The sequence below is a fragment of the Phocaeicola sp. RTP21198st1_B8_RTP21198_201120 genome, assembly GCF_040929485.1.
GTDB classification, from domain to species: Bacteria; Bacteroidota; Bacteroidia; order Bacteroidales; family Bacteroidaceae; genus Phocaeicola; species Phocaeicola dorei.
In genome coordinates this window covers 1-57,671 of the sequence record NZ_JBCOCI010000008.1, presented here as the reverse complement: position 1 = coordinate 57,671, position 57,671 = coordinate 1, and the positions used below count along the sequence as shown (strand labels likewise).

The 57,671-nt window shown below is 42.2% G+C and carries 35 protein-coding genes and 2 pseudogenes (1 of these 37 running past the window's edge); 18 read left to right on the top strand and 19 right to left on the bottom strand.

The window, feature by feature from the left end; genetic code table 11:
* Positions 1 to 689, top strand: partial view of an AraC family transcriptional regulator gene (locus tag AB5935_RS06025; protein WP_007838852.1) — the 3' portion only. The gene continues 208 nt to the left of window position 1, outside the view; the window shows 689 of its 897 coding nt (coding positions 209–897); the start codon falls outside the window, past its left edge; it ends in the stop codon at positions 687 to 689.
* Between the two features lie 12 nt (positions 690 to 701).
* On the opposite strand, the gene AB5935_RS06020 is transcribed toward AB5935_RS06025, so the two are convergent.
* From AB5935_RS06020 to AB5935_RS05965, 12 genes and pseudogenes are all read right to left on the bottom strand, one after another.
* Entirely contained in the window at positions 702 to 2,672 is a 1,971-nt protein-coding gene (locus AB5935_RS06020) for a sialate O-acetylesterase (RefSeq protein WP_007838853.1), read from the bottom strand.
* A gap of 92 nt (positions 2,673 to 2,764) precedes the next feature.
* Positions 2,765 to 5,707: a discoidin domain-containing protein gene (locus tag AB5935_RS06015; RefSeq protein ID WP_038611815.1), complete on the bottom strand. Its 2,943-nt coding sequence runs from the start codon at positions 5,705 to 5,707 to the stop codon at positions 2,765 to 2,767.
* A 29-nt stretch (positions 5,708 to 5,736) separates the two neighbouring features.
* Positions 5,737 to 6,759: an aldose epimerase family protein gene (locus AB5935_RS06010; protein WP_007841134.1), complete on the bottom strand. Its 1,023-nt coding sequence runs from the start codon at positions 6,757 to 6,759 to the stop codon at positions 5,737 to 5,739.
* A gap of 89 nt (positions 6,760 to 6,848) precedes the next feature.
* The gene (locus AB5935_RS06005; protein ID WP_007838856.1) at positions 6,849 to 8,468 is read right to left on the bottom strand and encodes a RagB/SusD family nutrient uptake outer membrane protein; all 1,620 of its coding nucleotides are present in this window, start codon (positions 8,466 to 8,468) and stop codon (positions 6,849 to 6,851) included.
* 45 nt (positions 8,469 to 8,513) lie between these two features.
* Positions 8,514 to 11,567 carry a SusC/RagA family TonB-linked outer membrane protein gene (locus AB5935_RS06000; protein ID WP_007848346.1) on the bottom strand — a complete coding sequence of 1,018 codons (3,054 nt, stop codon included), beginning with the start codon at positions 11,565 to 11,567 and terminating at the stop codon, positions 8,514 to 8,516.
* Between the two features lie 39 nt (positions 11,568 to 11,606).
* Positions 11,607 to 13,634 (bottom strand): hypothetical protein, encoded by a 2,028-nt coding sequence (locus AB5935_RS05995; RefSeq protein WP_007848345.1) that lies wholly within the window; start codon positions 13,632 to 13,634, stop codon positions 11,607 to 11,609.
* A gap of 207 nt (positions 13,635 to 13,841) precedes the next feature.
* A complete protein-coding gene (locus tag AB5935_RS05990; RefSeq protein ID WP_038611818.1) occupies positions 13,842 to 17,873 on the bottom strand; it encodes a hybrid sensor histidine kinase/response regulator transcription factor in 4,032 nt (1,343 codons plus the stop codon).
* A gap of 81 nt (positions 17,874 to 17,954) precedes the next feature.
* On the bottom strand, positions 17,955 to 19,943 hold the full coding sequence (locus tag AB5935_RS05985; RefSeq protein WP_038611822.1) for a glycoside hydrolase family 97 protein: 1,989 nt from the start codon (positions 19,941 to 19,943) through the stop codon (positions 17,955 to 17,957).
* On the bottom strand, positions 19,940 to 23,281 hold the full coding sequence (locus tag AB5935_RS05980; protein WP_038611826.1) for a DUF5107 domain-containing protein: 3,342 nt from the start codon (positions 23,279 to 23,281) through the stop codon (positions 19,940 to 19,942). Before AB5935_RS05980 ends, AB5935_RS05985 begins: the two co-directional genes overlap by 4 nt.
* Before the next feature lie 11 nt (positions 23,282 to 23,292).
* Positions 23,293 to 24,687 (bottom strand): sugar porter family MFS transporter, encoded by a 1,395-nt coding sequence (locus tag AB5935_RS05975; RefSeq protein ID WP_007848340.1) that lies wholly within the window; start codon positions 24,685 to 24,687, stop codon positions 23,293 to 23,295.
* Between the two features lie 187 nt (positions 24,688 to 24,874).
* Complete coding sequence (locus AB5935_RS05970; RefSeq protein WP_007848339.1) at positions 24,875 to 27,277, bottom strand: glycosyl hydrolase family 95 catalytic domain-containing protein; 2,403 nt, start codon at positions 27,275 to 27,277, stop codon at positions 24,875 to 24,877.
* A gap of 174 nt (positions 27,278 to 27,451) precedes the next feature.
* A pseudogene (locus AB5935_RS05965) lies at positions 27,452 to 29,672 on the bottom strand (GH92 family glycosyl hydrolase).
* A gap of 275 nt (positions 29,673 to 29,947) precedes the next feature.
* Between AB5935_RS05965 and AB5935_RS05960 the strand changes: the two are divergent.
* Entirely contained in the window at positions 29,948 to 33,415 is a 3,468-nt protein-coding gene (locus AB5935_RS05960) for an AAA domain-containing protein (RefSeq protein WP_038611830.1), read from the top strand.
* 147 nt (positions 33,416 to 33,562) lie between these two features.
* Here AB5935_RS05960 and AB5935_RS05955 read toward each other — a convergent pair whose 3' ends face one another.
* Positions 33,563 to 34,744 carry a DUF418 domain-containing protein gene (locus AB5935_RS05955; RefSeq protein ID WP_007841148.1) on the bottom strand — a complete coding sequence of 394 codons (1,182 nt, stop codon included), beginning with the start codon at positions 34,742 to 34,744 and terminating at the stop codon, positions 33,563 to 33,565.
* Positions 34,745 to 34,754: 10 nt separating this feature from the next.
* A pseudogene (locus tag AB5935_RS05950) lies at positions 34,755 to 35,402 on the bottom strand (acyltransferase family protein); the annotation flags it as partial.
* A gap of 408 nt (positions 35,403 to 35,810) precedes the next feature.
* Here AB5935_RS05950 and AB5935_RS05945 point away from each other — a divergent pair.
* The 12 genes from AB5935_RS05945 to AB5935_RS05890 all read left to right on the top strand — a co-directional run bounded on the left by AB5935_RS05945 (position 35,811) and on the right by AB5935_RS05890 (position 46,205).
* Entirely contained in the window at positions 35,811 to 36,410 is a 600-nt protein-coding gene (locus tag AB5935_RS05945; RefSeq protein ID WP_057098551.1) for a TetR/AcrR family transcriptional regulator, read from the top strand.
* A 337-nt stretch (positions 36,411 to 36,747) separates the two neighbouring features.
* Entirely contained in the window at positions 36,748 to 37,491 is a 744-nt protein-coding gene (locus tag AB5935_RS05940) for a hypothetical protein (RefSeq protein ID WP_057098552.1), read from the top strand.
* 10 nt (positions 37,492 to 37,501) lie between these two features.
* Positions 37,502 to 38,008 (top strand): DUF6714 family protein, encoded by a 507-nt coding sequence (locus AB5935_RS05935; protein WP_057098553.1) that lies wholly within the window; start codon positions 37,502 to 37,504, stop codon positions 38,006 to 38,008.
* A gap of 12 nt (positions 38,009 to 38,020) precedes the next feature.
* Complete coding sequence (locus AB5935_RS05930; protein WP_057098554.1) at positions 38,021 to 39,169, top strand: DUF2931 family protein; 1,149 nt, start codon at positions 38,021 to 38,023, stop codon at positions 39,167 to 39,169.
* 14 nt (positions 39,170 to 39,183) lie between these two features.
* Positions 39,184 to 40,074: a helix-turn-helix transcriptional regulator gene (locus AB5935_RS05925; protein ID WP_175331919.1), complete on the top strand. Its 891-nt coding sequence runs from the start codon at positions 39,184 to 39,186 to the stop codon at positions 40,072 to 40,074.
* A 35-nt stretch (positions 40,075 to 40,109) separates the two neighbouring features.
* Positions 40,110 to 40,763 (top strand): hypothetical protein, encoded by a 654-nt coding sequence (locus tag AB5935_RS05920; RefSeq protein ID WP_057098556.1) that lies wholly within the window; start codon positions 40,110 to 40,112, stop codon positions 40,761 to 40,763.
* Between the two features lie 9 nt (positions 40,764 to 40,772).
* Positions 40,773 to 41,438, top strand: a complete 666-nt coding sequence (locus AB5935_RS05915; protein ID WP_175331918.1) for a hypothetical protein — start codon at positions 40,773 to 40,775, stop codon at positions 41,436 to 41,438.
* 129 nt (positions 41,439 to 41,567) lie between these two features.
* Positions 41,568 to 42,389, top strand: coding sequence for an RteC domain-containing protein (locus AB5935_RS05910; RefSeq protein WP_175331916.1), 822 nt, complete (start codon positions 41,568 to 41,570; stop codon positions 42,387 to 42,389).
* A gap of 234 nt (positions 42,390 to 42,623) precedes the next feature.
* Positions 42,624 to 43,034, top strand: a complete 411-nt coding sequence (locus AB5935_RS05905) for a helix-turn-helix domain-containing protein (RefSeq protein ID WP_175331914.1) — start codon at positions 42,624 to 42,626, stop codon at positions 43,032 to 43,034.
* A complete protein-coding gene (locus AB5935_RS05900; RefSeq protein ID WP_175331912.1) occupies positions 42,997 to 45,093 on the top strand; it encodes a bifunctional DNA primase/helicase in 2,097 nt (698 codons plus the stop codon). The genes AB5935_RS05905 and AB5935_RS05900 overlap by 38 nt, the downstream gene beginning before the upstream one ends.
* Positions 45,068 to 45,370: a helix-turn-helix domain-containing protein gene (locus AB5935_RS05895; protein WP_175331910.1), complete on the top strand. Its 303-nt coding sequence runs from the start codon at positions 45,068 to 45,070 to the stop codon at positions 45,368 to 45,370. Before AB5935_RS05900 ends, AB5935_RS05895 begins: the two co-directional genes overlap by 26 nt.
* Before the next feature lie 349 nt (positions 45,371 to 45,719).
* The gene (locus tag AB5935_RS05890) at positions 45,720 to 46,205 is read left to right on the top strand and encodes a deaminase (protein ID WP_368327369.1); all 486 of its coding nucleotides are present in this window, start codon (positions 45,720 to 45,722) and stop codon (positions 46,203 to 46,205) included.
* A 100-nt stretch (positions 46,206 to 46,305) separates the two neighbouring features.
* On the opposite strand, the gene AB5935_RS05885 is transcribed toward AB5935_RS05890, so the two are convergent.
* The 4 genes from AB5935_RS05885 to AB5935_RS05870 form a co-directional block, all read right to left on the bottom strand.
* Complete coding sequence (locus tag AB5935_RS05885; protein ID WP_225665757.1) at positions 46,306 to 47,388, bottom strand: YhcG family protein; 1,083 nt, start codon at positions 47,386 to 47,388, stop codon at positions 46,306 to 46,308.
* Positions 47,389 to 47,514: 126 nt separating this feature from the next.
* Positions 47,515 to 47,982, bottom strand: coding sequence for a DNA-binding protein (locus tag AB5935_RS05880; RefSeq protein WP_368327368.1), 468 nt, complete (start codon positions 47,980 to 47,982; stop codon positions 47,515 to 47,517).
* Positions 47,979 to 50,078 (bottom strand): type IA DNA topoisomerase, encoded by a 2,100-nt coding sequence (locus AB5935_RS05875; RefSeq protein ID WP_368327367.1) that lies wholly within the window; start codon positions 50,076 to 50,078, stop codon positions 47,979 to 47,981. The genes AB5935_RS05880 and AB5935_RS05875 overlap by 4 nt, the downstream gene beginning before the upstream one ends.
* A 100-nt stretch (positions 50,079 to 50,178) precedes the next feature.
* A complete protein-coding gene (locus tag AB5935_RS05870; protein ID WP_368327366.1) occupies positions 50,179 to 51,729 on the bottom strand; it encodes a DUF4099 domain-containing protein in 1,551 nt (516 codons plus the stop codon).
* A 413-nt stretch (positions 51,730 to 52,142) separates the two neighbouring features.
* Between AB5935_RS05870 and AB5935_RS05865 the strand changes: the two genes are divergently transcribed.
* Genes AB5935_RS05865 through AB5935_RS05850 form a run of 4 tightly spaced genes read left to right on the top strand, consistent with a single transcriptional unit; the run spans position 52,143 to position 56,419 of the window.
* Positions 52,143 to 52,886, top strand: coding sequence for an energy transducer TonB (locus AB5935_RS05865; protein WP_368327365.1), 744 nt, complete (start codon positions 52,143 to 52,145; stop codon positions 52,884 to 52,886).
* 51 nt (positions 52,887 to 52,937) lie between these two features.
* Positions 52,938 to 54,656, top strand: coding sequence for a tetratricopeptide repeat protein (locus AB5935_RS05860; protein WP_368327364.1), 1,719 nt, complete (start codon positions 52,938 to 52,940; stop codon positions 54,654 to 54,656).
* Positions 54,657 to 54,711: 55 nt separating this feature from the next.
* Complete coding sequence (locus tag AB5935_RS05855; protein ID WP_269115254.1) at positions 54,712 to 55,638, top strand: tetratricopeptide repeat protein; 927 nt, start codon at positions 54,712 to 54,714, stop codon at positions 55,636 to 55,638.
* Between the two features lie 19 nt (positions 55,639 to 55,657).
* On the top strand, positions 55,658 to 56,419 hold the full coding sequence (locus AB5935_RS05850; protein ID WP_269115255.1) for a hypothetical protein: 762 nt from the start codon (positions 55,658 to 55,660) through the stop codon (positions 56,417 to 56,419).
* A gap of 88 nt (positions 56,420 to 56,507) precedes the next feature.
* Here AB5935_RS05850 and AB5935_RS05845 read toward each other — a convergent pair.
* Positions 56,508 to 57,671: TraM recognition domain-containing protein (locus AB5935_RS05845; RefSeq protein WP_368327363.1), on the bottom strand; the 1,164-nt coding region annotated here is incomplete at its 5' end.

The window sequence follows — 57,671 nt, the reverse complement described above, 5'->3', positions numbered from 1 at the left end:
GGTTCGAGTTAGACAAACATCGATATGTAGTTACCGCCAACCAATTTTTCATTCTACCTAAACACCAGGCACACGCTTATGGCAGTAATGAGAGAAATCCCTGGACTATTTACTGGATCCATTTCAATGGAACAAAAGCTGCATTTTTCAGTGCCGGTTTTGACCGTCCGAAAGACATCACTCCACAAGAGGATTCACGAATCAAAGAAAGATTAGTACTCTTCGAGGAAATCTACTCGTCCATCAGCTCCGGATATAGCAAAAACTATATGCTTTATGCCACTACCAGTCTTTTCCATTTTTTAGGTTCCATGAAGTTTATTGGTGAATATCGGGATTGCGGTTCTATGCGCAATGGTTGCAGAAGCAAGGATGTGGTGCAAATAGCGATTCATTTCATGCAAGAAAATTTGAGCAAAACCATTCGCCTAGCAGATATCGCTGCGGAAGTAAACCTCTCAGTTTCCTATTTCTCCAATCTGTTTGAAGAAAAGACAGGCTCCTCTCCTCTTCGATATCTTACCTATCTCAGAATACAGGAAGCCTGTCACTACCTGGATTTTACTAACCTAAAAATTAACCAAATAAGTCCCTTGGTAGGCTATGAGGATTCTCTTTATTTCTCCCGGTTATTTACTAAGACGATGGGGATGCCTCCATCAGCTTATAAAGAAAAGAAAAAAGGTTAAGACTTACACCATCTACCAACAGTCGGTCCGGAAAGGGGCAACCGGGAGCCCGTTCTCTCCGTACAAATTACAATCCGGATTATCTGCCCAGCCATAACGTGCAGCAAGAGGGGCAGGAACTTCAGTAGAAGAAAGTATAATTTTTCCATCATGGACCATAGCCTCTGCCGGATAAAATACACGGTCCGGCCCTGCAATGGTAAAGCCTTTTAAAGTTGTACCTTTAATCTGAAATCCATCTTGCTTTTGTCCGAAATCCAATTCCATCTTGTTCCCCTTAATTATATAATTTTGGAATACAGGAGCCGAACTTGAAACATTTTTTCCATAACTACCGGCCAGGGCAACCAAAGCTAAACGGCGTCCCACCTCTTGCTTATTCTTAGGATGAATATCATCAGCCAAACCAATATCAATGGTCACGGCCATACCAACTTGGTCAAGTTTTAATGCTTTAGTTTGCGCTTCACGCAAAGCCGCCCATTCGGAATCCGGCTGTATTTTCTTGGATTCCATAAAATTAGCCAATTGTACAAAATAAAAGGGGAAATCACTCCGCCATTGTCGGCGCCAATCCGTAATGAGAGCAGGAAACAAATCTCCATATTGTTCTGAACGACCTACATTAGCTTCACCTTGATACCATATTACTCCTTTAATGGGAAAAGCAGTCCATGGTTTGACCATCGCATTGAACAGCACCGTAGGATAACTGGAGCTTTGAACAGGAGAAATCGGTGCAGGTGGAAATCCTGTTAAAGAAAGTCCGATACGATATTTCCAATCTCCAGCCAAACTGATCCGCTTTCCATCAGCTTCTACATAAAGGTCCTCCGCCTTGCCATGAATACCGCCTTCTCCACCAAAATCAGAAACACGAACAGCAAGAACCGCCTTACCAGCCTTCACTAGTTTTGCAGGAATGGTATAAGTACGCGGTGTCATATAGCCTGCCCCTCGGGCAATCTCCACCCCATTAAAATAAGTGATATCTTCATCATCAATCATTCCTAAATTTAGTTTTAACGGTTTACCAATCCATTCTGCTGGAATTTCAAAACTACGACGGAACCATACTACTCCATCAAAATTTTTCAATCCATTCTTTTCCCAGTAATCAGGAAGGCACATATCCCACCATTGTCCTTCTGACAAGTCCGGTGCAATCCAGCAAGGCTTATCTTCCTCCATTCCCTTATCTTCCTTAGAAAAAAGAGATTGCCACTCAGAGCGTTCTTGATTATAGGCCTTTTCCATACGAATAGGGTCAAAGTCCAATTGTTCCATCTTAGCCAACTCTTCACGAAAGCCCAGCACCTGTTTCAATGTTTCATAGCTGGTCCACGCTTCAGCAGGCGTTCCTCCCCACGTACAGTCAATCACACCCACAGGGACATTTAATTCTTTCCATAATGAACGGGCATAAAAATAAGCGAGTGAAGAGAATTCAGGAATTGTGGCGGAAGAACATTCCTGCCAACCTCCCATAGTAGACTCCATATCACTCAACGGAATTACTGAAGTATTCTTCTTCACTTGAAACAAACGGATAGAAGGATAATTCGCCTCCGTTATCTCCTGCTCATAATTCATGACTTTCCCCCAACCCGCAACAGGCATCTCCATATTAGACTGACCAGAACAAAACCATACCTCTCCCACCATTACATTTTTTAATTGCAATTTCTTACCATCCGTAAATGTCAACGTATAAGGCCCTCCTGCAGCAGGAGTAGGCACAGACAAACTCCAATAACCGTCCTTATTCACCTGAGTCACATACACTTCATTATTCCAGCCTGTAGTTACTTTTAAGATTTTACCCAATACCGCTTTACCATGAAAAGTAACCTCCGTATTTTGCTGAAGAACCATATTGTCCGTAAAGTAAGCGGGTAAGACCACCTTGGCGTAAGAATTTACATACGCCAAGAGAGAAACACATAAAAACAATATTTTATTTCCCATATTTACCAAATTCATTTGTTCCACTATTATATTCTTCTTTAATCATACATCATCGGAAGCTACACCAATCTGAATTTCAAATTCTCCAAGCTCCACCAACTCGCATCTTATTTATTATTATAAGGTGTTACCAACAATTTATAGGAACCACCTTGCAATAAAGCCTCATCAAAAGTAATACATATATCTTTGGTTTCACCCGGCATCAATGTGAAATAATTGTCATTCATAATAGCAGGAAGAATACGCTCTCCATCTGAGGTCCGAACAGCCTGAACATATACTGCAAACGCCACACCTTTTGCAGACTTTAGGTGAGCTATAGCTGCCCGAATCTCTGCCTGACCATTTTTACGCAACAATTTAGAAGAAACTTTCAATTCGGCTGCCGGCAAAGTATTCAAAGCCGTAAAGTCCAAACGGTCGTTGCCACGCCAATAATTGTTTTCAGAAACAACCTTTCCTGATTTATCTTTCAACGTCAGGCGGATAAAATGTACATCGCTCAAACCCTCACTAGGCTGTGTTCCACCCAATACATCAAAACTCCATAATGAATAACCAAACCACCAACCTAGTTCCGTCCCAAACATACGTACATAACGGGCATCAACTTCGGGGAAAGTAATTTCATCTATTCCTCCACGTCCTTCATCAGTTTTATATACTTCTTTCCAAGTCTCGGCGTCATCTGACACTTGAATCTTATATCCTTTACCAAAAGATGCCTCCCAATTCAAGCGAACCCCACCTACGGGTTGCACACTGCCCAGATCCACATAAAGCCATTCATTTTCCGCTTTTGCCGCTGCCCAACGGGTATCTTTTTTCCCATCCGTAACATCTGAAGGCTGTCCATAAGTGGTACTTGAAGCAAAGGTCGGTTTATTTAATGACAGATTTTTACGCTCTTTATTGAAATCTATCGTAAAACATTGCACAGTAGAATTGCTAGGAGAGTTCACAATAGCTGATTTTGTATAAGCCTCCACAGACTTTCCATCCAGATTGTAAACTTTTACTTCAGCAGTCAAACCTTCCATATCACATGCTGTGGTATTAGCAATCTTCACACCGTCCGTCACAGGATTCCAAAGAATATGCACCGGTTCACAGGCTGATTTTGCTCCCCAAAAGGCTCCTGTCAAATCATAATAATAGTCATAAGTTTGCCAAACCATAGACGGATATGCCGACTGTCCCATCCAAATCATGATACCTGATGCATCCTCCCACATACGATCCAGCCAACCCTCATACATAGCCTTATTAGATTCAATATTGACAAGCTGAGCCTTACGGCAATAATCTTCAATCCCTTCGGGCTTGCCAAAACCTTTGGTTATAGAAGCATCATAACGATCGGGAGCTGCATTAAAAGCATTTTGGCCAAAATAGTGCTTGTTCCACATTTCATCACGAGGCCACCAGTTCTCCTTGGGCATAAATTTCTTGAAGCTTTCAAAGGTAGGAACTACAGCTGTGCCAATTTCTGTACGAAATCCCCAGCCACGCGCCGGATCTCCTTCCAAGCCATCAGGATATTTAGTAAAATAAAAGCGAGGCTCAAATGCTCCCCACGGACCACTACCGGTCAAGCCCTGAGCATGGGAGTTTGCTTGAAAATAACGATCACCTCCATCAAAGGTCCTAATATTTTCCGCCATCCATCCTTCTAAAGGAGGCTGAGGATTAGATTCATTATCGCCACACCACACGGCTATACTAGGGTGATTACGCACACGTTTTATTTTCTCCATCATATTATTATTGAACACATTGAGGTCATAAGGCAAATTCGGATTAGAGTTTATCCAAAAATCATCCCATACCATAATGCCATATTTGTCACATGCCTCGTAGAATTCATCATCTGTAACAGAGCCGAGCCAATTACGTATCATATTAAAATTCATTTCCTTATGCAGGCGGACTTTGGTATCATATTCCTCGCCACGGCAACGAAGCATATATTCAGACATCCCCCAATTCGCTCCCTTAACAAATACCGGAATATCATTAATATAAATATGGAATGTATTGCCCTCTTTATCATAAGAATATTTCTTTATACCAAAAGAAACATCTTTCGTTTCCGAAACTCTTCCATCCACCATCACCTCAAACTTACAATGATAAAGATTGGGTTCTCCATACCCATTTGGCCACCACAGACGCGGCTGGTCTATACACAGTTGTGGAAAATAGCGTTTGTCAAACTTCACCTGTTCAGTAGTATGGGCATTCACGTCTAATTCTTTTTGAAAAACAATGTTTCCTGGGGTAATTGTTCCGCGCACCAATACCTTCGTCTTTTCTACCGAATTATTCTTGACATCAAGCGCCACACTCAAATCCGCTCTGGCACGGGTAGGTAAATTAGTACGTATCCAAGGATCAATTAAAGTAGCTGTTCCCGTATTAGTAAGAAATACCTTATCGGTTATACCACTATTCAACCCCGGCACATAAGGCATCCAATCCCATCCGCCACTAGACAAATAGGTTGGACTGCCCTGATTAGCCAATGGAGTATCAGGCATATGAACAAGTACAGCCAACACATTTTCTTTATCACGATTTACTATTGAAGTAACATTAAAATGTCCACGATGCATAAACCCATCCAGTTTACCTAATAATGTTCCATTCAGATAGACTTCCGCACGACGGTTTACCCCATTAAAATTCAACCATATCAATTCTTTTGTAAAATCAGCAGGAACACGGAATGTAGTACGATACCAAAAGCTACAGTCGTATTTGTCTCGATTTACCTGATGAATATTGTCACCAAAGTTAGGATCTTTCTCCAGCCCTGCTATTACATACGAATTAAAAGCTGTTCCAGGCACAACAGCATCTACCCAAGCAGAAACATTGTATCCGTTTCCACAAAGTGACTTCACATCCGTTCCGACTTCAGCCTGAGGCTTTAACTTCCATTTCATTTGTGGGTTATCGCTATGTAAATACACAGTTTGAGCATGCAGTACTTGCATACATCCCAGTAGGGCTAATACAACCCATGTTTTTTTTACGTTTTTCATATTATAGTCTTTTCATATTTATCAATCATCTATTTCTCTTTTTGCACCTGAAAACTAAACAAGGTGCAATGCTCATAAGCTTTCTCCGGTAACACCAGGCAAGAAGGAAAATCCGAATGAGAAGGAGTATCCGGATAAAATTGTGTTTCCAAACAGATGGCTGTATCCGGTCGGTCATAATATCCCGCTGTATACAAAAGAACAGCAGGCAAATCAGTCATCACTGTCATTTTTCTTCCTGTAACAGGTTCATATAAAGAAGCAGCCTCTAACATCTCCTCAGACATTTTATCTTTCAATATATAGCAATGATTATATCCTTTATTCCAAAGTAATTGCTCATGATCAGCATATAAGTCTGCACCTACCGGTTTTAGGGAAGTAAAGTCAAACGGAGTATTTTTCACCTTCATCTTTCTTCCCGTAGGAATGAACGCCGAGGTAGTATCCAATATCCGGTCAGACGAAATATGCAACCGATGCTCTGTTATCTTTTTTCCATTTCCGCGCAAATTGAAATATGCGTGATTAGTCATATTGATGTAAGTAGCACAGTCTGTTTCCGCATAATGCCGTACAGAAAGTTCATTGTCCTCATTGAAACGATAGTCTGTTATCACATGGATATTTCCCGGGAAACCTCCTTCTCCGTCTGGCGAATACAGACTAAAACGGATGCCATCCGGTAATTCTTCCCATTGCCACATCTTGTTATGAAAGCCGGAAAAACCTCCATGATTGGTATTATTCCCATCATTAACTTCCAAATGGAAGGTTTTCCTATCTATTGTAAAAGAAGCATCAGCAATACGATTGGCAAATCTGCCAACAGTTGCTCCCATATAATAAGAATCTTTCAAATAATCGGACAAGGTATCATAACCGATCAAAATATTGGCTAATGCTCCCTGAACATCGGGTACTGAAGCTGTAATCCAACGTGCCCCCCAATTAGTGAATTCCATATAAGCTCCCGAGGAGTTCATTACGGTAAATCGTAATACAGGTTTTCCGTCAGAGGTATAAGTTTCTATTTTATGTATTATTTTCATATTATTCCAAATTTCAGAAAAAGAAAAAGCATCAGGTAGGAAGCAGATGTTTCCTCCTGATGCTTCTAATTTATATGGATAGAAACAATTTATTTGCTATATCCCGGATTCTGATCTTCAGGGCCGAATGCATCATTTGTTTTAATTTCAGTATCAGGAATAGGATAGCGCTTATGGAAATCTTGAATTGTTCCTGATTCTTTTGCCCAACGGTTACGTTCTTTTATCAATTCTACAAATTTATTAGTACGAAGCAAATCAATACGTCTCCAACCTTCGAAACAAAGTTCACGCAAACGTTCATCCATTACTTTATCACGGAATTCATCTTTGCTCATTCCCGAATTCCATTTCTTATCTTCTGGCAAGTTTCCTCCCCATGCACGAGTACGAATTTGATTATTCACGATCTGTACTGCTTCCGAAGTCTGTCCTAATTCATTCAGACATTCAGCATGCAATAATAATATATCAGCATAACGAATCATTGAAAAGTTCTTACCAGAATTCCACATGTTATTAATGCCAAGCCCTGAAAGAATATCTGTACGATAGTCTTCATATTTCTTTATATGCGGTTCCAATTCATCTGTAGTTCCCGTCCATTGAGTCTTTGACAAATCAGGAGTTACATATTCGAATGTTCCATCTTCTGAATATTTATTAGTATAATACGTAAAATCATAACGCAATGCTTCTTCTTTACGCAAATCTCCATCTTCCCAAATGCCACCTTCTTCTACCGTCTTATAAGCAAAAGGAGTCGGAACTAGAAAGTCGTAACCAGAGAAAGAGCATCCCTGACCAAACCAAGAGTCACATGCACGAGAACCACAATCAAACTCCCAATAATTACAATCAGGATATACATTATTAAATTGCAACTCAAACAATGACTCTTTTGTATTAGGATTATCATAACGATACAAGTCAGCATAATTATTCAGCAATTCATATCGCCCCATATTAATAATAGTCTTAAAACATTCATCAGCCTTGGCAAAATCCCGTAATCCTGTCTCTTCCGGAGCTGCCATATAAGCCTTTCCTAACATGGCCCATGCAGCCCCAACAGTAGCACGCTGCGGTTCACTATTATAAGACTCAGGCAAATTATTGGTAGCAGTAATAAAATCATTAATAATATATTCCCATACAGTCTTTAAAGGTTGACGTCCCAAGCCCAATTCATCAGTACGGTTCATATCTATCACAGGGATTTCACCCCAATACATACTTAATTCAAACATTAATAAACCACGAATAAAGCATGCCTCTCCCATCAACTGTTTAGCACGTTCCGGTTCTTCAGTGGTCATACCCAATGCATATATAGCTTTAGCAGCTGAAACGACAGCCGGCCAACGGTTGTTCCAAATAGAACTAACCTGAGTAGATGTAGGATTCAACTGTCCATTATATTTATCCATACCGGCTTGATCGCCTGAAGAAATCAACTGATAATTACCCTGCTGTGTTTCATCTGTCCCCAAATAAGGCATCAATCCATTACGTCCTTCTTTACAGCCCCTATAACTCTTATACAATCCAAGAACTAAAGGTTCTACATTATCTATTTTTTCAAATACTTGTTCTTCAGTCAAAGATCCCGTAGGTTCTACCTGCAAAAAATCCGAGCAAGAGGAGGTTTTCAGTGCAAAGGTCAAAGCCAAAGCATATATCGCACTATATCTATATATCTTTTTCATTGTTGTGTTTTCTTTTAAAGTTAGACTATTTATTCTATCCTTCCATTAAAAAGCCAAATTAAGACCAAAAGTATACATACGTGTAGGAGGATACCAATCACCAGTTTCCGGATCATAACCATTATAATTAGTTAAGCAAAAAAGATTAGAACCAGTGGCATAAACACGCAGGTTAGCCAGTTTCAGAGCATTTATCACTTTAGTTGGGAAAGTATAGGCCAATGTCAGAGCAGACAAACGCAAGAAAGAAGCTTTCTGTACACTAAAATCCATAGAACTTGCACCATAATGATTATAATCAAAGCCAGCCAACACACGTGGAAATTCAGCATCTGTATTTTCAGGAGTCCAACGATCCAACAAATCCGTTGATGCGACTCCAGATCCAGTACTTCCAATCAAAGTTTCATACCAAGGACTCAATTTTTTAGCCCCATAAGAATAACTGAATACTGCATTTAAAGACAATCCCTTCCAAGAAAAATCTGTAGAAAAACCGCCATAAAACTTAGGATCAGTGGAACCAATTACAACACGGTCATTTTGATCTATCTGTCCATTATTATCATAATCCAACGGATACAAATCACCAGGATTCACATTATATCCATTCCAATTTATTTTATTCAAACGATCCATATCAATTTCTTGGGCGATTCCACCTGTTTTCCAAATATAAATTGTGTTACGAGACTCACCAAGGAATAAATTACCTTCTTTTTGAATATTACGATCACTATCTACATTATATACAACATCATTATCACCATATAATTGAGTTACCTTATTTTTATCCATAGACAATGTAGCTGCAAAATTCCATTCAAAATCTTTAGCTCTTACCAAATTGGCATTCAAAGCAAATTCCAAACCTTTGTTTTCAATCGCACCTATATTTTCAATAGTACTGCTGAAACCAGTAGTCGTAGGCAACGAATGGCTCATTAACAAATCCTTATTTTTTATCAAGAAAGCATCAACAGACAAACGCACTCTATTCTGTAAGAAAGCCATATCTACTCCTAAATTCCATTGTTTTTGTTTCTCCCAACTAATATCTGGAGTACCACGTCGCCCATTGGAAACAAAAGAATTCGTATAACCTGTATCGGAAGTACCCGTATAGCTGACATTATATAAAGATAAATAGGCAAAATCATCAATATTCTGATTACCAACGATACCAAAACCAGCACGTAACTTTAACTGATCAAAAATCGTCTGATTTTTCATGAACTTTTCTTCTGTAATATTCCAAGCTGCAGACACAGACGGAAAAATACCCCACTGATTTCCTTTAGCAAATTTAGAAGAACCGTCGTAACGCACTGTCGCCGTCAATAAATATTTACCCGCATAGTTATAGTTAACACGAGCGATATAAGATAATAATGTTTGCTCGGACCAAGCTGTACTTAAGCCGCGCTGATCTTTTTTATAACCAGATCCCAAACTATGATATCCAAATAAATTAGTGCCAAACCCTGTTGCCGTAGCATTAATATAATTATACGTAGTCCGTGTAGCACTGGTACCAACCATCGCATTCAACTTATGTTTACCGAAAGAGGCTTCATAAGACAATGAATTATCCCATTGCCATACAGTACGTGTATCTCTATCATCTTTGGCTTCACCTTGTGTTCCATAACGTTCCGACTCATAAATATCATTCGGGGTATATTTATTTTGCTGCTTTTGAGCATAATCAATAGAGAAAGTAGAACGCAAGTTTAATCCTTCAATAGGATTGATATTAATATAATTAGAGCTCAACAAGCGATTATACACCAAATCATTATCGACTTTCAAAGAACGTAATGGATTAAAATTATTTTGGTCAAAAATACCTTGCCAATTTAAAGTTTCAATCTCATCAGAAATTTCCAACATCGGATTAGCACAACGTGCACGATTCATTACTCCATCATCAACCAACGTGTTCTCGGTACGTGTAAAAGTTGTATTAGTACCTACTTTCAGCCAGGATTTAATCTGTTGATCCGCATTAATACGTCCTGTGTATTTTTCTTGTTCAGACTTCTCAATTACACCTTTATTGTCTGTATAACCAAAACTAATATAATAAGAACCTTTATCATTGCCATTCGAAAGACTTACTACATGATTGTGTTGTACTCCAGTACGGCTCACAGCATCCAGCCAATCATAATTTTTATTATTGTTGTAGGCATCGAATTCATAATCAGCAAAAACAGTATTCGATCCCATTATCACATCATTGATATAAGCATTGACATCTCCATCAGGATTTGTTTGCATATAACCATTCGTATAGGCCTCCTTTCTAAGTTCAAATAATTGACGAGTATTCATAGTTTTTGGAGTATTAGCATAGGTCTGAAAGCCAATCCAGCCATCATAAGAAACTTTACCTTCGCCTTTTTTACCCTTCTTAGTTGTAATAACAACAACACCGTTGGAACCACGTGAACCATACAGAGCTGTAGCTGATGCATCTTTCAAGACCTCAATAGAAGCCACATCATTCAAATTGACTGCATTAAATCCAGAGAATGAATTATCCATAACCATACCATCTACGACATAAATAGGGTCTGTAGATCCATTAATTGTATTAATACCACGAATTTTAATAGATGCATCATCCGTAGGACGCGTAGGTTGAGAAATGAACACACCTGCGACACGACCTTGAAGAGCTTGATTTACATTTGTTACTGGTTTTTCTTCCAATACTTTAGAACTAACACTGGCAACAGCTCCCGTCAAATCACTCTTCTTCATCGCAGTGCCTACAACAACCACTTCATCTAATGTTTCAGTATCCTCCGACATCACAACTTTGACTGGTTGGTTACCCATTATTTTAACATCTTGTGCAACATATCCTATATAAGAAATATGCAATGTTTCCCCTTTCTGAACTGATAATGTAAATTTACCATCAAAATTGGTAATAGTCCCATTGGCTGTACCTTTTACCACTACACTTGCACCAATGATAGGTTCGGATGTAACATCCACCACCTGTCCTGTAACCGTTATGTTCTGTGCTAGCATATTGCAGCAACAAAACATGATAAGGATTAAATTAATAAGCCTAATTCTTTTCATAATTTGTAAATTTAAGTACGATTTAAAGTTTATATTGGTTTATTCTTCCACTTTGAAAATTACAACATCACATGCAGGAACCGTTACTTCCAGATTGGTTTTAGCAGTACTTTCAATGCCACTCCATAATTCTTTCAGCCTATATTCCTTTGACGAATCCAACCCCAGACGCTCTAAAGCTGTAGTCATCTTCAACTCTTGATCCATATAGTTGAACACAGCATAATAAGCCTTACCATCCTTATCCATGCGTACAAACTGATTTTCTGACTTTTCACCATTCCCATCTACAGGATGGAAAGATTCCCCATTGGCTATAGCATTGATCTCAGCATTAGTCAGATATTTCATCGCCTTCTCCTTCACTTCTTTAGAACCGCCTTTGCTGAAATCATCTCCAGCAATGAAAATTCCTGTAATGACCCCCGAAGTAACACGCGCTCTGTTCTCACCATCTGTAGCATCACGCAATACAATATGGTCAGGATCATTAAACTGATAAACCTTATCCTGCCACCAACCGTATGAAAGTGCATTCAAGGTATATTCAGTATCCTTCATCTTATTCCACGCATCACAAGCAATTCTTCTAGACTGAGCATAATGAGCAGGAAAAACAGGAGAAATAGAAAGATTGATATACATATCGCCAAAATATTTGTCAAGCAATTGCATTCCATAGTTATATCCCTGAATACCTGTTTGTATTTCCGGATTATACCATTTGTCAGCCTCCATCGCCCCATGTGTCATAAAATCCATTTTCACATATTCAAAACCTGCCCGATGAAAGAGTTCCGATGTACGCTTCATCATAGCTTCAATAGCTGGATGGGTAGGATCAACAGCATACGCTCCGTCTAATTCCTGCGGTTTTCCATTTGCATAGAGATACACATCTTTATATTTATACCCCGGAATTTCTTTTATTTCACGTTCAGGATTTTTAGCCCAATCAGTAAACGGAGTCCAATAAACGCCGGCTATCTGACCGTTTGCCTTACATCTATCCACAAAAGCTTTCAACTCCTCTTCTGAAAAACTATTCCAACCAGAATCCAAACCTGTATAAACCAGATTATCCGAATTCACAAAATGATGGGACTGCAAATTCTCTTTATAAAAATCAGAAACTTCCAATGCTTTCGGATAGGTCAGATTAAATTGCAACGCTCCCCAGCTGTTCCAGCCAAAAGGAACAGCTTTATCCCAAGCTTTGGGCGGAGCAATCACAGCATTAGCCTGAGCGTATTCTTCCATGCCTTCACGCCAGTCTTCAAAAAATCCTACTAAAATCTTAGGCGACTTGATTGTCGTACCTTTCAATGCACCGTGAGGTTTCGAATCACGCGTTGTCTTATCAGCAACACCCCCATAACATACCAATGAACCTACATTATATATATTACCTTTACCTATTGTTATACCTGTTTTCCAAGAATCGTGTTCCACAGAACCTATCACCATAGCTTCACGATCATCATTATTAAATATGGCAGTAACTTCATAACTAGTCAATTCTGTAAATGTGAGCGGATGAGATTGGTATCTGATCCAACAGTCATTATCGAAAGGAATGAAAAGCGCACGATTATTTTCACCCTGGTTCAGGACTTCAGGCATTCGGTCCACATTGACCGGCGCCATATAATTCGAAGCCATTTCAGACGTACTTTCCAAAGTAAAATCTGTCAACACATAATCCTTTGTCGGATATACATAAAAAGATTGAACCAGTACAGGCAAATTATTCCCAGTATAAGTCACCTCATAATGATACCCTTCTCCAAAATGATCATTGATTTTTTTTGTAGAAACATGATGCTTTGCATAATCACGAGTCGAAACAACACTGTCGGCCAATTTATAAGCTGCATATACATTATCATAAATAAGCTTAGAGCCTTTGCTGATATCAATACCATTAGCGTGAGCATCGTACTCCAAAGACCATTCACCGACATTTAGATTTGCATTTTCAGTACACCCGGACAAAATAAGACCGGAAACACTCAATGCAGAAACACAGAGAAACAATGATTTTAAAGTTAACCAATTATTCTTCATAATATTATTAGTTTGTCAAAGAGATAAATCTACTTAAGGTTTGCTTTACTGTTCGGAATTCTTTTCCTTTCAAGCATGGTCAAAAGTAGGCATATCTTGACAACCTGTTAATATACAAACGCAGCAATAAATAGGATTTTTGCAGCAATGACTCATCTGCGTCCGAAGAATCCGCAAATGTGTCATTTTTTGCTGCATTTCTTTCAATCAGAGATTCTCCGTCAAATCTATTTTAGCTTTTTCCTTGGATGTTTGATACTGTTTCTCAAACTCTTTCGGAGTCATTCCGAATTGTTTCAGGAATAATTTACTGAAATAAGATGAAGAGTTTATTCCTACCATATAACAGATATCCCCAATACGGTATTTACCTTCCTGAATCAATTCGGCCGCTTTTTTCAAACGGATCAACCGAATGAAATCTATGGGTGAAAGATTAAACAGAATCTTTATTTTCCTCAATAAGCTGGAACGGCTCATACATAAGATATCAGCCATACGTTCCACATTGAAATTTTCATCTGAAATATTCTCTTGAATTACATTGATTACTTTATTCATAAATTCTTCATCCGCCTTGTTCATCTGCATATTATGCACAGGAAAAAAAGGACGTTTAGAGAATGCCTCACGTTCTTTTCTACGATTGCTGAGTAAAGACAAAATCTGACTCTTCAAATAATTGAAAGAAAAAGGTTTCTCCACATAAGCTTCCGCTCCTATCTTCAATCCGTTAATTTTACTCTTCAAATCGTTCTTGGCGGTAAGGAAAATAACCGGAATATGACACAAATCAATATCCCCCTTTATTTCCTTACATAATTCATAGCCATTCATCACCGGCATCATTATATCACTGATTACCAAATCTATGTGATTACTACGTAAAACATCCAACGCTTCCTGTCCATTCACAGCAGTTTCCACCGTAAACAAAACTTCCAATCGTTCAAAGATAAAAGATCTCATACTTTCATTGTCCTCTACTAACAATAAAGTATAACCTTTCATCTGGTCTGTTTCTGTTGATGTTTCCTCATCCAATACTTCTATATTTTGTTCCACTACCTTCTCTATTTGCTGCCTTACTTCCTCTTTATTCAAAGGAATGATCAAAACAAATGTATTCTCCGGTTGTTCTATATCCAAATAAAGCCTGCCTTTATGCAAAGTGGCTAGCGAACGAGCTAAAGGTAATCCTATGCCTACTCCCATCCGAACTGTATCCTTCTTCTCCATCTGATAAAAGGGTTCAAAAATCTGTTGGCTGGACGCTTCAGGTATCTTTTCTCCGTCACTGACAATACGAACTGTAAAATCAGCTTCATCTTGGAATAAATCTATCGTAATGGTATGACGGGCATATTTCAAAGCATTATTCAACAAATTACTCAATACTTTTGTGATAGCCTCCTTATCTATGGCAGCCATAATTCTTTCTTGGGGAATATGCTGCAATAACTCTTTCTGCTTTTGCAGAATAGTAGGCTCAAAACGAGCAATCGTTTCATTCAGCAATGCCGTTACATCAACCGTTTCAAATTTCAGTTCAAATTTGCTCGCCCCTATTTTCTGAAAATCAAGCAACTGTCCAGTCAAATCTAATAATCTCTTGGTATTCTGCCCGATTACTTTCAAATTCTTATTCAATTTCTGATCCTTGATATCCATTTCCTCAATTGCTTCCAACGGACCATTTATCAATGTCAAGGGCGTGCGCACCTCATGAGCTATTTCAGTAAAGAAACTGACTTTTGATTCATAGAGTTCTTTCTCCTTCTCAATTTCAAATAACTTCTGCTTTTCTTCCATCTGTTTCTCTTTGCGTCTTCTATACCAAAAGAACCAGCAAAGTACGACACAGATTCCCCATATAATATACAGAAAATAAGCCCAGACGGACTGCCACCAAGGAGGCAGAATAACAATGGATAAAGACCGGGTAGCATAAGGGCCTTCTTTGGCACTATTGGTAGCCCGCACTTGCAAGATATAATCTCCCGGAGGCAGTTTAGCGTAAGAAATATTCTGATTACTCGCTGCCCGTATCCAGTCTTTGTCCAACGGAACTAATTTATAATAATACTGATTGGACTCCGTAGTAGAATAACTTAATAAAGCAACATCGAAACTAATATTTGCCTGATCATAAGGTAATATAATTTCATCTGTATGTTCTATACACTTTTTCAAAGGAGAATTAGGAGTGTGAACTGTTATTTCCTGATTATAAATGCTGAACTTTGAAATATAAACAGGTGGTAAGAAATTTATTTTCTCTGAAGAGTTAGGATCAAATGCAATCAATCCGTCTATACCACCAAAATAAAACTTACCGTCCTCACCCTTCAAAGCTGACTTATAATTAAACTGATTCCCTAATAGACCATCTTTAGTGGTATACACCCGTATATCTTTTGATTCCGGATTAAATCTAACCAGTCCACGATTTGTTCCAAACCATAAATTTGATTGTTCATCTTCCAAGATCTTATAAGCCACATCATCTGGTAAACCGTCTTTGATAGAAAAAGTAGTAAAATCATCCGTTTGAGAATTATAACAACAAATACCACCACGATCCGTAGAAATCCAAATACGGCCTTTACAATCCTGCATGACAGAACTCACAGAATTAGAGCTCAATGTATTTTCCTTACCTTCCTCATGAGTATACTTTTTAAAAAGATTCTTATGGGGATCATACTTCCATAACCCACTTCCCATGGAGGCGAACCACATCATTCCATCTTTATCTTGAAATACATCAAAAATCCAATCAAATCCCACTTCTTCCACTTTGTCAAAATGAAAACTTGTAGGAGCAGCTTTATAAAGTCCCCAGCCTGTACCAATCCACTTATATCCTTCATTATCTATAAAAAAAGTATAAACACTTCCTTCTCCTATATTTAACTCCTCAGGAGTATAATGACAAACTTTATTCTCGGGTAATTGAATCACATCCAATCCTTGCTTAAACAAGCCACAGAACAATTGGCTTCCTTTGACAAACATTCCCAAAGTAACCATATAGTTCCCTTTATCATAATCGTTCAATCTCAACCGCCTTACCTTTCCGGAAGCAATATTTAATATGTTCACCCCATCATCTTCAGTGCCAATCCATATGTTACCCTTATTATCAGAAGCTATCTCTCTTACCCGTTTCGTTGTTAATGAGTTCCCATCACTCCCAGGTACATATTTATCAAACAATAAATCATGATGAGGCAGATAATCCACCCCGCCAAACATGGTTCCCAGCCAAATTCCCCCTTCCCGATCTCGGTAAATAGTATAAATAATCTTATCTGACAAACTGAACGGACGCATCAGATCTTGCTTCAAATGAACTATTTTATTCTTCCTCTCATTTACAACAAACAAACCTTCGTGAGTTCCCACCCATAGTTCATTGTCAAAACAGGCTACATTACGTACAAATGTATGGTTAGCCTCCGGTATATCTATTTTTACCAGCTGATTCGTACCGGGATTATATTTCATTAGTTCCCCTTCATGAATAGCCATTGCAATCCAATCACCATAATTACAAATAAAATTAATATTCTTTCCCTTTAACGAACGCCCGGTTTTATCAACACAATATTGTTCAAATTTATCCGTATTTCTATCATATCGAAAAAGTCCGACTCCCCATGTACCAACCCAAACATCACCATCAGGGCGTACCAAAATACAATCCGGAGCTTCTGTTTTAAAATGCTCTTTGTTGGTTACTTCATAAAAATAAAGCTTCTCATCCTTATAGCGAAAAACTCCCTGATCAGGAATTACAATCCAAATATTACCAATAGAATCCGCCACAATATTAGATACCCAATTATTCATATTCACCCCTTCTTCTGTTTCCATATTCATTGCCGTGAATATATCCAAGGCAGGATTATAACGATAGACTCCTCTATCCGTTCCTACCCATAACTGACGTTCCTTATCTTCAAACAAAGCAGAAATATTATGGTTTCCCGTACCGGCTACATAGTCATCACAGTTCATCTGTACAATAGAAGTTCCATCAAAACGGTTCAAACCATTTTTTGTACCAAACCACATAAACCCGTAACTATCCTGAATGATAGCCTTCACATTACTTTGTGATAGTCCATTCTCACCCGTTATATGAGAAAAATAAAAATTGGACAATCCCCTATCAACTGCCTGTAATGTAAATACAACATACAAACAACATAAAATGAGCAAAGTCTTTTTCATAGCTTGTTCAAAATTTGAGTCAAAGATAAAAGAAAAAAAGGATAAATAATGCCAATATAAAAGAAATAGAGGGTTGCCCCTCTATTTCTTTTCACGAATGACTATTACAAATCCCCCACCAGAAGCCATAAACATTTCAATAATATTCTTATTATCTATATCCATTATTTTATGTTCGTATAAATTAGCATTCTTGTTACTTCTTTTTTTATCCTGAAAAATTTCAATGGTATATTTCTTATCCTGAGGCAGGAAAGAGCAATCCACCTGAATTGTTCTCTCTCCCCAAGCATTCAATCCGCCTATATACCAAGTATTTTCTTTCTGCTTGGCCAACACGGCATATTCGCCCACACGGGCAGCTAAGGGAATCGTCTGATCCCATGAAGTCGGTACTTCCGCTAAATACTTTAAAATATCAGGATACTTACGATACTCATCCGGAGAATCACATAAACTGGCAAATGGTGCGGAAAGTACAACAAACAAGGCCAATTCATGTGAACGAGTCCCCAATGAACTAGGCAACCCCGGATCGATCGGCTTAAATTTCTCCAATGTGCTGTTACGCATCGAACCCGGAGTATAATCAATTCCACCTCCCAGCATACGGGCAAAGATACATTGAAGCTGATAATCCGGATTAGAAGTGGTATCCCACTTAAAACATTCCGCACATCGCATGGCTTCATAAGAAAGGACATTAGGATATGCCCGATGAAGTCCGGTAGGCTTGCTGCATCCATGAAAATCCACCATAAGATGCCGCTCAGCACAAGCCTTTGCCAGATTTTCATATTGAGGGATTATTTGGGCATCATCACGATCAAAAAAATCTATTTTTACCCCAACAGCACCCCATTTGCTGATAGAATCCAAATAACAATGCGGATGTTGGAATAAAGTAGCAGCAACAGTCCAAAGCCATACACCTACTTTTTTTTCTTTTCCATAGCGTATCACCTCTTTTATATCAATATTCTTATTCAAATCAGCATGATTAAAAACATTGCTCCAACCGGCATCGACCAGCAGATAAGGTATCTTGTTTTCGGAAGCGAAATCAATATAATACTTGTACATCTGCGTCGAAAGGTTTTGATGACCGGAAGGGAAAGGAGCTTTTTCCAAAATAGCACAATGCCACCATTCCCAAGTTGCTTTACCAGGACGAATCCAATCCGTATCCTTTATTTGTTGGGGCTTGGCCAGTAAGTAAATCATTTCATTAGTCAGTAGTTCCTTATCATCCTTGGCTACAATAGCTATACGCCAAGGGAAAGCATGATTACCAGCAGTACGTGCTAAATAATTCTCCCTCTCTTTAACTACCGTAATAAAATTTCCCCAACTGCCCATCTCTATTTTTTTAGGATAGGCCGCCCAATAACCTTTCATCTTGCCATCTTCCTTACGAAGATACATACCCGGATAGTTATTCAAATCTGATTCAGCCACCACAACACGCACATTCTGCATCTTGTTTGTAAATAAAGTTGGTGTAATACCATATTTATGTTCTTCTATTTTAGAAATGCCCTCGTAAAGCACATTGCTCAACTCCCAAGCTGTAAAATTAGTTGTTTCGGGTAAAATAACTGCCGGATCATCGCCCAGATTAAAAGAAGCTTCTTCATCAGCTACAATCAAAGAATCCTGCTCCGGAAGATTTCCACAAAAACGATATGCCATTCCTTCATTATACATCCGGAATATAACTGAATAACCATCCTTGAATTTCAAAGAAAGTTCATTATAATGGTCTGTTAATTCACGATAGTTACCAGCTACCGGATAAACCTTCTCGGAAGTACTCCTTGTAGAAGCTCCTACCACTTCACCATTCTTTCCCCATATATTTCCATTTTCCATCGTCATACAAATAGCAGAGGGATGAATGACAGGCTTACCTTCCAAACTTAAAGAATATTGTAATACCCTTCCATTCTCTACAGTAAGTGCCAATTGCCCGTTTGGGGATGATAATTCATAAGCTGACGGTGTTTGTGCCTGTGCAAAAACACACAGACACCATGTTACCAACAAAAGGAAAATATTCTTTTTTTTCATACGGCACACAAGTTACGATGGATTTGTCCACCTTGATGATTAATATCCAATTCTCGCACCTTATCCAAAAAATCAATGGCTTTTCCCATTTCACGCAATCCTAAACAACCCAGTCCCATCACATAATTGCAATGAATGCGGTTACGTCTATCCAAGTCATCTTCCCAAATAGCCAAATCAGGCAGAGAAACAGCAAAATAATCAATCCGGCAGTGGTCAAATAAATGCTTTTCACCATGCTTTATCAATTTGTTAAAGCAACCGCACGCCTTGTCTTCCCTGCCCAATGCACGCCATGCCAAACCTTGATAGAAAATCTTGTCGGGCTGTTGGTCATTGTAAAAGAAAGCCTGTTGTGGTTCTGACGAGCCAATGGTTGCTTTGGTGAAGCAATCTATAGCTTGTTGCTCATTTCCCAATCCACGAAGCGCCTCACCTTTATAATACCAGATATCATTCTCTTCAGCATTTGCCAATTTTCCCTCACCCAAATTAAATGGATAAACATTCGTTTCATCCAAAAGGACTAAAGCATCGGCATAACGTTTTTCACTTAAAGCAATCTTTGCTAATTCTATACGGCACAATACATATTGTCCGGTGATTTTTCCTTCTCCTCCTTCCCATGGATGGAAATTACGTGCGGCAATCAATTCTTTTGCTTCAGTATAGCGCCCTAGTTGATTATACAAAGTGATACGCTCAATGGACAGATCATCACGCTGTTCCACTTCAGACAGATGTGCTTCCAAAAAAGCCAAACGTTCTGTATGAGGTCGGCCTAAACGTTTATAAAGTTGGTCCAACTCCATTAATATACGAGAATCGTGCTCATCCAATGCATAAGCTTTTTCCAGAGTTTCCAAAGCCCTTTGTTTATCATTACGCTTATTATAATAAGCTAAAGATAAATTACGCCATACGGTAGGGAATGTTGGCTCTATAGCAGCCGAATGTTCCCAACAAGCAATAGCATTATCATACTGACGGTTAGCATACCAAAAGTTTCCTAAACTATATGCCGCTTTTGCTCCATGAATATTCAAACGTACGGCATCTTGAAGAATCAATACTTCTTCTATACGATTCGGGAAACAATATGAATGATTTTCCTTTTCTGCTCGCTGATAATATTCCAATGCTTTACTCTCATCTCCCTTACAGGTATGGAAATACCCCATTGTATAATAAACGACAGGATATACTTCTGTAACTCCGGTTACGTAGCATTCCAACAAAGAAAGAGCTTCCTCGTACAGTCCGGCAGCAGCAAAATCCAATGCATATTCTATATATCCGTGAGCCCAGCCACGCATCAACTTTTTCATTTCCTCCAACACTTCCACATCCCGGGTCAACAAATAATGTTCAAAACGGCATCCCATATTAAAACGATCTATCTGCAATGATTCGGCTACGAGCGCCAAAGCTTCCTCTTTACGACCCAATTTGCGTAGAATGGAAATTTTCAACTGACGCGCTTTGTGATTATGCCAATTACGAATCAATGAACGGTCTATCTTGTCCAAAGCACTTTCATACTTTCCTTTACGAGTGTCAAGTTGTGCTAGTGCATAATAAGCCGCATCCTGCCAAGCAGCATTCCATGCCGACTTAAAGAAAGCATCATAAGCCTCATCCCATTTCTGTTGCATCATACAACTCCAACCCCAATTATAATAAGGTTCACCGTCATAAGGATTCGGATTACGTTCAGTCAAGGTTTCCACCGCTTTCCGGAAATAGCTCTCCGCCATTGCAAATTGTCCTTTACGCATCAACAATAACCCTACCGCATTGTTACAACGTACATCTCCCGGTTCACGTCTTAATGCTTCCATATAATAATCCATCGGATTATAAGTAGCATGGCGATATTGTTCCAAATGTAGTCCGGTCAAAAACAGTTGTTCGACAGAAGCAATATCTTGAGGATCTTTAGCAGCTTTAGCAGGATCAGGAACCGGCTTGATTTCCGGCTTATCCGCTTGATAAGAAAGCAAAATTTGTCCTTCCTTATCACGAACCTCTACACATACCTCCTCTTCTTTTAGTCCTTCTGCCGCAAAAGTCGTAATAAACGGTTCTGATGGCGAAATTTGTGTAGTCTTATCCAATAAAACAGTGCCTTTAATAGCTTTTACTATAATACGTACTCCACTATTCACTCCCGTAGTATAAAGCACCAAACGGGCTTTACCTTCCTTTATTTCCAAATTCAGCAAAGCATCTTTAGTTGCATTCTTTACATAACCCACTTCACTATAAGGCATAAAATACTGTACCCATGATTTTTCCTCATAGGGCTGTAACCAAGTAAAGTCCGGTTGGTTATCCGTATACATACCGGTCATCAGCTCAATGTAAGGTCCATCCTCATCGGTCAGATTGCGATCCCACGCCTTACCGAAATCACCATTCCCCCATGTCCATTGTTTCTTTCCCGGAGAAACATGATGATCGGCCACATGCAGCAGACCGCCATGGGCATCTTCTTCATAACCACCTACAAAATCATATTTAGACTTGATAGCCATATATGATGTAGGAACCGGAATATTTTTATATTTAGAGATATCCACCCCAGCAGAATAATCCTGTTTATAATAAACTCCTGTAGCAATAGGAAAAGAAGAAACATCGCGCTTGCCATGATCGAACACCGCATTCACATCAGGTGGAAATACCGAATGATAATGGTCATTGACTACTACTGCAGGATTGGCCCACCACAAAAAAGTCTGAGGGAAAGACGTACGATTATAAATCTTCACTTTTATTTCTATATAAGCTTTGCCCGGATAAAGCGTAAATCCCTGCATACCTTTGGTGCGGAACATTCTCTCCACTTCATTGCACCATACTGTCTTACTGCCATCCGCATTTTCCTCTATCAAAAAATCAGTAGGCAAAAAAGTAGAAGGACGGTGATGCTGAGGCCAGTTAAATTCGATGCCTCCAGAAATCCAAGGTCCTGTCAATCCCACCAATGCCGGTTTCACTACTTGATTGTAATAAACAAAATGACGTCTTTTCACCTTATCATAAGCCATGTGTATACGACCACCCAGCTCGGGAAGTATCATCACCTTGATGTATTCATTCTCGATAAATAATGCATGATACCTCTTGTCTACTTTTTTATCTGAAATCTTCTCTACCACCGGATAAGGATAGACTGATCCGCAACTTCCCTGATAAACCCTTTTTTCAAGAAAAATAGGATTCTTCTCTTCCTTTCCTATCTCATAAGTAGGAAGCATGATATCTTCCTCCCATGCACGCACCTCACTGCCATGAACGGTACTTTGAATTAAATATTGAGTTATTTTCTCCATAATAAATATTGTTATTTCACTAATTCTTTTTCAATTTCTTCCAAGCTCTTCCCTTTGGTTTCCGGCAAACGGAACACAACAAATATTCCTCCAGCCAGGCAAATCAATCCATACAACCAGAATGTTCCGGCAGCTCCCAAACCACTATTCAGCATTGGGAAAGTATAGGTAAGTATAAAACAAGCCGCCCACAAAGCGAAAGTGCAAACAGACATAGCAACTCCACGAATACGATTCGGGAAAATCTCTGAGATAATGACCCACATCACTGTAGCCAAAGTCATGGCATAACAAGCAATGGCCATCACGACAATAATCAATAGAACAACTCCTGTGATATGAAAATAATAAGCGGCTCCCATAAAGGTATAAATTACTGCCAAGCCAAATGATCCGATCAATGTCAATGCCTTACGTCCCCAGCGGTCTACCACAAACATAGCTAGAATAGTAAATATGACATTCGTAATACCGGTCACCACAATATTCATCAAAACATCAGACACGCCATAACCTGCTGCCATAAATATTTCCTGTGCATAGTTAAAAATAACATTAATGCCACACCATTGCTGCAAAATAGCCATAACAACACCTATAGTCAACACTTTATACATAGCAGGATTTAATAATTGACGGTAGCCTCCTTCTTGCGTCTGGCAGGCTGAAACAGCTTCTATAGCAGCCAACTCGGTAACAGCATATTCCTTTCCTCCCATACGGGTAAAAACCTTGAGTGCCGCCTCCCGTTTTCCCGAAGAGGCTAACCAACGAGGACTTTCCGGTAATATAAAACTAAAAACAAAGAACAAGGCGGCCGGGACAGTCATTGCCCAAAACATCCAGCGCCATCCCATCTGTCCGTTCCATGATTCACGGATCATTTCATGAGTAGCTCCTAATGCCACAGGCTCAGCTATTTGCCAATTTACAATCTGAGAAGTCAAGATACCTAATACTACCGTCAACTGATTGATGGACACAAACCGTCCACGCAGATGCGCCGGAGCAATTTCTGCTATATACATAGGTGACAAACTAGAAGCAATCCCTATAGCAAAGCCCCCTACCAAACGAAATACATTAAAGAAAGTAAAAGAATGAACAGCCCCTGTACCGACAGCCGTACAGATAAACAGTCCTGCCGCCAAAATCAAAATCGGCTTACGTCCCAAACGGTCACTCAGCTTACCGGCACTTAGTGCCCCAAACAAACAGCCAATCAAGGCACTGCTCATTGCCCACCCCTGCATGACAGGATCATTTGCTATACCAAAGTATTGTTCATAAAAAGGTTTTGCTCCTCCGATTACCACCCAGTCATATCCAAACAGGAAACCTCCCATAGCAGAAATCAAAGCGATAAGAAATAGATAAAAATTAGATTGTGTTTTCATGAATATCATATATTAGTTAGTTTTATAATGCAAAGTAACAAGGATTCAAGGACTTAAAGAATAGAAAAAATTACTGAGAACATGGACAATATTACTATTTCATCACTTTGCAGGTTGTCTTATCATAAAACGAGGACTACACCTCAATATACTAAGATGTAATCCTCAATCAAGCTATGCAAAGCAGCCTGTTTTTTTACAATAACTCCAGCAAATCTCCACGTTTCATATCCACCGTTATTAAACCCTTTGCATCAGGATTTGCAATTGCCTCCTTACCATTTAAAAGCACTCTATATTTTTTCCCTTGAGGAATTTTCACTTTTAAAACCTGATCAGCAGTAGCTTTTAAAGAAGCTTTATTGATGACAGCATTCGTCCATTCAGCAGTTGCTTCAGCTCCTCCCTTTAAACACAGACCTTTAAAACTACCATCTTTCCATTCAACAGGCAAACAGGGTAAGAATTCTACATAACCCTCATGATTCTGTATGAGCATTTCTGCCATACCAGCTGTACCGGCAGGATTCCCATCAAACGAATAAATATCACCTTCCGCACCAGCAATGCCACCAGGAGATACAGTCATTAAATTTTCACGTGAAAGCTTGCCCTGTAATAATTGGACACTCTTATATGCTTCCTGCGCATCTTTCAACCGAGCATACATACAAATCATATTGGCACGGCTCCATTCTGTATCTTCCCAGTTTTCGGCAGACAAACGATTCTCGATAGTCTTACGGGCAGCTTCCGCCAATTCGGGAGTCTTCTCCAAAGTGATCTGGGAAAAAGGATACAAAGCTAGCAGATGGGAAGTATGACGATGATTGGGATGCGCTTCTTCAAAATCTTCAAACCACTCACGGATAGCACCATTGGCACGTAACTGGATAGGAGGAAGCTGGGCGATAGCGGTACGCAGGCTATCGGCAAACTCACGGTCTGTATCTAATATTTCTGAAGCCCGGACACAATTCGACAAGATCTCGTAGGCCAGCTCACGGTCACAGGCAGGCATCATGGAAGCAACCATTTCTTCACCGCCTGCTGTACGGAACCAGTTTTCGGGTGAGATGCTCGGCCCTGTCATCAGATAACCACTCTTCGGGTCTTTTGCCAAGAAATCCAAAATGAACTGTGCATTACCTTTCAAAAGCGGATAGGCAGTTTCGGCCAGATATTGTTTATCTTGTGTAAATTCGTATTGTGTCCAAAGATGAGAAGCAATCCATGAGCCTGCCATAGGAAACAGTCCCCAAATAATCGTGCTGGATGCGGGAGTATATCCCCAAACATTAGCGGTGGTATGGGCAGTCCAGCCTTTACATCCGTAGACCACTTCAGCAGTCTTCGCACCGTGATGAGCTAAATCCTTTATATAGGTAAAGAGGGGGGCATTACATTCGGCAAGATTACCGACATTGGCTGCCCAATAATTCTGTTCAGTATTGATATCCAAATGATAATCATTCGTCCACCCCATATTACAAGCCTTGTTATCATTAAAGAAACCTTGCAAAGCTATGGGCAGGGGAGAGTTCTCGCGCGAACTGGCAATGGTAAGGTAACGACCATACTGGAAGAACAAGGCATCCAGTCCGGTATCGGTCTTGCCTTCCTTCACTTGTTTCCAACGGACATCCGTAGGCATCGCCCGGTTAGCGTCTTGCCCGAAATGGATAGAAACACGATTGTACAACGTATTATAATCCTTTATATGCGCCTGCTTCAATTCATCATAAGATTTAGCTGCAGCCTTCTCCACACCGTCAGCACAAAGAGTCTTGTAATCAGGACTTTTATAATCAGTACGCACATCGACAATCAAAGTCACGGCATCAGCTTCTTTGATACTTACCCCAGACTGTTCCATCTTTACCTCTCCGTTATCGGCCAAAACGGCTATTCTTCCTTCAAAACAGACTCCGCCCGGACCATGCAAAGGAAAATCTACTTTTCCGGTAAACACCAATTGGTTATTTTCTACAGAAAGATCAGCTTGACGCATCAAATCCAATCCCATGTTCATAGTAATGGACTTTTGCTTATCAGCGGTCAAGCGGAGTACGAGAACATTATCCGGGTTTGTAGCAAAATACTCACGTTTATAGTTCACACCACCGGAGTTGAAAGAAACGCTGCTGACAGCCTCATCCAAGCTTAACGAACGGCGGTAGTCGGTCACTTTACCTTCGGGGTAAATGAATTGCATCTTCAAATCTCCAATGGGAAGATGAGTTCCGAAAGAAGTCTGGTTGCCATGAAGATTATCTCCGGCTATACGGTTTCCTTCCGATAGTTTTCCCTCAAAAAACAACTTTCTGAGCTGGTTCATTTTCTCTCGTCCGAAAGGTTTGTTCTGGTTCTCATTGTACTGGCCGGACCACATTGTCGATTCATTCAATGCCAGTTTCTCTTCCTCTATTCCACCATAAGTCATAGCTCCCAAACGCCCATTACCGATAGGTAAAGATTCCATCCAAACTTTTGCCGGTTGGGCATACCACAATTCTGTAGTTTCACAGGAATCAGTTGCACTCTGGCATCCGGAAAGGGCCAAAGCCATTGCTGCTAAATAAGTCTTAAAATGTTTCATATTTTTCATGATTAATAGTTTCTTCTGAAACAAAAGTAGATATACCTCTCCCATTAGGTAGAGAAAAACTCGCCATTTTTAGACTCTTTTGCTTCAATCGTAACCTATAAAAGGGAGTTATTCAACATTTAGAAATCTTTCCCGGCACAAATTCCAACACTTCACCATTTGTTATCATTTTCCCGGTGAGGCAGTCATAACAAACTCCAATATTCCGCCCTTCATGATATCCTGATGAGTAATATAATTCTTCGTATATTTTTCACCATTCAGTTTCATGGAACAGATATAAACCTCATTGTCCTCCTTACGCGGAGCTTTTACCGTAAAAGTCTTTCTATCGGGTAACTGAATGACAGCTTCTTCCAACATAGGAGTACCAATAACGTACTCCCCACTTACCGGATTTACCGGATAAAAGCCAAGTGCTCCAAACACATACCAAGCAGACATCTCTCCACAATCATCATTTCCGGCATAACCTGAAGAAGAATCGTTATACAGTTCATTCATGATATACGCCACGTATTTCTGTGTTTTCCAAGGTTCCCCCGCACAAGCATACAGATAAGCCACATGATGACTCGGTTCATTACCATGCGCATACTGTCCTACAAAACCGGAAGCATTGTCATTCAATGCACCACTTTGGTAGCTAACCGTAAAGAATGTATCCAACTTTGCGACAAAGGAAGGCTTTGTTCCCCCCTGTCAGTGAAATCAAATCGGGGATATTCTGGGGTACATACCAAAAGTATTGCCAAGCATTCCCTTCAGTAAAAGGATAACCTCCATTCGCCCCATACTTATAAGGGTCAAATGGCTCAATCCACTCACCCTTATCATTCTTAGGCTGGAAGAACCCGGTTTTAGAATTGAACAAATTCCGATAGAAAGCAGATCGTTTCATAAAATGATTATAATCCTTTTCTTTTCCCAATCGCTTAGCCAACTGTGCGACACACCAATCATCAAAAGCCTGCTCCAAAGTAATAGAAACAGATTGTGTCTGAATATTCTCCGGCATATATCCATATTTCTCCCATACTTCAAAAGGAGAGTTCGGATGAGACACGATAGAACTATTAAAAACCGCTTCATAGGCTTTCTCTTCATCCACCCCGGCAACACCCTTCAGAACAGCATCCACAATGACAGGAATGGAGTGGTTGCCAATCATACAATAATTATCCTGTCCCCATAATTGCCATACAGGCAAATAGCCATAATAATCGTATTGCCTCATCATGCTCTTAACAAAATCGGGAATGCGGTGCGTGTGTATCAAAGTATAAAGTGGATGGGCGGCCCTGAAAGTATCCCATAAAGAAAAAGTAGAATAATGCACCTCCCCTTTTGCCACAGAACGAGTGACGTAATCGGATGCCATATATTCACCATTAACATCACTCATCGTATTGGGTTGTACCATAGTGTGATATAAAGCCGTATAAAAAATCTTTTTCTGCAAATCGGTACCTTGAATGATAATCTTCTTCAATTCTTTCTCCCAACTAGTTTCGGCAGCACGAGCAATATATTCAAAGTCCCATCCGGGGACCTCAGTTGCCATATTCAACCGGGCATTTTCAATGGAAACCGGAGATAAAGCGACTTTACATATCAATTCTTTATTCCACTTCTTATCGAAGCAAAACAATCCACGCAGTTCCGTACCATTAATGACAGGAGTATTCTCATACATCCGATTGCCATCATATAACTGATTGGATAGGACCGGTTGGGAAAATTCAAGATGAAAATAAATCTTTCTCAGCTTTGCCCATCCCGTAATAATACGATATCCCTCTACTACGGTAGGAGAAACCATGCGGAGTTGTGATTGAATAATCCGGCGGTTCCAACTCCCCTTATTTGCCGAGTGGTCCAAATCCAACCATAATTTCAACTGGTCACCATCAGAACAGGTATAGCGATGCACTCCTACGTGTACAGAAGCCGTCAACTCCGCTTGAATCTTCTCATCTTTCAATAATACCTGATAATAGCCCGGACGCGCCTGTTCGTGTTGATGAGTGAAAGTCGATTTCCTTTTATCACTGATGGTAGGGAATAGAAGTATATCTATAAAATCAGAAGCACCGGTTCCGCTTAAACGCGTATGACTGAAACCATAAATAATAGAATCATTATAATCATATCCTGAAGCTTGCGCCCAATCAGGAGCTTCACGAGTGTCGGGACTCAACTGCACCATACCAAAAGGAACAGTAGCTCCCGGATAATTATTCCCAGAAAGACTAGATTGAACAGCACCGGTTCCAATAAACGGATTAACCCAACGAGTAAGATTCTGGGCGCTAATACAATTTACAGAAAGAATAAAAGCAACCAATAAATTAACAAGTCTTTTCATCATAGATTTAAGTTTCATTTATTGGCAAAATTAGTATATCCACGCTCCCCAAACAGATAAATTTTCGTCTATTTTAGCTTCATTTGCTTCATAAAGTCCGGTTTCTTAGCCTCATCACCACAAAATATTACAATTATCCCGTTTTATTCCAATTCATTTACCGCCAACAAGGACTACTCTAACATTTTCCAAATAAAACTTATAAATTCGGGAATGTTACCCCAATTATCATATTTTTTTTCACCTATTTTTCTATATTTGTGCATTATTCCATCACACAAACGTAAAGACAAATGGACCAAACCTTGCTAAAATACTGGAAAACCTGCCTTCAAGATGCAGAACGCAAAGCCATTGCTCCCAAAGGAGCACGAATCACCTTAAACATCGGTGATAAAATACTTAAATTCGTTCCTCTCAAAAGTATTCCTGTTATTTTCCCTGATTGGAAAGCAGAAGATAGCAATGAAAAACAAAAAGTAATGATTGCTCCTTGTATTCTTTTGCCCGAATTTGAAAACGGCTGGACTTCCCAATCAGAAAGACCGGAATATCCCTTTTTGATTACTGCCACCATGTTGCCTGACGGTAAACTAACCGTATGCGAGAACGAATCAGACAGAATTCCAATCTTTATTCGTAAATTTTTGGAACCCAATGCAGCCAATGACCGCACCATAACCTCTCTTCCAAAAGTAGACCGACTACTATCCGATTTCAATACAGAAATTACAGAATGGGAAACCTATTGGCGAGCATGCGAACAGCTTTTCAAAAAAGCAACCGGCAAAACTTTCAGAACGATGAACTACCATGATAATCCAGAAATCATTATCATAAAAGCCTCCGAACGTAATATGGCACAGCCCATAATCACACTATATGACAAGCTCTTAAAAGATAACGATACCACTCCGCATCCTTTGTTGAATTTATTGATACAGACCAAACCAACCAACGTTCTTCCCAGTCCAACCACCCGAAAAGTTTATTGCAACCGAGAACATTGGGCACAAATGAGTGGCGACTTCCCTTTGTCTGTATCTCAACGCGAAACACTGGCAATGTATACTACACCGGAATGTACTGATATTTTTGTCGTCAACGGCCCTCCGGGAACAGGAAAAACCACTTTCCTGCAAACAGTCATAGCAAACAGACTTGCCCATAATATCCTAAACAATCCGGAAGAACCGGAAATTATAGTTGCAAGTTCAGCTAATAATCAGGCGATCACCAATATCCTGAAAGATTTCAAAGCGGAAACAACTAATGACACGGCACATCCCCGGTTATCCAACCGCTGGCTACCCGAACTAGATACGTTAGGCTTATATCTGTCAGGAAAAAAAGAACTACAAGAACAATACAAAATGATGTTCAACCCCATGGGGGATGGATTTCCAGCAACATACGATACTCCCGAACGTCAAGAGGAATACAAAAACTTTTATCTACAATGTTTCAATAACTTTTTTGGAAAAGCCTATCAAGATGAAACAAAATGCCAACAATTCCTCCGTAAGGAAATGCAAGCTCTCCAAAAAAAGATTATCTTCTGTATCCAAGCTGCCGAAACAACAGAATATGGAAACCGGAAGGAAAACAATATATTACAGAAGTTTATCCGCAAATTCCATGAGCCATTACCCTCCTATGACAAAGTAATAGAACAGTGGGCTTTGACAGAAGAATTCAAAGAACGTTACGAAAAGATCAGTTCCAACCCTGAGTATGGCAACTTGCCTTATACAGAAGACATGGCAGTAAGACTGGATATCAGTTATCGGTATCAAATGTTCTGGTATGCCATACATTATCGGGAAGCCGAGTTTATTCACCGGTTAAGCAAGTGCGATGAAGGTAAACAGCGTACACAGGAAGCCTATACCCAAAGACTAAAACGTCTGGCTTGTGTAATGCCTGTTTTCATCTCTACTTTCCACTCCCTACCCAAGTATATGACCTATGCGGAGAACGGAAAATGGGATGTTCCCTTATACAATGGAATAGACCTGCTGATTGTAGACGAATCCGGACAAGTTTCACCCGAACTTGCCGTTCCCTCCTTCAGTTTGGCCAAACAAGCGATTTTAGTAGGCGATATTCAACAAATAGAACCCGTATGGTCCATTTCTGATGAATATTCATTCATTAATTTAAAGAATCTGGGCATTGTTTCCAACCAGTCCTCGGAAAAATACCGTTTCTTGGAGAACAACGGTTTCCTTTCTTCTTCCGGAAGTATAATGAAACTGGCACGTAAAAGCTGTAATTTTACAGTAAAAGGTGAAAAAGGAGCTTTTCTGACCGAACACAGACGATGCGTAGATTCCATTATTGCTTATTGCAATGATTATGTTTACCACGGCAGGTTACTTCCTAAAAAAGGTAACGAAGTAAAATACAAGTCCCTCCCCTCTAAAGGATATGTACACATCAACAGTTACAGCAGCCCCGGAAAAACAGGAAGCCGCCTCAACCGGGCTGAAGCGGAAGCCATTGTCTGTTGGCTGGAGCTGGAGAAAGATAATTTGGAAAAGACCTATAAAAAGCCTATTCATGAAATTGTAGCCGTAGTAACTCCTTTCAAAGCCCAAGAGGCCGAAATACGGCATCAAATACAAAAAATATCAGGAAATGAGAAATATAAAGAGATGATCATCGGCACAGTACATTCCCTGCAAGGTGCCCAATGTCCGATTGTTCTTTTTTCAACAGTCAACTCTCCTGAAGACCATTCTCTTTTTATGGAGCGTGATGGAAAATACAATATGCTCAATGTAGCGATATCACGCGCCCAGCATCATTTCATTGTTTTTGGCAACATGAATATTTTCCATCCGGAAGAAAATACTCCGGCAGGGAATATGGCTAAATGGCTTTTCGATGCTCCATCCAACGAGATTTCCAACAACTTTATTTACCAACAGGAAATCCCACTGTGCACCTACCACCCCACCCTTCGTCTGTCCACCACAGAAGAGCATGTTCAGACTCTTCGTCAGGCTTTTGAGAAAGCAAGACGCCGCCTGCTGATTGTATCTCCATTCATATCTATCCATGCCATAGAAAACGACCAGCTGATTCCGTTGATACGGCATACGGTACAACGAGGAGTTGATGTCACAATCTACACCGATTCGTCCCTAGATTATGATATGAAAAATAAACATTTACTCAGTCATGCCAAGGATGGACGGAACGCATTGATAGAAAGTGGTGTAACCCTCATTGAAGTAAAAGGTATCCACAATAAATCGTTGGCTATTGATAACCATACATTAATCGAAGGCTCTTTCAACTGGTTGTCTGCCAATCGCCACAAAGAATACTCCCGCCACGAATGTTCCATCATTGTATCATCTTTTCAAGCCGATGAATACATCAACAATCTAATAAAGGAACTAGAAAGCAGAGAGAAAACCTTTCAATCCCTATCTAAGACTACAATCTATCTTGACATTGACCAAAAACATCCGGGGTTCTTTACAAAAGAATCTTTTAATGATTGTACAGAAGAAGATATTTGCCGTATAAAACAAAAAGTCCAAAAGTTAGGTATTCAGAAAACAGTCCTTCCACCTTATATCCGTAAACAACGTGAAACTTTCCCACGTGCTTATGAACCTTGGTGCACAGAAGAAAAGGAAATTATATGTGAGTTGATGCAGAAAACCAATCATCTTTCTATTTTTATAGAATGTCTGCAACGTACAGGACAAGCTATTCAAATTCAGATAGAAGGCAAAAACAATTGATTATAATCCTGAACTGATATCCTTTTTATGATATTCGGGAAACTTGGGAAACAAGAATCAGTCCCTATACAGAAGAGAGGAAAAGGCAAAAAGTAATTTGCCTTTTCCTCTCTTCTGTATAGCATATGCAACTCCTGTCAGAGTTCCTCATTTTTTGGAACACATCCAGGTCCATTTATGCCAAATACTCTCTAACGGTCCCTGCTTGTGTCCTTTCAACCACCACTTGCAGAACTGTACTTGCAACAAAAAGAGTACAAAACCAATAAACAAGCTCAACGTATACCCACAATACGGAGCCAGATAAAGTCCGAAGGGAAAATAAATAATAGCTCCGGCAATAGACTGGGTGATATAATTAGTCAGACTCATCTTACCATAATAACGAAGATTTGATACAAAATCCTTGAATCTGTTCCGTTGATAAAGCAACACAAAAGAGGCAACCAGCACAAATGTAAAAGCAAACTTCTGCCACATATCAAAAGCCGTTCCGGCAGTCTGGCGAATGAGCTCACTGTCACTAGCCATAATCAGCTCTTTCAGTTGGAAAAGCGGAGCAAAAGCGATAGCGGAAATGATAAGAGCCTTCACCCAAAAACGAGTATGTTTTTCGGAAGTTACAAATAATTGTTTGCGTCCGATATACAACCCCATCAAGAACAAGCCGGCAGTCTGCCAGAAACGTCCTGCTCCAAAAGCCCAATATAAACTGGCTTTCTGACCAAAGGTCATATTCTTACCCAAAAACTCCCACAAGTTCCCCTCTTTGGTATATTCCGCCACTTCTTTATACATCGCGCCCACTCCCCAATCGGGCAAAGTATGAGAAGGATCAAACAGACCTACTATATAATGATACCACTCAACGGGCTGCAATAGAAACAAAATAGCTGTAACAAGTATGGCACAGTCACTCCACTTACGCACCACGAACAATACGATTCCCACTACTGAGAACAGCAACAACACATCTCCTGCCGGAAAAAAAGCTGCATTCAGCGTAGCAAAAGCTACCAATAACAGCAAACGCCACAGAAAACGATAACCAAAATCTTTTCCTTTACGCTGTTGGTTAGCCGACTGAATATAAAATGTAAATCCAAACAGCAAAGCAAAAATGGCATACGATTTTCCAGCCAATAAAGTAAATGTAACATTGAATACCCCGTCATTCAGTATATTCAGCCATGCAGGCTGGTCTACCGGATAAACTGGAAAGATGAAATGTTCCAAACTATGCACTAAAAGAATTGCCATGACTGCAAATCCCCGTAAAGCATCCACCACCTCAACGCGTGGCAGTTTTTCTGATAATTGTTTTTCCATGAACTAGTTATTATTGTTTGTTTAAAATTCGTTTTACCCAGCGGTTAGCCGGTTTCTCAAAATAATAATAAGAAAGCAGGCTCAGCCCGATAGTGACTGCAAAGATAAGCGGAATACTGATATACAGACTGATATGCCAATCGTATGTTTGCGCCAACTGCACATAAGCAAACAGTATCCACAAATGAATCAGATAAAAGCTATAACTGATATCACCGCCTATGACCAGATATTTATTGGATAGAATACGGGAAAGGAATCCTTTCTGCAAAGAGAATATCAACAGAACCAACGAAATCGGCATCCAATAATAACAGGAGTACCGATAAACTTTCGGCACCAAATCCGCCGAAAACATATAAAACAGCAGGAAGATACATACCGCCCCTACTTCGAGCAATGACGCTGTAGAGAAAGACAGCTTTTTGGAACGGCACCATTCATAAACCCGATAAAGCAACATTCCTACCAGAAAATCGGGGAAACGTGCCAACGGATTCACATACCAATAACCGCGGATGTTCGTCTCATCCGTCATTGACATCAAAACAGGGACTACCACAGCGCATACTAAAAGTGCTCCTATCAACTTCTGTTTTTTTCGGAAAAACTGCGGGAAAAGTTTAATTAACTTGTAATCAAGACGTAAAGAGTAGAAAGTTAGGTAACAGGTAACGAATTAGTAACGGTGCGGGGTTCTTTGCGTTTCTTCGCTCTGCGCTGATAACTTGGTACAAATGTACGAATTTGGACTGAAAATAGGAAATAAATGCGGTGTTTTTTTATTGGGGGGATTTTTGAGGGTGAACGGATGGACGGGAATGAAAGGGGTGCAAAAAGAGGATTGCACTGTGCATTTTTATGAGATTGTAAATCGTTGATATTCAGGGTGTATTTTACAGGTGCAGGGTGCAGCTATATATATAGATATAGCTGCACCCTGCACCTGCCCTTTATCTTGTCGTAAAAAGGGGGTGGATGTGAGGTTTTACGGGTGGGGTTATGGCTGTTCGGAAGAAATGTATTATCTTCGTGGAAACCAAAGATAAATATATGCTGCGCTGATATGAAAACGAATAAGGCTGAAATATATAAAAATGCGTTCCGGCTGTTCTTACAGGACAATTACGAGAAGGTGACGGTGGTAAAACTGGAGAAAGCTATCGGATTGTCGTGCCGGGGTATCTATCATCATACGAAGGATAAACTGGGACTGTTCAAGGCGGTTGTAGATACCTATATCTTTGAACCGCACAAGGTGGAAAACAAGTTCGTGTTTGCGGAAGATATTTCATTGCGGGACTTCCTGCAAACTTATATCGAAGGGGTGGAAAGGACAATGGATTATCTAAGCAATGAACTGGGTGTGGATAGAAAGAAATGTGCCAAATGTTATTTTCAGTTCTTGTTCCAAGCGTACAAGTATTATCCGAACTTTGTGGAGAGAATGGATGCTATCTTTGAGAAAGACCAACAGATGTGGCGAAAGATAATTGATAAGGCAATCGCTTCGGGGGAAATCAGAAATGATATTGCCACGGAAGAGGTCGTCGATATGTTCCGAATGGCACATCTGGGAATGTCATACGTGCTGGCTTTTACCACGGGACTTGATACCGAACGACTGAAACGGCAATTTGAGGCTGTATATAAACTGCTGAAATGATTCTTTTGAACGGAAATTGAATATCATTCAATCTTTTATGTGATATGTGAAGCACCTTTCGGGGTGCTTTTTTTATGTCTGCATGGAAATAAAATGCAGTAATTACTGTATTTTCTGAAAGTTTGCATTATATTTGGGAAAAATGGACTGCACCCGGTGTAATCAAGCAAGTTTGTTCTTGTTCCCGATTGCGGCATTTTAAGTAACAGACGAGAAAGAAAGCCGCTATATATTCCTGTTGTGAGCGACTATCGAAAAAGAATGGATAGGAAGCGAAAAAGGATATGTGAGGTGACGGGGTATCTTTGTCGCCATTGGATTATAAAATATATGAACCATGAAAACACTGATTATCGCTATGGGAATATTGAGTTTGTTTGCTTCTTGCTCCGGTAGAAAAGAAAAGTTGGCGAAGAAAGAAGATTCAGCCCTGAATGAATTTGAGGTGGAGAAAAGTAAGTCCTATCTTGACACTGATACGTTAGGTAATATTGTCAGTTTCAATAAGGGAAACGATACTATTGAGATATGTACCAAAAGGTTTGATATTGCTGCCTTTGAACGGCATAAGAAGGATCATGAAAATAGCACTTATGTAGGATATACAGAGATAGTATCTAATGATACTTTAATTAATTATCTTAAGGATAAAGCCCCTAATAATGTAGAATATGCTATTATAAAACATCCAAAAAAATCTTACTTGTCTTATGAAAGTGTTTATTATGAAAATGGTAATATAAAATCAGAAAAGACTTATGGGCCCGGCAATGGTATGCTTATGGGGATTTCTCGATATTATTCTATAGATGGGGAGTTGCAGCGAGAAGTAAATGAGGACGATGGTTATTCTTTTACTTTTGAACAGCTAATGAGTCTTTTAAATGAAAAAGGAATGTATTTTCCAAAAGATGTAGATTTAAATTATCGTTATCAAATAAATAAGCTAATAGCAGAAGACGGGGCAAAGATCTATTTTGTAATATATCCACTATCAGATGAAACAGACTTAGCGATAACGGTAAGTGGAAAAGATGGATCTATTATAGAAGAACATCGTTATTCGCATCAATATTATTAAATGTAATAAGATGATTACACAGGAAATTAAAACAGCTTTTGGCGATATGCCTTATCCGGGTGCGAAATGTATAACGAACGACTTGGAAGGGAATGATCTGGAACGAAAGCAGATACGGGAAGGGTTCAGCCGTTATGAGAACTGGCAGGATGTGCCCCGTGAATTGCTCCTGCAAGAACGGGATGCGTTGCCTTTATTTGAGCCACAGGGGTTCAGGTTCTACCTTCCGGCGTATATGTTGTTCGCACTGGAAGATTATGAGAGTGCGGACATGATACCCGAAAGCATTGTTCACTCGCTGACATTACCGGATGCCGGAACGGAGCTATACGAGTTTGTACGGGAAAGGCTGGTGCTGTTCAGTGAAGAACAGAGGAAGGCTGTACTACACTTTTTGGAATATCTGGAACGATGCCATGCGGAAGATTTTACGGATATATGTGTGGGCGATTGGTGTTCGGCTACTCCACGCAGGGCGATTGAAAGATGGTGCAGACTTGTTACTGACGAAATATAAAATATATGAACCATGAAAATACTGTTTATCGTTATGGGAATATTGAGTTTGTTTAGTTCCTGCTCCGGCAAAAAGGAGAAGCAACAGGAGAAGGAAAAGTTATATTCGTGGTATCCGAGTGAAAGCGCACCTTATCTTTATCCTACGACTATTCATGTTGGGTATTTCGGTATGCCGGACAAAAGTACGGTTTATATACCGAGTAAATCATTAGTTGGCAATGTGTGGGGAGTGGGACAATCACTGCATGTTGTGGGTGAAGAATACAAACCTTTACCGGAAGCAATAGAGATCGTATGGTTGTCATTTACTGAAAACAAATTTTATTTTGTTTCGGAGTGGTTGCCAAAAAACAGATTACAATCGTTATTTGACACGGTTTGGATGAATGTACGGAAAATTGAACAGCGATATGACGGACTTGTTGTTGGCATGGCTCCCTATGGAATGATACAAATATGGGCGGTTGGTGACGGAAGAGTTACAGAGGTCTGTTGTCTGCATGGGGCGGAAGTTTCAGTGCCTATGTCAGAGTTTGTACCAAAAGCTATTATTAGTCAAGATGAATATGTTCAGAGAGCATTAAAAAGTGAACCCAAAGTATATGAGAACTTAAAGAAAAATGGTTTGCCTGACAGTTTGTTGTTTGAAAATTACCGTAAACGTTTTAATTATCATATAGTTCCTGAAATAGAAATGGAAGATGTGGATTTGACACAAATTGCAGTCCATTATTTCAACGGAGAATATGATGTGATTTTATGGGAAAGACTGAAAGAGAATCTATATTCTTTACAGGCTCGTCCCCGTAATATCTATATAAGTTGGACGGCAGGTAAGGATCAATATGAAGTTAGATTCGTATTTGACGAGCAAATGATTCTTTCTGCTTTTGAAAAGGTGTTCGGCAGTGATTATCCGCAGAGGGATGATTTTGATGTTGTGGAGCTTTACGAAAAGTTGTATGGTGAAGGAAAGTTGCCGAAAGGTGATTTTACCATTCATATTGATAATGAAGGAAAGCCCACCGGAGTAAGTCTGAAAACAGAGAAAGGGGAAATGAGTGTACCAACTGATAAAATGCAAATCTTAGTTATCAAAAATGATAAATTGATTTATAAAAGTAGTAATTATAACGAAAGCGATTGGTGGGGGTATTAAAAAATTATATGGATATGGAAACAACATCAACATTAAGCCAAGAACTGCTGCGGGCGGTGACGGCAGAACCAGAGATTGCGGAGAAGGTGCAAGCTCTGGTGGAAACAATGGAAGGAATGATACGAAGCAAGCAGGATGCGGGGGAATTTGCCGGGCTGGAACAGCTTGCCGAGGACGGACGGGTAATGTGGTTCGTGGCAGATACGCTGAACAAGCTACCGGAAGCGGTGACGTACAGCGACAAGGGTTTCGAGGCGTATGTGATGCTGGTTGCCTTGTCACGGGAAGATGCGGCACTGCGGTATGTGTTCCGGTTATCGAGTTGGTATATCAACTACGGGTGCAACAGGGAACTGCTGTACTTGTGCCGGATATTGCATATCTATCCTGAACGGGGGTATCTGAACGGGGTGTATAACCGACTGGCGCAGTATGTGCAGCAAATGAAGCGGAAGCGTCCGCACTGCACCAAGAGCGAGGAATTGCCGAAAGGTGCAACGGAACTGGAAATACCTATTGCCTGTGTAAAGGTAAAGGAAATGACGGGTGAAGAGTTGTTGCAGGCAGAGGTGTATCTGGGAATGGTGAAGAATAAAAGGCTCGTGGAGAAGGTTACGAAGCATTGCATGAAGGCAAAGAATACGGGACATCTGGCTGACCTTTGCGGGTACAGCCTAAGCACTTTCCGGCGGCTGTTCCGTGAAGAGTTCCGTACTACTCCCCATGAATGGCTGAAAGGACTGCGGAAAGACAAGGTGAAGAACCTGCTCACACAAACAGACTTGCCGCTGGTGGAAGTGGCAGAGGTATGCGGGTTTGTGTCGCAATCGTACCTGACGGAGTTCTGCCAGATGAATTTCGGGGCAAGTCCGGGTGAGATACGGAAAAATGAGTTGCTTAATTGAATAGGAAATGAAAACAATATAAACTATTACAAAACATGGAAAAGAAATTGTTACCAGAAGAAATAGTACAGATTCGTATGGATTTGACTAACAAAGCGAGTGCAGTTCGTCGTCGGGCTGCCAAGAATATAAGAAAGTACAATCTTGTAGAATTGGGCGAGGAATTGTATTTGTCATACCTTCATGAGCGAAAAGACAAACGCACATGGGAAACTCAAATGGAAATGATTAATGCTCTGGGTAAAATAAGATATACAGCAGTTCTTCCCTACCTTGAAGAAATTATAGAAAAGAACAAAAGATTGGATGCGATAACTTCTTCCGCAGCACTGGCATATATAAGAATTACCCGGCAAAGTAACAATGACATAAAGCCCGTATTGCATCTGATGGAACATGGGAATTTGAGTGTATTGGTTGGAGTTGCAGATGCTCTGGTTTATGATAAAATGATACCTGCCAAAGAAGAACAGGAGCTTTTGATAAATTTGTTCGACAATATGCCATTGGACAGATTGTATGAAAATAGAGGATGCTTTGATCCGCGTGAAGCGTTTCTGGCTGCCTTGTCTCAATGGGATAAAAATGTCACAAAGGAATATATCACGAAATATTTGAACGATTCGGACAGGGATTTGAGAATGTATGCAGAAGCAGCATTAAAAGGAAAATGCTTGAAAAAAGAATAAACAGAACGTATGGCAAAGAAAGTAAAATGTACGACGGGCGATGTGTTCGCTATTCCGGTGTCCGAAATGGAGTTTATATTCGGAAGGGTGCTGTTTGATGTTACGAAACAGTATATTAAGATTGTGCCGGAAGAAGAAAGAGAATTTAATTATCTGGGATTCTTCAATAAGAGTGTGCTGGTTGAAATGTTCTTGGGCGTGTATACTTCGGTGGAAGATGTGGACTTTGAGAAGAAAGCTGTTACCGGGACATTCGTATTTAAGGATTTTCTTAGTGAATACAAGGGAATGATAGTCGGTAAAAGAGAGGTTAATCCCATTGAAGTGGGTTTCCCGGAAACATTGGGAAGCCGGAATATGGATTATTACCTGACATTGGGAGAACTGGCGTTCCCCATAGATATAACAGAACAGATTTACTATGATGAAATAAAAGTGATGCCATCTACCGGATATGGTTACTATGAGGTTGTTGTTGCCACATTAGATTTTTCCGGGCGGGACGATTTAATTGAAGAGGATGCCAAAATGGATAATTATTTTAGAGATTCTGATTTGCGCTCTTTGCCAGATGTGCGTAAACGTATATGGAAACTTGCCGGAGAGGATATGAATAAGAGTTATTACGAATTGGCTAAAGGGAAAGGGGTTGACTTGGCACGATTGTATGTGTAAATTACAGTAAAACAGCCTCTTTTGTGCGATTTGAGCGATTATCGAAAAAGAATGGACGGGAAACAGAAAAAGTAATATCCGGATTGCCAGTAACTTTGCAGCCGTTTTTAGAAACCTAAAAAGGATTGCATGGATAAATTTTTTGATTCGATGTTACAGGAGATTGACCGCTATACGGGGACGGTCAATCTGGAAGGGGAAAACATTATTCCGGGCTGCCGTGAAATGATGAATTACCTGAAAGGCAAAATGATTGAACTGAAAAACTTTGCGTTGTCCCGTGAGTTTAAGGACGACGCAGAGGAAATCCGATTTTTTAAGTACCAAAAGCCGCTGATACTCGGACGGCTGCTCTATTTCTACAAGCTATACCAGATCGAGAGCAACCGACCGCCAAGCCATGAGCTTGCCGCAGGGTATTATCAGGGCGAGATAGAGAAGATGAAAGCAGCCTTTGAGAACAGCCTGTCATTCTTCCAGTATTACCGTAGCGGGGCTACGTACCGGGATAACTTCTACTTTAAACGGGGACAAACGGAGATAAGCCCGGAAACGGACACGTTCATCTTCGAGCCGGAAGCGGAGCTATCCACCGGATATGACCGACTGGTCGCCCGGCTGATTGCGGTGGAACTGCTGTTAGCCTTCCTGACAAGGCGGATGCGTGAGCCTGCGGACGGCGAGCCGCTATCGGGAAAGAAACTGTACTGGACGGACAAGAAAGCGGCGGCGGTGGAACTGATATATGGCATCCATGCGGTGGGAAGCGTGGATAACGGGAAAGCGGACATTATCGACATCGTGACGGCATTTGAACGGACGTTCCACATTGATCTGGGCGACGTGTACCACACGTTTATCGCCATGCGTAACCGGAAGAACAGCCGGACGGTGTATCTTGACCAAATGATCGAACAACTGCTCAAACGGATGGACGAAACGGACAGCTAACTTACTGAAAACCAATAATAGAATTACCAAGTTCATAGCAAGCTGCCAAATTCTCCCTTTATCATACCCTAACCAGTGACAAGCGGCTTGCAGCCGCCGGAAGAACCGAATAAAAGGCTCTCCGGCGGCTTTTTTCGTGCCGGAAAAAATCTTTGGCAAGGTGGTACGGACGTGAAAAGAAAAACAATCGAATAGGCGGACATTTGCGACCATAAATCTAAAAATCAACAGATTATGGAAGTAATAACAATCGAAAGCAAAGCGTTTGCCGCCCTCGTGGAGAAGATAGACGGGATAGCGGCATACGTGGAAGCGTCCCAGCAAAGGGAACAGGACGGACAGCAGGGACAGGAAGAGAAGAACAGCCGGACGACGGGCAAGTGGATGACAGGCAGCGAGGTGTGCGAATATCTCGAAATCAGCCCCCGCACCTTGCAACGCTACCGCACGAACCGGATTATCGCCTTCTCCATCTGCGGGAAGAAAATTCGCTACCGCCGCACGGACGTGGAGCAGTTCCGGGAACGGTGGATGCGGGAAACACCCGACAAGCAGATCGACCGGATGATCGGACAACACCCTTTGCATGAACGTAAATACAAGCTGTATGGTAAGAAAAGAGGAAATACTGGCAAGGACGAGTAACGGGCTGGACGTGTTCCGCCACTACCTGCCCGTAAAGTGGCGGGTAGGCAGGAATTTCCTGAACCCGCTGTACGAGGACAGCAAGGCTTCGTGCAACGTGTATTATGACCGCCGTAGCGGGACGTACAGGATGAAGGACTTCGGGAACGGGGATTTTTCGGGTGACTGTTTCTTTATCGTGGCGAAAATCAAGGGGCTGGACTGCAAGAACGCCGCCGACTTCGTGGAGATACTGGAAACGATAGACCGTGAACTGTGTCTGGGTATCAGCGAGGATGTGCCGCCGGAAACGGTACGGGAACGGCAGGCTGCCATGCGGGTTGTTCCCGTGGCGGAAGGAAATGGGACGGCAGGGACGGCTAAGAGGGACGGAACGGAAGAACGGGCGGCAGAGCCGGAACACAAGCCACGCCCATACCGGACGGTGCAGCAGCCGTTTACGGAAAAGGAACTGGAGTATTGGGCTGGGTACGGGATAACGGAAGCGGTGCTGAACCGTTACGGGGTGCAGTCGCTGAAGGAATACCGGAGCGAAACGAAAGACGGGAAAGAGTTCGGTTTCACGTCCACCCCCATAGAACCGATGTTCGGGTACGTGGGGAAATGGGGCGTGAAGGTGTACCGCCCGAAATCGGAAGTACGGTTCGTGTACGGCGGTCATACGGGAGATAATTATTGCTTCGGGCTGGAAGAGTTGCCGCCCAAAGGCGACACGCTGTTCCTGACGGGCGGGGAAAAGGACGTGCTGACGCTGGCGGCACACGGGTTCCATGCGATCTGTTTTAATTCGGAAACATCGGTGATACCTGCAAAGATCATCCGGAAGTTAGTGTATCGGTTCAAGCATATCGTGTTGCTGTACGATGTGGATAAGATAGGGCTGGAAAGCTCCGAGAAGCACCGACAGCAGCTAACGGAGTACGGGGTGAAACGGCTGGTGCTGCCGCTGACGGGTGAAAAGACGGACAAGGACGTATCGGACTACTTCAAGGCGGGACGGACACGGGACGAGTTCGTGAAGCTGTTCCTTAAAATGCTGGACAGCCTGTACGGTGACACGATGGCGGTGCTGAAATCCTGCGAGATAGACTACGACCACCCGCCACAGCAGGCGGTCGCCATCGTGACCGCCGGGGACGTGCCGCTGGGTTCGGAAGAGAACATCCTCTGCATCACGGGCGGGGAAGGCACGGGAAAGAGTAATTATACGGCTGCACTGGTCGCCGGGGCGATTCAGGAGAAGGAAACGGATGCGGACTTGCTGGGCGTTCGGGTAGAGCCGAACCGGAAAGGGCGTGCGGTGCTGCTCTACGATACGGAGCAGAGCGAGCAACAACTGTACAAGAACACGGGGCGGCTGCTGCGGCGTGCCGGACGGGAGAAGATGCCGCCCTACCTGCACGTGTACTGCCTGACGGGAATGTCACGGAGCGAGCGGCTGACCGCCATCATGCAGAGCATGGATAAGTACCATTACCTGCACGGGGGTATTCATTTAGTGGTGATCGACGGGGTGGCGGACTTGATACGCTGCGCCAATGACGAGGGGGAAAGCGTGGCATTGATTGACGAGATTTACCGACTGGCGGGGATTTACCGCACGTGCATCGCCGCCGTGGTGCATTTCGTCCCGAACGGGTTGAAGTTAAGGGGGCACTTGGGTAGCGAGTTGCAGCGCAAGTCGGCGGCTATCCTCTCGATAGAGAAGGACGAGAACCCGGAAATCTCGGTCGTGAAGGCGTTGAAAGTGCGTGACGGCAGCCCGCTGGATATTCCGATTATGCAATTCCGTTGGGACAAGCAGATGGGAATGCCCGTGTACGTGGGCGAAAAGCCCCGTGCGGAGAAGGAGAAACGCAAGGAGAAGGAACTGGCGGAAATGGCACGGGAAGCGTTCACCCGGCAAGAGAAGTACGGCTATATAGAACTGTGCGAACTGATACAGGAAATGCTGGAAGTGAAGGAACGGACGGCAAAAGGATATATCCGCTATATGCGTGAGAAGGAAATCGTCGAAAAGGAAGGAGATTACTATGTACACGGACAGGGAAGAGTTTGAAGGCTGGATGCAGCGGATCATGCAGCGGTTCGACACGACCGAAAAGCTGCTGGAAAGGGTGCTGAAAAAGAACAGCCAACTGGATGGTGAAGAGGTGCTGGATAATCAGGACTTGTGCCTGCTGCTGAAAGTCGGCATACGGACGTTGCAGCGATACCGGGCTATGGGGCTGCTGCCCTACTTCACGATCAGCGGGAAGGTATTCTATCGGGCGAAAGATGTGCATGAGTTTATCCGTAACCGATTCGATGCGGTGACGGAGAGAAGGCGTAAGTGAAAAGTGAACGGTTGCCCCGCTTTGTCGTTAGATAAGGCGGGGCTATTCTTTTGCAGTTCGGCAGGTTTGCACTATATTTGCAGATGAAAATATGAAAGTTCATTGCCCGGCTTGAACGCAAGCGGGTTTTGATTATATAGATTGTACGTTCGCTAAACGTCTTGAAGTAGGAAACTGGTAATTTTTGACAAATCAGACGAATGGCGCAATGCACATGTTGTATGTATATACAGCGTGCGCTTGCCTATTCGATTTGTCGGGTATACCAGTGCCTCTACTTCGGAATAGTGTGAGTTCACGCTGTTTTTTATGGCGGCTGGCGGGCATAACCGATAAAAAGAAAAGTATTATGAAACAGATTACTTTGTATGTGTACCAAACGATTGACGGGTGCGCCGCCCGTGCCGACAAACAGGTGGACGATGCTGTTCTGAAAGCCGATTGCCTGCTCTTGGATGAAGAAACTTATCTGGATGTATTTATGAATCACCTCGGCTGGCCGCTGACGGAAAAAGAAACTTTTGTAGTGGCGCAAGCCGATTGTAACCTGACGGAAAAAGAAGGGGTGCAGTTCATTACGGGGGATGCAGTGGCGGAACTCTCACGGATGAAAGCTGCGGATGACGGGACAATGGTCGCCTACGGCGAAGGAATTTCGGCTGTGCTGCTCAATAGCGGGCTGGCAGATGAAATCGTGGCAGTTACGCTGCCGAAGGTCGCAGGGGGCGACGAAAAGGCTTTGCGGCATATTACGGGGGACGGTGCGATGTGGGTGGTACGCTCCTGTAAGGTGCTGGACGGTGAGAAGATACGAACGGTGTACGGAAGGGTGTAATTTATGCATCACTGATGCACAAATTCAGCTATACGAAAGAAAAGTGCGACAGTGTCGCACCTTTTCTGTTGTTCAATTTAGGCAACAATGATGCCTAAATTCAAATCGTATCTTCACTATCCTGTAACTCCTGACTAAGTTTATTCTCCAATTCTTCAATGGAAGGCAACCCGGATTTAATATCTTTAGGTAATGCCCTGCCTAATTCGTAGTCTGAAATACCGATAGGCTTGTGTACATCACGCAAAGCGTATTCAGCCATAATGCGGTCTTTGTTCTGGCAAAGCAGCAAGCCTATTGTCTGGTTATCCCCTTCCCGGCAAAGAATATCGTCCACTGCCGAACAGTAAAAATTCAACTTGCCGATATATTCGGGCTGGAACTCCCCCCGCTTCAACTCCACAACTAAATATCGGTGCATAAAGGCATTGTACATGAGGATGTCGATATAAAAATCCTTTTCCGAAACTTCGATGTGGTACTGCCTGCCCATGAAAGCGAAACCTGCCCCCATCTGGAGAAGGAACTTCTCTATATGTTTAATCAAACCTAATTCCACGTCCCGTTCGTCGTACTCGTCGGTAAAAGTCAGCATATCGAAAATATAAGGATCTTTCAAGGTTTCTTTCACCTGCTTGGCTTGTATTTCGGGAAGGGTGGCATCGAAGTTGTTTGCCAGTGCGCCATGAATATTGTAGTAGTCCTGATTGATGGCTTCGACTAAGAAATCACGAGTCCACCCGTTTCTTATACACTGTATCATGTACCAATACCGGGCTTTATGGTCTTTTACCTTTTGTACCAAAGCGATATTGTGCGACCAGCTTAGTTGCTTGATCGGAAGAATAATATCCGGTGTTTCTAATTTGGCAACGGCTCGTTGCCAAATTGTAAGTTCCTGATTATATTCTTTATAGAACTGAATCATGCACCTGCAATTACGTGGTGAAAAGCCTTTTACCTTCGGATAATCATTCTTTAAATCTTTGGATAACCGTTCGAGGGCATTGTTTCCCCAACCGATTTGCTTCTGACTTTCGGATAGCAGTTTGCCAATGTCCCAATACATGGTAAGCATTTCTTCATTGGCTGCGTAGATAGCCTTTTTCTGGGCGAGTGCTACACGTGCCTTGACTTGTTTAAGCAAGGTGGCATAGCTAAAGATATTGTTCTGAATTTCCATTTTATTCTTTTTATTTGAGATTAAAGGCGTTCGGGGTATTGCTGCCCTGAACGTCTGCCATCCGGTCACGGGAAAGGGGAAAACCGCCCTTTCGGAGTGACCGACTGGCAAAGGTGTTATATGGGATTAAGGGTATAATACCCGGAAATCCCGTGAGCCGCCGTCGTCTATGAGTTCGTTGCGGTGCAGCCAACGGAGAATTTCAGTGCCGGACTGACTGCCGAAATTGCGGACACAGTACAGCCGGGAAAGGCGATACCTTTTCAGATGGATCAGCAAATGTTCAGTTGTGAAAATGCTAAGTTCCCGACAAGCCTTGACGACACGCTGCGAGAAGCCGAGCCTATCCAACGGGGTATTCAGCAACTCACTGTGCTTGCCCGGTCTGCCCCTCTTTTTCTTCTGCTGTACATCGTCATAGATGGTATCTACCCGGTTACGCTCGAAAAGGGCGAAAAGGGATGCGCCGTCAATCATCAGGACGCTATCGAAACGGGCAAAAGCGATGTGGTTACCGTTCATCCAGTGGGTGATGCGCTGCACGTCCGTACCGCAGATACGGGCGGCTTCTTCCACGGATAACCAGCCGTTCATCGTCTGCCGCCCTTTCCTTTTGCCTTGTCCGTGCGGGGCGGGAACTCGTACACGGTGCGGAAATCCTTGTCGAAGGTGACGTGCGCGTCGAAGGCTTTGCCGTCCTTGTTCCTGAAGCCTTTGATAAGGGACGTTTTGCCTTTGGTTACAAGGTCGGTAATCTGTTTGTCGGTAAGCTCTTTTTCGCCCTTGCTGCGGAAGATGGTAACGCCACAATCGACGTTGCTGCACTTGGCGACTTTCGGATAGAAAAGGATGCGCCCGGACTGGCATTTGGGGCAAGGGATGCGTTCACCGTCCGCCACCGATACCTGCACCTGCAAAAGTTCCTCGGTAATCTGGGCGGTATAGACTTCGATTCCCTTGCGGAACGTGGCTGCGTCCATTTCGCCCGTTTCGATGCGGGCAAGGGCGGTTTCCCATTGCCCGGTCATTTCGACATCGGCAATGCGTTTGCCCTTTACGGTATGATACACCGCCAGCCCTTTCCCGGTCGGGACAAGGTTCTTCTTGTCACGGCGCACATAGTCACGGGAGAACAGGGTTTCGATAATGGATGCACGGGTGGCGGGCGTGCCGATACCGATGTCTTTCAGGCTGTCCCGCAGTTCGGTTTCCTGCAACTCCCTGCCGCAACTCTCCATAGCCGAAAGCAGGCTGCTCTCGGTGTGCAGTGGACGGGGCTTGGTCTGTTTCTCCACGTTCTCCGCCGATTGCTGGGGGAAGGTTTCGCCGGACTGCAAGGGCGGAAGGGCGGCGGATTCTTCTTCCTCGTCCTTCTCTCCACGGACGGCACGCCATCCGGCGGACTTGATAACTGTCCCTTTGGTGGCAAAGTCGCTACCCGCTGCGGTGAAACGAACCGTCGTAACGTCCTTTACGCAACGGGCGGAGAAGGATTCGAGCAGGCGGGCGGCAACCATATCGTAAATTTTGCGTTCGTCCTCCGGCAGTTCGCCGGGCAGACATTCGGTGATAATGAGGGCATGGTGATCGGTGACTTTCCCTGCGTCCACACTGCGGCGGTTGAGTGCCGTTCTTTTCAGAGTGGCGGCATAGGCGGAGAAAGCGGGGTATTGTTCCAGAAGGGCGATGCGGGACGGGATTTCGTCGAAAACATCGTCCGAGATAAAACGGGAGCCGGTACGAGGGTAGCTAAGTACCTTTTTCTCGTAAAGCGATTGTGCAATGGAAAGGGTTTTGTCGGCTGAAAAGCCGAGCTTGCTGTTGGCTTCCTTCTGTAACGTGGTGAGGTCGTAGAGCAACGGCGGTTCTTGGTTCACTTCCTTGCGCTGCACATCGGCAACCGTAACCGTGCCCGTGGCGGTAACGGCACTAAGGGCGGTGGTTGCTGCCGGAAGGGTTTCGTATTTGTGTTCGGAGATGGCGGAGAAGGGCGTGCCGTCCTTTTCCGCTGTGATCTTTAGCTGGTAGTAGGTCTGCGGAGTGAAATCCTTGTTCTCCAGATAACGGGAGCAAATCATCATCAAGGTGGGTGTCTGCACCCGTCCGAGCGAGAAAATTCCCTGTCCGGCGGCGATGGAAAGTGCCTGTGTGCTGTTGATACCGACTAAATAGTCGGCGATGGCACGGGCTTCGGCGGCACGGTAGAGGTTATCGTAATCGCTGCCGGGTTTGAGCTTATCCAGCCCGTCACGGATGGCACGGTCGGTCAGCGAGGAAATCCACAAGCGGACGAAAGGCTTGCGGCAACCGAGGTAATTGTAAATATAGCGGAAGATTCCTTCTCCTTCTCTTCCTGCATCGGTTGCCACGATGATCCGGTCGGACTGGGCGAAAACTTCGTCAATGACCTTTAGTTGTTTGAGTACGCCGGGATCGGATTTGTACTCTTTGCCCTCCCGTATCTGGCGGGGTATGAACTTGAACTCCTGCGGGATGATGGGAAGGTTTTCACGGCGGAAGCCCGTAAACCCGTAAGCATCGGGCATGGCAAGCTGGACGAGATGGCCGAACGCCCAGGTAACGAGGTAGTCGTTGCCTGAAAGGTAGCCATCGTGACGTTCACGGACATTCAACACGTTTGCTATGTCCTTCGCAACGGAAGGTTTCTCGGCGATAATTGCTGTAATCATATTTCTTTGTTTTTTAATGGTTTGACAAAAAGCATCCCGCCCTAAGTGACGGGATGCTTCGGATAATTACTTGTGATAATCTTACCGGATAAGACGGAGATCAAAGGCGGGGAGCTTTGCGCTGCCGGGGTTTGGGCTTGTCCTGTTCCTGCTTCTGTTTCTTATCTTCTTTCTTGTCCTCTTTCTGTTCCTGCTTGCGGTCTTGCTGCTCCTTCTGCTCTCCGGTGGGACGGGTTTGTGCGGACTGCAAGGCTTCTTTCAGGCTCTTGGTGGCTTCGTTGGTCTTGCCCTCGGAATTGACGGCTACCTGTACCTCGTTCTCGACGGCAGGTTTGACACGTCCTTCTTCGAGTGCGGTCTTGTAATCCTTGGGGAACATGAAGGCGGGGTATTTCTGTCCGGGCTGCCATGTGATGTACCCCTGATAAGGTTTTCCGTTCTTGTCTTTCAAGCCGGAAACTTTGACCGTGCCGCCGCCCGCAAGTTCCGTTTGCGCCTGCCGGGTGAGTTCCTGCTTGCGGAAGGTCTTGGGGACTTCCTGATTGGCGGTCTGTTTCTGCAACTCCTTGTGTGCGTCCATCGCCAGTTTAGCCCGGTCGTTGAACAACAATTCAAGTTGCATCTTGGCGGCGTTGAACTGGACGGGGGCTTCGTAGGTTTTGGGCTTCTGCCCTTCTTTGGCTTTGGTCTGGAATTTACATACCACGGCTTCGCCCTTTTTCAGCCGTGCCACCTCGTCGGGGGTGAAGGTATGCCCGTTCTTCTCCGCCGGGATGCGCACCTTGTCAGCCGGGAAGGATGCCAGTTCGTTCGTTTTCTGGTTACGGCTGACGAGGGACGGGACTTTCTCGCCCGCCCGGTTGGTGAGTTCGACAATGCGCCCCATGTTTCCGGCGGTCTTGATAGCGTCGCTATCTTCCTTCGTGAAGGTATGTCCGAAGAATTGCTGCTGCAATTTCGCCGGATCGAGAATACCGTGGCTGCAAACGACTACCCTGCCGTCGGGGGCTTCACGCAAGGAAAGCTGGCTGTCGTTGGCATGGGAAATCGAATCGAGATTGAAATATACCCGGACGGTCTTGTCGGTCTGGAAGCCCCGTAGCATCTGGTCGAGCATACCGTTCTGCTCGATCTGTTCACGTTTGATGCCGAGATTGGCGAGCGAGTTCCAATCTATCTTTTCCACATCGTACTTGTACTGCGGCTGTTGCTGTGCCTGCCCTTGCTGCGGTGCATCTGTCGGCTGCTGTTGCTGCTGCCCGGCGGCAGGCTGCGCCTGTTGCTCGCCCTGCTGCTGTGCCTGTGCGGGATGTTGTACTTCATACTGTGCCATGCGTGCCTGTCCTTCGGGCGTGGGGTTCTGCACGGTCTGCTGGAAATCCGCCGCTACCCGTTGCACATCCTCTTCCGGCACACGGAAGAAATGGAAACGGGTGGGATCTTTCAACTGGTTCCAAAGATTGGAAAAGAAGTTGGAGAACATATCTCCGTGGCGATCTACTCGTAGCAGGTCGTTGTTGTCCTCTAACGGGTTCTTGGTTTGTAACTCTCCGTCTTTTACTCCGCTGACGGCTTGGATGGTCTTTTTCTCCTGATCCATGACAAGAAGAATATCCATCAACTGTTGGCTGTTGTCCGGTCTTTCGTCCATAAACTTAAATTTTTAATGGTGAATACTACTGGTTTCGGTGGAAACCGGACGTAAATATATAGGGGAATATGTTGATAATTAGCAAGTTTACGGTGGGGTGTCGCTACTTGTCGTCCGGTTCGCAGGTTTGTCGTGGCGGATGGCGGGAGAACGGGGAAAGTTCGGGGTGCAAAGCGGTATAAAGCAAAGGGGGAAGTATTTTATCAGGCATCAGGGAAATAAAATACAGTAATTACTGTATTTTTCGGGATTTTGTTTTATATTTGGGCAAAAGGACAAATGAAGCCGTTAAATATCCTTTTACGGACGATTATCGAAAAAGAACGGACGGGAAACGAAAAGGGAATTGAGGTACGGCGGGGTATCTTTGGCGGAGAATGGAAACGGAATTGTTCAACTTGAAATATTGAGGAATGAAAACAGTAATAACCCTATTAATATGTATAGCTATGGCGACTTGTTCCAATACCAAACGAGAGACTTCTTCCGATGGAGAAATGGTAAACTCCAATGATACGGTATTTTGTGCGGATAGCTTGGTTGGAAATGAACTTATTAGTTTGTATCCTTTCATGTTGTACGACAAGCCGGACGGTAATATAACTTATAGCTGTGATTATGAGAATGGATATATCTGCATAGCCGGAGAGATAAAGGATGATTGGATAAGACTGGATTACATAAGGTCAAATACAGATAAACTGACATTGCCATTTTATGGCTGGTCGAAATGGTGCAATAATGATTCAATCCTATTCAAAGTTGTAGGCAAGGGATTTCCTATTGTTTCGCCTTATGACGAGAACGCTGTTTATGAATTTCCGACGTACAGCCCGGAATATCCTCAATATCCGGGTGGTGAGGAAGCTATCGAGCAATTTCTGAAAAAAGAAGTGCAAAAACGTTATCCACCAACAGCTCGACAGATGGGGGTACAAGGTCGAGTCACGGTTTCTTTCGTTGTGGAGAAAGACGGTACAATGTCGGACTTTAGAATCCAGAATAGTGTAAACGATGAAATAGATGAAGCTGCTATTGAGTGTATAAAGAACTTGCCGAAGCGTTGGAAACCTACCAGAACAAAATTGGAGTTTGATACGGCTGAAAGAACGGTACGATGCAAAGTAAAGTTGCCTGTATCTTTTAGAATTGAATGATAGATAAGATGCAGTAAAATTTGATATTTAGTACTATAAAATAATAAGCATATGGAAAAGTTAGTCATTGTCATATTGCTCTCCGTTTTCTCTTTTATGAGTTACGGACAGACAAACAGAAGTAAACAGAACAGTACTTCTAAAGATGGAGTTACCGACAGTATTGTATGGACTCTGTTAATAAAACCGCATATAGTTTATTCTTCCGAGACTGTTTCTGACTCTGCCGCTGCCTATTATAAAAAAGGAACTGAAAATTTTTATTCCGAAGATTATAAGGGAGCGATTGAAGATTATAGTAAAGCCATTGAATTTAACCCCAATTATATGGCTGCCTATACCAACCGGGGAATTTCCAAAGGAGAGTCCGGTGATTATAAAGGGGCGATTGTGGATTATGACAAGGTTATTAGTCTTGATCCTGATGATGCTTTTGTTTATTGTTATCGTGGAGCAGCTAAGAGTAGATTAGGTGAGATGGAAGGAGCTGTTGCAGATTTTGACAAAGCCCTTACGATTGATCCTGCACATACTCTCGCATACCTTAATCGGGGAACTATTAAATATGTTACAGGTGATTACGAAGGCGCACTTTCCGATTATTCAAAAGCGATTGAAATTCGTCCTAATGCAATTTTTTACCTCGTGCGTGCAGCGGTTAAACATGAAATGGGCGATTATAAAGGCGAGATAGCCGATTATCGTCAGTCTTTCATATATGGTACTCCCAATGCGGCACTATACAACAGACTTGGACGTGCATTGTATGAACAGAAACAGTACGAGGAAGCATTAAAAGTATATGACGAAGGAATATCCGCTTATCCAAAAGATCATGATTTATATTATGGTCTTGAACAGGTTTGTAACCAGTTGAGCGATAAAGACAAGACCGCTAATACAGTTGCAGACACCACCACATTCAAAATAAAAGGTTCTCTTTACTTTATGGCTACACCGGAATTTGAATTTATTGTTTCAGGCGGGAGCCGAACAGAAGAAATTATAGGGAAAGGATTTGCCGCCGGAGACTCTATAAAATACGAATTTTCAACGGACGAAGAACGAACGGTAACTATTATCGGTGCAGTTGGGAATTTACTATTCGCATCAGCCACTAACAACTTGTCTTATAGGAATTATCTTCGGAAGCAAGGGAGAAAGAAAACGCTTGTTGTGTTTGCCGAGGATGTGTCACAACTTGATATTAGCAAAAATAAATCTTTGCGTCATATATTGTGCCGTAAATGCCGATTAACCGAATTGGATGTAACACACAATCACGATTTGGAAGAACTGGACTGTTCAGAAAATCAGTTGAAATCCCTTGATGTAAGCCGGAATAAAAATCTTCGGGTATTGTTTTGTACTAAAAACAAATTGACAAACATAGATGTAAGCCATAATCTACTGCTCGAAGAACTGGTTTGCTTTGATAATGATAATCTATCACTGGATGTAAGCGCAAATAAGAATTTGGAATTTCTTAGTTGTGGCGGGTTATTAAAAGAAATTGATCTTACCAACAATACAGAACTAAAGGAATTAATATGCCGATGTAAATTAACCAAACTTGATTTGAGTAAAAATAAGAAGTTGAAAAAACTACGGATTGATGGAAATAATTTATCAGCCGAAGAACTTAACTTTATTTTCAAAGCTCTTCCTACAGTAGATTATTATAAGGATCATACAGAAATTGATTTTTCCGATAATCCGGGCACTTCTGACTGTGACCGTTCTATTCTGAAAGAAAAAGGTTGGTTGTGACCTGATAGTAATATGTGAAACTAATACTATTTTCAATCATTAAATTCTTTTTATCATGGGATTAATAGCCTTATTGTTGCCAGTCTGTTTCATTTGCCTTCTGGTTATCATACTTAATTTATTTACGAATACAACTAATAATAATCAGAAGTTTGGTTGGAAACAACGGTTATGGATAATCATAAATTTGCTTGTATGGGCTTATGAGTTCTTTTTTATGGTAGTCGTTTGTGAAGGTGTAGAGAATTTGAGAGTTGATTTCGGTGGCGGTTTGGGAGATTTATTCTATATCTTCATGCTTGCGGGCGTAGTGCTGCTACATATTGTCTTGCTCGCTATTTTTACATACAATCATCTACAGACCTTCTTTTTTGTAGTTCTTATGTGTATGCCTGTATTCCCTTTGATGCTGATGCACCTGAATGCAGCACAGGGAAATGAGGAAAACGATTATATGATTTCAGGCAACTGGGCCGGACTGTATTATAACAGGCAAGCCCAATATGAACAGAGAATGCGTGAACGGGAAGCGGAAGAAGCGAAAAAACCGAAGAAACCTGAATTTCCTACAGAGTTTGAGTCGTATCTGTACGATGCCGAACATGGGGATTTATGGGCACAAAATCATATAGGAAGATGTTATGCACTCGGCGATGGTGTTGAACAGAACGATTCTTTGGCTATCAAGTGGTATCGTCTTGCAGCAGAGGGTGGATACGATATGGGGCAAAGGAATCTGGGGGTATGTTATTATAAGGGTTTGTGTGGTCTTGATATTGATTATACAGAAGCTGTTAAATGGCTTCGTAATGCGGCTGAACAAGGAAATGATGATGCCCAATATTTGATGGGGTATTGTTATAAAGACGGTAAAGGTGTCGAACAAAACGATGAAGAGGCTTTCCGATGGCTTCGGCTTGCTGCACGACAAGAACATGAACGGGCACAAAAATTACTTCGAGAAAATAAGCAAATATGGTAGTTGAGTAACAAATAATCGTATGGATAAGTGGATAGTTTACATATTACTGACTGTATGTTTGTCGGGTTACGGACAAGCGAGGGGGAATGTGCAGGGCGGTTCTTCCAAAAGTGATATAGCAGTACGAAAGGTCGATACTGTGAAAAATACCAATATTATGAGGTGGCAGAAGAAATATAAAGTTATCAAACATTTTGATATTAATGCTTTTGAACGAAATCAAAAGAAGTGGATCTATGAATTTACAGACAACAATGGAATGACTGTACAGCAGGAAAAATCTTATGATGATATAGACGCAAAAACAGGACTGTATTATATTGATAGCCGTTCTTACCCATATTCTAACTATATCCATGTTTGTTTGTATGATGGCATAGGACGTATCAAAGGATATAATATGACTTTCTACAGCATAGTTGTTGGAAAAGTGTATCGGTATGACATTAATGGACAAGTTGTGCATGAAGAAGATATGGATGCCCCGTATAAATTTTCATTAGAGGACTTAATCTTGAAAATGAAAAAAGAATACGGTATTGATATAGAGAAAGGGAAAAATATACGAGATATCAATAGATTTACTACGGATAGAGGTTCGTTTTATGCAATATCAATCATACTTGATGATTCTAAGTGTGACATATATTTATTTAATGGTGATGATGGAAAGATTCTATTTAAAACAAGAGAGGAATCTGAATGGTATCCGGACATGAGCGATGAGAATGTTTATGATAAGTATTTGAGATCAATCAGAAGCGGTAATTACGGAAAGTAAAAGGAAACATGTATGTTTAGAAAAATAAATTATAGAAACGGATATTCCGCCAGCAATCTGTCTGGCCGGAATATCCGTTTTTCTTTTATTACACGTTCTTAATCAGGTGCGAGAGTTCGGGATCAGCCTTGATGCGCTCGATTTCATCAGCGACAATCTGCTTGACCTCGTTCTTGATGCGGTAGTAGTTCGCATCAATCTGTTGCTGCATGGTATCGTTGCCGTCCTTGTCGGTGAAGTCGATAATCTGCGGTATCTTCACGTAACGGGCGGTTTCCTGCTTGACCTGCTCGTTATCCACGACAATCTCGGCATGGAAAATCTTCTGCTCGATGCGCTCGTCGAAATTGTCGGCAACCGCTCCGACAAACATACCCTGCGTTAAATTACTGATTTTGGACGCCGGGATAAGGCTATCCATCTGGGTATTGATGGAAACGGAAGTCTCGTTGCGGTTGATCGTCATGTTCTGCCGTTTCTGCAAGACCTTGCCGAAGCGTTCACTTAACGTTTTGGCGGTTTCGGCAACAACCTGACCTGCAAAGACATTGCCGACGGTGTTGCAGATCACAGCGGACTCTTTATCGCCGTAATCCCTTTTTAACTGGCTGAAATCCTGAAAGCCCAACATGACGGCTACCTTGTTGCTTCGGGCGGTGGCAATCAGGTTATCCAGCCCACGCATGTAGATGGTGGGCAGCTCGTCAATGATAACGGCGGATTTGAGCCGTTTCTTTTTGTTTATCAGTTTGACAATGCGGGAGTTATACAGTCCCAACGCTGCGCCGTATATGCCCTGCCTGTCGGGATTGTTACCGACTACAAGCACTTTCGGTTCTTCGGGGTTGTTGATGTCGAGTGTGAAATCATCCGCCGTCATTACCCAGTAGAGAGCCGGGGAAATCATGCGGGAAAGCGGGATTTTGGCACTGGCTATCTGCCCCTGCAACTGTTCCACCGCCGAGCTTTCCCAAGCATCCATGAACGGGGAAAGATAGTTCTCCAACTCCGGGTAACTTGTCAGGATGGGGAAAATATCAGCGTACTTCCGGTTCAGAAATTCTATCGCATGGGGGAAGGTGCAGTATTTGCCGTTCTTGTAAATTTTCAAATACCATATAATGCTGGCTAACAGAATGATAGGTGATTCAACAAAGAAGTCGCCCTGCTTGCTGATATCGGGTAAGTCAAGGGCATTACTGCCCCTTTCTCCCCTAAGAACCGTACGTGAGAGTTTCCCCTCATACGGCTC

Excerpts from the sequence above, each read along its gene's own strand:
- AB5935_RS05995 (WP_007848345.1), bottom strand. The coding sequence starts at position 13,634 with ATGAAGAATAATTGGTTAACTTTAAAATCATTGTTTCTCTGTGTTTCT.
- AB5935_RS06000 (WP_007848346.1), bottom strand. The coding sequence starts at position 11,567 with ATGAAAAGAATTAGGCTTATTAATTTAATCCTTATCATGTTTTGTTGC.
- AB5935_RS06015 (WP_038611815.1), bottom strand. The coding sequence starts at position 5,707 with ATGAAAAACGTAAAAAAAACATGGGTTGTATTAGCCCTACTGGGATGT.
- AB5935_RS05960 (WP_038611830.1), top strand. The coding sequence starts at position 29,948 with ATGGACCAAACCTTGCTAAAATACTGGAAAACCTGCCTTCAAGATGCA.
- AB5935_RS05885 (WP_225665757.1), bottom strand. The coding sequence starts at position 47,388 with ATGGAAATTCAGAACAATATCTTTAGCTATGCCACCTTGCTTAAACAA.
- AB5935_RS05970 (WP_007848339.1), bottom strand. The coding sequence starts at position 27,277 with ATGAAACATTTTAAGACTTATTTAGCAGCAATGGCTTTGGCCCTTTCC.
- AB5935_RS05920 (WP_057098556.1), top strand. The coding sequence starts at position 40,110 with ATGGAAAAGAAATTGTTACCAGAAGAAATAGTACAGATTCGTATGGAT.
- AB5935_RS05890 (WP_368327369.1), top strand. The coding sequence starts at position 45,720 with ATGAAACAGATTACTTTGTATGTGTACCAAACGATTGACGGGTGCGCC.
- AB5935_RS05850 (WP_269115255.1), top strand. The coding sequence starts at position 55,658 with ATGGATAAGTGGATAGTTTACATATTACTGACTGTATGTTTGTCGGGT.
- AB5935_RS05895 (WP_175331910.1), top strand. The coding sequence starts at position 45,068 with ATGTACACGGACAGGGAAGAGTTTGAAGGCTGGATGCAGCGGATCATG.
- AB5935_RS05870 (WP_368327366.1), bottom strand. The coding sequence starts at position 51,729 with ATGGACGAAAGACCGGACAACAGCCAACAGTTGATGGATATTCTTCTT.
- AB5935_RS05860 (WP_368327364.1), top strand. The coding sequence starts at position 52,938 with ATGGAAAAGTTAGTCATTGTCATATTGCTCTCCGTTTTCTCTTTTATG.
- AB5935_RS06005 (WP_007838856.1), bottom strand. The coding sequence starts at position 8,468 with ATGAAAAAGATATATAGATATAGTGCGATATATGCTTTGGCTTTGACC.
- AB5935_RS05980 (WP_038611826.1), bottom strand. The coding sequence starts at position 23,281 with ATGGAGAAAATAACTCAATATTTAATTCAAAGTACCGTTCATGGCAGT.
- AB5935_RS05915 (WP_175331918.1), top strand. The coding sequence starts at position 40,773 with ATGGCAAAGAAAGTAAAATGTACGACGGGCGATGTGTTCGCTATTCCG.
- AB5935_RS05855 (WP_269115254.1), top strand. The coding sequence starts at position 54,712 with ATGGGATTAATAGCCTTATTGTTGCCAGTCTGTTTCATTTGCCTTCTG.
- AB5935_RS05875 (WP_368327367.1), bottom strand. The coding sequence starts at position 50,078 with ATGATTACAGCAATTATCGCCGAGAAACCTTCCGTTGCGAAGGACATA.
- AB5935_RS05935 (WP_057098553.1), top strand. The coding sequence starts at position 37,502 with ATGATTACACAGGAAATTAAAACAGCTTTTGGCGATATGCCTTATCCG.
- AB5935_RS06020 (WP_007838853.1), bottom strand. The coding sequence starts at position 2,672 with ATGAATTTGGTAAATATGGGAAATAAAATATTGTTTTTATGTGTTTCT.
- AB5935_RS05940 (WP_057098552.1), top strand. The coding sequence starts at position 36,748 with ATGAAAACACTGATTATCGCTATGGGAATATTGAGTTTGTTTGCTTCT.
- AB5935_RS06010 (WP_007841134.1), bottom strand. The coding sequence starts at position 6,759 with ATGAAAATAATACATAAAATAGAAACTTATACCTCTGACGGAAAACCT.
- AB5935_RS05900 (WP_175331912.1), top strand. The coding sequence starts at position 42,997 with ATGGTAAGAAAAGAGGAAATACTGGCAAGGACGAGTAACGGGCTGGAC.
- AB5935_RS05990 (WP_038611818.1), bottom strand. The coding sequence starts at position 17,873 with ATGAAAAAGACTTTGCTCATTTTATGTTGTTTGTATGTTGTATTTACA.
- AB5935_RS05945 (WP_057098551.1), top strand. The coding sequence starts at position 35,811 with ATGAAAACGAATAAGGCTGAAATATATAAAAATGCGTTCCGGCTGTTC.
- AB5935_RS05925 (WP_175331919.1), top strand. The coding sequence starts at position 39,184 with ATGGAAACAACATCAACATTAAGCCAAGAACTGCTGCGGGCGGTGACG.
- AB5935_RS05930 (WP_057098554.1), top strand. The coding sequence starts at position 38,021 with ATGAAAATACTGTTTATCGTTATGGGAATATTGAGTTTGTTTAGTTCC.
- AB5935_RS05865 (WP_368327365.1), top strand. The coding sequence starts at position 52,143 with ATGAAAACAGTAATAACCCTATTAATATGTATAGCTATGGCGACTTGT.
- AB5935_RS05905 (WP_175331914.1), top strand. The coding sequence starts at position 42,624 with ATGGAAGTAATAACAATCGAAAGCAAAGCGTTTGCCGCCCTCGTGGAG.
- AB5935_RS05910 (WP_175331916.1), top strand. The coding sequence starts at position 41,568 with ATGGATAAATTTTTTGATTCGATGTTACAGGAGATTGACCGCTATACG.
- AB5935_RS05955 (WP_007841148.1), bottom strand. The coding sequence starts at position 34,744 with ATGGAAAAACAATTATCAGAAAAACTGCCACGCGTTGAGGTGGTGGAT.
- AB5935_RS05975 (WP_007848340.1), bottom strand. The coding sequence starts at position 24,687 with ATGATATTCATGAAAACACAATCTAATTTTTATCTATTTCTTATCGCT.
- AB5935_RS05985 (WP_038611822.1), bottom strand. The coding sequence starts at position 19,943 with ATGAAAAAAAAGAATATTTTCCTTTTGTTGGTAACATGGTGTCTGTGT.
- AB5935_RS05880 (WP_368327368.1), bottom strand. The coding sequence starts at position 47,982 with ATGAACGGCTGGTTATCCGTGGAAGAAGCCGCCCGTATCTGCGGTACG.